The sequence below is a fragment of the Cryobacterium sp. M91 genome (genome assembly GCF_002929615.1).
Classification (GTDB): domain Bacteria; phylum Actinomycetota; class Actinomycetes; order Actinomycetales; family Microbacteriaceae; genus Cryobacterium; species Cryobacterium levicorallinum.
Genome location: NZ_PJJT01000089.1, coordinates 114408 through 171894, shown reverse-complemented (window position 1 = coordinate 171894; position 57487 = coordinate 114408). Strand labels below are relative to the sequence as shown.

At 62.4% G+C, this 57487-nt stretch carries 55 protein-coding genes, 3 tRNA genes and 1 pseudogene (2 of these 59 only partly in view); 27 read left to right on the top strand and 32 right to left on the bottom strand.

What is annotated here, in order from left to right:
• Positions 1–493, bottom strand: partial view of an alpha/beta hydrolase gene (locus tag CXY80_RS15250; RefSeq protein WP_104132973.1) — the beginning only. The gene continues 968 nt to the left of window position 1, outside the view; the window shows 493 of its 1461 coding nt (coding positions 1–493); the start codon lies at positions 491–493; its stop codon lies beyond the left edge, outside the window.
• Positions 490–771, bottom strand: a complete 282-nt coding sequence (locus tag CXY80_RS15245; RefSeq protein WP_104132972.1) for a hypothetical protein — start codon at positions 769–771, stop codon at positions 490–492. Before CXY80_RS15245 ends, CXY80_RS15250 begins: the two co-directional genes overlap by 4 nt.
• A 126-nt stretch (positions 772–897) precedes the next feature.
• Between CXY80_RS15245 and CXY80_RS15240 the strand changes: the two genes are divergently transcribed.
• Both CXY80_RS15240 and purB read left to right on the top strand, forming a co-directional pair.
• On the top strand, positions 898–1425 hold the full coding sequence (locus tag CXY80_RS15240; protein WP_092448187.1) for a low molecular weight protein-tyrosine-phosphatase: 528 nt from the start codon (positions 898–900) through the stop codon (positions 1423–1425).
• Positions 1422–2804: an adenylosuccinate lyase gene (gene purB, locus CXY80_RS15235; protein ID WP_092447996.1), complete on the top strand. Its 1383-nt coding sequence runs from the start codon at positions 1422–1424 to the stop codon at positions 2802–2804. The genes CXY80_RS15240 and purB overlap by 4 nt, the downstream gene beginning before the upstream one ends.
• A 59-nt stretch (positions 2805–2863) precedes the next feature.
• Here the strand turns inward: purB and CXY80_RS15230 are convergent, their stop codons facing one another.
• From CXY80_RS15230 to CXY80_RS15210, 5 genes are all read right to left on the bottom strand, one after another.
• On the bottom strand, positions 2864–3871 hold the full coding sequence (locus tag CXY80_RS15230; protein WP_369828706.1) for an NAD(P)-dependent alcohol dehydrogenase: 1008 nt from the start codon (positions 3869–3871) through the stop codon (positions 2864–2866).
• Positions 3872–3918: 47 nt separating this feature from the next.
• On the bottom strand, positions 3919–5412 hold the full coding sequence (locus CXY80_RS15225) for a mannitol dehydrogenase family protein (protein ID WP_104132970.1): 1494 nt from the start codon (positions 5410–5412) through the stop codon (positions 3919–3921).
• Positions 5413–6225, bottom strand: a complete 813-nt coding sequence (locus CXY80_RS15220; protein ID WP_104132969.1) for a carbohydrate ABC transporter permease — start codon at positions 6223–6225, stop codon at positions 5413–5415. It lies immediately after the preceding gene.
• Entirely contained in the window at positions 6225–7175 is a 951-nt protein-coding gene (locus CXY80_RS15215; protein ID WP_233195410.1) for a carbohydrate ABC transporter permease, read from the bottom strand. Before CXY80_RS15215 ends, CXY80_RS15220 begins: the two co-directional genes overlap by 1 nt.
• A gap of 74 nt (positions 7176–7249) precedes the next feature.
• On the bottom strand, positions 7250–8596 hold the full coding sequence (locus CXY80_RS15210; protein WP_092448000.1) for a sugar ABC transporter substrate-binding protein: 1347 nt from the start codon (positions 8594–8596) through the stop codon (positions 7250–7252).
• Positions 8597–8822: 226 nt separating this feature from the next.
• Here CXY80_RS15210 and CXY80_RS15205 point away from each other — a divergent pair, with 226 nt between their 5' ends.
• Positions 8823–9833: an AraC family transcriptional regulator gene (locus CXY80_RS15205; protein WP_233195409.1), complete on the top strand. Its 1011-nt coding sequence runs from the start codon at positions 8823–8825 to the stop codon at positions 9831–9833.
• 42 nt (positions 9834–9875) lie between these two features.
• Here the strand turns inward: CXY80_RS15205 and CXY80_RS15200 are convergent, their stop codons facing one another.
• The 8 genes and pseudogenes from CXY80_RS15200 to CXY80_RS15165 all read right to left on the bottom strand — a co-directional run bounded on the left by CXY80_RS15200 (position 9876) and on the right by CXY80_RS15165 (position 16252).
• Positions 9876–10124 carry a hypothetical protein gene (locus tag CXY80_RS15200; RefSeq protein ID WP_092448189.1) on the bottom strand — a complete coding sequence of 83 codons (249 nt, stop codon included), beginning with the start codon at positions 10122–10124 and terminating at the stop codon, positions 9876–9878.
• 47 nt (positions 10125–10171) lie between these two features.
• Positions 10172–10768, bottom strand: coding sequence for a hypothetical protein (locus CXY80_RS15195; protein WP_104132968.1), 597 nt, complete (start codon positions 10766–10768; stop codon positions 10172–10174).
• Positions 10769–10868: 100 nt separating this feature from the next.
• The gene (gene dnaB, locus CXY80_RS15190) at positions 10869–12176 is read right to left on the bottom strand and encodes a replicative DNA helicase (protein WP_369828705.1); all 1308 of its coding nucleotides are present in this window, start codon (positions 12174–12176) and stop codon (positions 10869–10871) included.
• A 594-nt stretch (positions 12177–12770) separates the two neighbouring features.
• Positions 12771–13220 carry a 50S ribosomal protein L9 gene (gene rplI / locus CXY80_RS15185; protein WP_092110565.1) on the bottom strand — a complete coding sequence of 150 codons (450 nt, stop codon included), beginning with the start codon at positions 13218–13220 and terminating at the stop codon, positions 12771–12773.
• A gap of 9 nt (positions 13221–13229) precedes the next feature.
• Entirely contained in the window at positions 13230–13493 is a 264-nt protein-coding gene (gene rpsR / locus CXY80_RS15180; RefSeq protein ID WP_035835236.1) for a 30S ribosomal protein S18, read from the bottom strand.
• 49 nt (positions 13494–13542) lie between these two features.
• Positions 13543–14061, bottom strand: a complete 519-nt coding sequence (locus CXY80_RS15175; protein WP_104132967.1) for a single-stranded DNA-binding protein — start codon at positions 14059–14061, stop codon at positions 13543–13545.
• A gap of 243 nt (positions 14062–14304) precedes the next feature.
• Positions 14305–14673, bottom strand: a pseudogene (gene rpsF / locus CXY80_RS20300) (30S ribosomal protein S6); the annotation flags it as partial.
• Between the two features lie 148 nt (positions 14674–14821).
• The gene (locus CXY80_RS15165) at positions 14822–16252 is read right to left on the bottom strand and encodes a CCA tRNA nucleotidyltransferase (RefSeq protein ID WP_104132966.1); all 1431 of its coding nucleotides are present in this window, start codon (positions 16250–16252) and stop codon (positions 14822–14824) included.
• A gap of 79 nt (positions 16253–16331) precedes the next feature.
• Between CXY80_RS15165 and CXY80_RS15160 the strand changes: the two genes are divergently transcribed.
• The 6 genes from CXY80_RS15160 to CXY80_RS15135 all read left to right on the top strand — a co-directional run bounded on the left by CXY80_RS15160 (position 16332) and on the right by CXY80_RS15135 (position 24216).
• The gene (locus CXY80_RS15160; protein WP_104132965.1) at positions 16332–18641 is read left to right on the top strand and encodes a DUF6049 family protein; all 2310 of its coding nucleotides are present in this window, start codon (positions 16332–16334) and stop codon (positions 18639–18641) included.
• Positions 18634–20262 carry a murein biosynthesis integral membrane protein MurJ gene (gene murJ / locus CXY80_RS15155; RefSeq protein WP_104132964.1) on the top strand — a complete coding sequence of 543 codons (1629 nt, stop codon included), beginning with the start codon at positions 18634–18636 and terminating at the stop codon, positions 20260–20262. The genes CXY80_RS15160 and murJ overlap by 8 nt, the downstream gene beginning before the upstream one ends.
• A gap of 180 nt (positions 20263–20442) precedes the next feature.
• Positions 20443–21405 (top strand): thioredoxin-disulfide reductase, encoded by a 963-nt coding sequence (trxB, locus tag CXY80_RS15150; RefSeq protein WP_092448008.1) that lies wholly within the window; start codon positions 20443–20445, stop codon positions 21403–21405.
• 22 nt (positions 21406–21427) lie between these two features.
• Positions 21428–21751, top strand: a complete 324-nt coding sequence (gene trxA / locus CXY80_RS15145; RefSeq protein WP_092448009.1) for a thioredoxin — start codon at positions 21428–21430, stop codon at positions 21749–21751.
• Positions 21752–21852: 101 nt separating this feature from the next.
• The gene (locus CXY80_RS15140; protein WP_233195408.1) at positions 21853–23217 is read left to right on the top strand and encodes a PLP-dependent aminotransferase family protein; all 1365 of its coding nucleotides are present in this window, start codon (positions 21853–21855) and stop codon (positions 23215–23217) included.
• Between the two features lie 42 nt (positions 23218–23259).
• On the top strand, positions 23260–24216 hold the full coding sequence (locus CXY80_RS15135) for a D-alanine--D-alanine ligase (RefSeq protein ID WP_092448010.1): 957 nt from the start codon (positions 23260–23262) through the stop codon (positions 24214–24216).
• 712 nt (positions 24217–24928) lie between these two features.
• On the opposite strand, the gene CXY80_RS15130 is transcribed toward CXY80_RS15135, so the two are convergent.
• The 8 genes from CXY80_RS15130 to rpmH form a co-directional block, all read right to left on the bottom strand.
• The gene (locus CXY80_RS15130; RefSeq protein ID WP_104132963.1) at positions 24929–25879 is read right to left on the bottom strand and encodes a ParB/RepB/Spo0J family partition protein; all 951 of its coding nucleotides are present in this window, start codon (positions 25877–25879) and stop codon (positions 24929–24931) included.
• Positions 25879–26850, bottom strand: coding sequence for a ParA family protein (locus tag CXY80_RS15125; RefSeq protein WP_174775284.1), 972 nt, complete (start codon positions 26848–26850; stop codon positions 25879–25881). The genes CXY80_RS15130 and CXY80_RS15125 overlap by 1 nt, the downstream gene beginning before the upstream one ends.
• Before the next feature lie 76 nt (positions 26851–26926).
• A complete protein-coding gene (gene rsmG, locus CXY80_RS15120) occupies positions 26927–27622 on the bottom strand; it encodes a 16S rRNA (guanine(527)-N(7))-methyltransferase RsmG (RefSeq protein ID WP_104132962.1) in 696 nt (231 codons plus the stop codon).
• A 12-nt stretch (positions 27623–27634) separates the two neighbouring features.
• Positions 27635–28111 (bottom strand): R3H domain-containing nucleic acid-binding protein, encoded by a 477-nt coding sequence (locus CXY80_RS15115; protein ID WP_233195422.1) that lies wholly within the window; start codon positions 28109–28111, stop codon positions 27635–27637.
• A gap of 164 nt (positions 28112–28275) precedes the next feature.
• Entirely contained in the window at positions 28276–29259 is a 984-nt protein-coding gene (gene yidC, locus CXY80_RS15110) for a membrane protein insertase YidC (RefSeq protein WP_092448013.1), read from the bottom strand.
• Between the two features lie 8 nt (positions 29260–29267).
• A complete protein-coding gene (gene yidD, locus CXY80_RS15105) occupies positions 29268–29579 on the bottom strand; it encodes a membrane protein insertion efficiency factor YidD (RefSeq protein ID WP_104132961.1) in 312 nt (103 codons plus the stop codon).
• Positions 29576–29962 (bottom strand): ribonuclease P protein component, encoded by a 387-nt coding sequence (rnpA, locus tag CXY80_RS15100; RefSeq protein ID WP_092448015.1) that lies wholly within the window; start codon positions 29960–29962, stop codon positions 29576–29578. Before rnpA ends, yidD begins: the two co-directional genes overlap by 4 nt.
• A 23-nt stretch (positions 29963–29985) precedes the next feature.
• Positions 29986–30123 carry a 50S ribosomal protein L34 gene (gene rpmH, locus CXY80_RS15095; protein WP_010204566.1) on the bottom strand — a complete coding sequence of 46 codons (138 nt, stop codon included), beginning with the start codon at positions 30121–30123 and terminating at the stop codon, positions 29986–29988.
• Between the two features lie 420 nt (positions 30124–30543).
• Here rpmH and dnaA point away from each other — a divergent pair, with 420 nt between their 5' ends.
• The 9 genes from dnaA to CXY80_RS15050 all read left to right on the top strand — a co-directional run bounded on the left by dnaA (position 30544) and on the right by CXY80_RS15050 (position 40817).
• Positions 30544–31962, top strand: a complete 1419-nt coding sequence (gene dnaA / locus CXY80_RS15090; RefSeq protein ID WP_092448016.1) for a chromosomal replication initiator protein DnaA — start codon at positions 30544–30546, stop codon at positions 31960–31962.
• Between the two features lie 438 nt (positions 31963–32400).
• On the top strand, positions 32401–33549 hold the full coding sequence (dnaN, locus tag CXY80_RS15085) for a DNA polymerase III subunit beta (RefSeq protein WP_092448017.1): 1149 nt from the start codon (positions 32401–32403) through the stop codon (positions 33547–33549).
• Positions 33550–33554: 5 nt separating this feature from the next.
• Positions 33555–34724 carry a DNA replication/repair protein RecF gene (gene recF / locus CXY80_RS15080; RefSeq protein WP_092448018.1) on the top strand — a complete coding sequence of 390 codons (1170 nt, stop codon included), beginning with the start codon at positions 33555–33557 and terminating at the stop codon, positions 34722–34724.
• On the top strand, positions 34717–35256 hold the full coding sequence (locus tag CXY80_RS15075; RefSeq protein ID WP_092448019.1) for a DUF721 domain-containing protein: 540 nt from the start codon (positions 34717–34719) through the stop codon (positions 35254–35256). Before recF ends, CXY80_RS15075 begins: the two co-directional genes overlap by 8 nt.
• 121 nt (positions 35257–35377) lie before the next feature.
• The gene (gene gyrB / locus CXY80_RS15070) at positions 35378–37396 is read left to right on the top strand and encodes a DNA topoisomerase (ATP-hydrolyzing) subunit B (RefSeq protein ID WP_092448020.1); all 2019 of its coding nucleotides are present in this window, start codon (positions 35378–35380) and stop codon (positions 37394–37396) included.
• Between the two features lie 52 nt (positions 37397–37448).
• On the top strand, positions 37449–40073 hold the full coding sequence (gene gyrA, locus CXY80_RS15065) for a DNA gyrase subunit A (protein WP_233195421.1): 2625 nt from the start codon (positions 37449–37451) through the stop codon (positions 40071–40073).
• Positions 40066–40470, top strand: a complete 405-nt coding sequence (locus CXY80_RS15060) for a DUF3566 domain-containing protein (protein ID WP_092448022.1) — start codon at positions 40066–40068, stop codon at positions 40468–40470. Before gyrA ends, CXY80_RS15060 begins: the two co-directional genes overlap by 8 nt.
• A 149-nt stretch (positions 40471–40619) precedes the next feature.
• Positions 40620–40693 (top strand) — tRNA-Ile (locus CXY80_RS15055).
• Positions 40694–40744: 51 nt separating this feature from the next.
• Positions 40745–40817 (top strand) — tRNA-Ala (locus tag CXY80_RS15050).
• 181 nt (positions 40818–40998) lie between these two features.
• On the opposite strand, the gene CXY80_RS15045 is transcribed toward CXY80_RS15050, so the two are convergent.
• Complete coding sequence (locus CXY80_RS15045; RefSeq protein ID WP_092448023.1) at positions 40999–41526, bottom strand: hypothetical protein; 528 nt, start codon at positions 41524–41526, stop codon at positions 40999–41001.
• Positions 41527–41705: 179 nt separating this feature from the next.
• Between CXY80_RS15045 and CXY80_RS15040 the strand changes: the two genes are divergently transcribed.
• Positions 41706–42245, top strand: coding sequence for a peptidylprolyl isomerase (locus CXY80_RS15040; RefSeq protein ID WP_092448024.1), 540 nt, complete (start codon positions 41706–41708; stop codon positions 42243–42245).
• A 162-nt stretch (positions 42246–42407) separates the two neighbouring features.
• On the top strand, positions 42408–43109 hold the full coding sequence (locus CXY80_RS15035; protein WP_369828702.1) for a rhomboid family intramembrane serine protease: 702 nt from the start codon (positions 42408–42410) through the stop codon (positions 43107–43109).
• Positions 43110–43261: 152 nt separating this feature from the next.
• Here CXY80_RS15035 and CXY80_RS15030 read toward each other — a convergent pair whose 3' ends face one another.
• On the bottom strand, positions 43262–43507 hold the full coding sequence (locus CXY80_RS15030) for a cell division protein CrgA (protein WP_092448026.1): 246 nt from the start codon (positions 43505–43507) through the stop codon (positions 43262–43264).
• Positions 43508–43587: 80 nt separating this feature from the next.
• On the opposite strand from CXY80_RS15030, the gene CXY80_RS15025 reads away from it, so the two are divergent.
• Genes CXY80_RS15025 through CXY80_RS15020 form a run of 3 tightly spaced genes read left to right on the top strand, consistent with a single transcriptional unit; the run spans position 43588 to position 45251 of the window.
• A complete protein-coding gene (locus CXY80_RS15025) occupies positions 43588–44445 on the top strand; it encodes a class E sortase (RefSeq protein WP_104132958.1) in 858 nt (285 codons plus the stop codon).
• Between the two features lie 9 nt (positions 44446–44454).
• On the top strand, positions 44455–44616 hold the full coding sequence (locus CXY80_RS19775) for a hypothetical protein (protein WP_166788417.1): 162 nt from the start codon (positions 44455–44457) through the stop codon (positions 44614–44616).
• A complete protein-coding gene (locus CXY80_RS15020; RefSeq protein WP_092448028.1) occupies positions 44613–45251 on the top strand; it encodes an aminodeoxychorismate/anthranilate synthase component II in 639 nt (212 codons plus the stop codon). The genes CXY80_RS19775 and CXY80_RS15020 overlap by 4 nt, the downstream gene beginning before the upstream one ends.
• Before the next feature lie 54 nt (positions 45252–45305).
• Here the strand turns inward: CXY80_RS15020 and pknB are convergent, their stop codons facing one another.
• The 7 genes from pknB to CXY80_RS14985 all read right to left on the bottom strand — a co-directional run bounded on the left by pknB (position 45306) and on the right by CXY80_RS14985 (position 54158).
• Positions 45306–47000 carry a Stk1 family PASTA domain-containing Ser/Thr kinase gene (gene pknB, locus CXY80_RS15015; protein ID WP_104132957.1) on the bottom strand — a complete coding sequence of 565 codons (1695 nt, stop codon included), beginning with the start codon at positions 46998–47000 and terminating at the stop codon, positions 45306–45308.
• A 77-nt stretch (positions 47001–47077) separates the two neighbouring features.
• The gene (locus CXY80_RS15010) at positions 47078–48784 is read right to left on the bottom strand and encodes a protein kinase (RefSeq protein ID WP_104132956.1); all 1707 of its coding nucleotides are present in this window, start codon (positions 48782–48784) and stop codon (positions 47078–47080) included.
• Positions 48781–50232, bottom strand: a complete 1452-nt coding sequence (locus CXY80_RS15005; RefSeq protein WP_092448031.1) for a penicillin-binding protein 2 — start codon at positions 50230–50232, stop codon at positions 48781–48783. The genes CXY80_RS15010 and CXY80_RS15005 overlap by 4 nt, the downstream gene beginning before the upstream one ends.
• Entirely contained in the window at positions 50232–51617 is a 1386-nt protein-coding gene (locus tag CXY80_RS15000) for an FtsW/RodA/SpoVE family cell cycle protein (protein WP_233195407.1), read from the bottom strand. The genes CXY80_RS15005 and CXY80_RS15000 overlap by 1 nt, the downstream gene beginning before the upstream one ends.
• Positions 51610–52845 (bottom strand): PP2C family serine/threonine-protein phosphatase, encoded by a 1236-nt coding sequence (locus CXY80_RS14995; protein ID WP_092448032.1) that lies wholly within the window; start codon positions 52843–52845, stop codon positions 51610–51612. The genes CXY80_RS15000 and CXY80_RS14995 overlap by 8 nt, the downstream gene beginning before the upstream one ends.
• A gap of 3 nt (positions 52846–52848) precedes the next feature.
• Complete coding sequence (locus CXY80_RS14990; RefSeq protein WP_104133011.1) at positions 52849–53406, bottom strand: FHA domain-containing protein; 558 nt, start codon at positions 53404–53406, stop codon at positions 52849–52851.
• Positions 53407–53408: 2 nt separating this feature from the next.
• Positions 53409–54158 carry a DUF3662 and FHA domain-containing protein gene (locus tag CXY80_RS14985; RefSeq protein ID WP_092448033.1) on the bottom strand — a complete coding sequence of 250 codons (750 nt, stop codon included), beginning with the start codon at positions 54156–54158 and terminating at the stop codon, positions 53409–53411.
• A gap of 403 nt (positions 54159–54561) precedes the next feature.
• On the opposite strand from CXY80_RS14985, the gene CXY80_RS14980 reads away from it, so the two are divergent.
• The 4 genes from CXY80_RS14980 to CXY80_RS14970 all read left to right on the top strand — a co-directional run.
• Positions 54562–54645, top strand: a tRNA-Leu gene (locus CXY80_RS14980).
• 832 nt (positions 54646–55477) lie between these two features.
• Positions 55478–55621: a hypothetical protein gene (locus CXY80_RS19565; protein ID WP_158251675.1), complete on the top strand. Its 144-nt coding sequence runs from the start codon at positions 55478–55480 to the stop codon at positions 55619–55621.
• Positions 55622–55925: 304 nt separating this feature from the next.
• Complete coding sequence (locus CXY80_RS14975) at positions 55926–56918, top strand: alpha/beta hydrolase (RefSeq protein WP_199182280.1); 993 nt, start codon at positions 55926–55928, stop codon at positions 56916–56918.
• Positions 56919–57046: 128 nt separating this feature from the next.
• On the top strand, positions 57047–57487 hold the 5' portion of the coding sequence (locus tag CXY80_RS14970) for an NAD(P)/FAD-dependent oxidoreductase (protein ID WP_092448035.1). The gene runs 927 nt beyond the window's last position; 441 of the gene's 1368 nt are visible here — the first part of the coding sequence; the start codon lies at positions 57047–57049; the stop codon falls past the right edge of the window.

Sequence of the window (57487 nt, the reverse complement as noted above, 5' to 3'; positions counted from 1 at the left end):
TCTCACGCTTCACGAGCCCCGCCATCGCCCAGACGACCAATCCCAGAGCAGGCAGAGAGGTTGCCATTACTCCCAGGACCAGTGGAGTGGCTCCGAGCAGGAGCATCAGCCTGATAATCGTCCCGACATCATGCCCCACTTTCGCGCTCCCCAGCACGGCCAGTTGCAGGGCGCTGTGCTCAGCCCAGCCGTACCGTTCCGCGGCAGCCACCAGGGACTCGGCCAGGTCGCCGCTGCGCTGCACCAGTTCGCCGAGCGCCCCACTGGCCCAGAGCAGGGGTATCCCGGCGTCCCCCGGCGTCCATTTCATGGCCCCGCCGGCGGAGTCCAGTTGCCGGATACTGTCCACCCTGACGCGAAAGTCCTCGGCCTGGGCCTGGGCATACCGCAGCATCTCGGCCTCGGCCAGTACGACATCCGTTGACACGATTGTGGTTCCCCCCACGGACACTGTCAGTTCGCTTCCACCCACGCCAACGTCGTATTCGCTCATTGCTCCGACTCCAGCTGCCAAATGTTCTGCCTTAACTGGTCCTGCGCTTCGTCCAGAAAGTTCACGACCAGGCCCAGGTCGTGAACAATCTCTGCGACCCGCTCGCGGTAGGCACGCTTCGCGGCCGACTGCCAGAATTCGCTTTCGTCCCCCCGGCGCAACCGTCCCTGTAAATCCACGACATCGGCGGTGAGGGCCTGCACCCGCAGCCGTTGAGCTCGAAACACGGAAAGCTGATCGGTGCGTCCCGATGCGATGAGTCCAGCCAGATCATCCATGGCACCTCCCCGACAGGACCGATCGTCGCAGAATCGCCGGCCACCGGGCCTCCCCTCGACGATTCTGTGCACAGACTCCGGATACTGGGCATGTGCAGGAGCCGAATCTGCTCCACAATGGGATACATGTCTTTCGCGTCACTCACCCCCGACGAGTCGACGCCATTCCGCATCATTTTCGTCTGCACCGGCAACATCTGCCGATCGCCCATGGCCGAGGTCGTGCTGCGTGATCTGATCACGAAGCTCGGCCTGGGGCGACTGATCGCGACCAGCTCGGCCGGCACCGGAGACTGGCATGTGGGTGAGCAGGCCGACGGTCGCACGATTACCGCGCTGGCCAAGCGGGGTTATGACGGCAGCCACCACCGGGCTCGCCAATTCGATCCGCTCTGGTTCGCCGACCACGACCTGGTCGTCGTACTCGACCGCGGCCAGGAGCGCATCCTGCGGAACTGGGCGCTGGCTGATCGCGATCGCGCCAAGGTGCGCCTGCTGCTGAGTTTTGACGCCGAGCAGGCCGCCCTGTGCGACGTGCCAGACCCCTACTATTCCGACGATGCGTTGTTTGACTCGGTATTGGGCATGATTGAGAGTGCCAACCACGCACTTTTGAAACAACTTGCACCCGCAATTCGACAGGGAGTCCAATGAGTCACCTACCCGTACAGGTTCTAAGCCCGCTTGACGGCCGCTACCGATCCGCCGTTTCCGATCTGGGCGAGTACCTGTCCGAGGCCGGCCTCAACCGCGCCCGGGTGCGCGTGGAGGTCGAGTGGCTGATCACCCTCACCGACCGCAGCCTGTTCGGCTCAGCCCCGCTGACCGCCGAGCAGAAGCTCGACCTGCGAGCCCTGGTGACGAATTTCGGGCAGGCCGAGATCGATGAGCTGGCCGAGCTCGAGGCAACCACCCGGCACGACGTGAAGGCTGTCGAATACCTCGTCCGTCGCCGCCTCGGCACGCTCGGCCTCGCCGACATCAGCGAGCTCACCCACTTCGCGGCGACCAGCGAGGACATCAACAACCTCTCCTACGCCCTCACCGTGCGTGATGCGGTGCAGACGGTCTGGCTGCCCAAGCTTCGCCTGGTCATCGACGCGCTGCGCAGCCGTGCTCTCGAATTTCGAGCGGATGCGATGCTGGCCCGCACCCACGGGCAGCCCGCGACGCCGACCACCATGGGCAAGGAACTCGCCGTGTTCGTCTATCGACTCGAGCGCATCGTGGCCCAGATCGACGCCGGTGACTACCTCGGCAAGTTCAGCGGCGCCACCGGCACCTTCGCCGCCCACGTCGCCGCCGATCCGTCGGTGGACTGGCCCGCCGTGTCCCGCGAGTTCGTCGAGGGCCTCGGCCTCGGCTGGAACCCGCTCACCACTCAGATCGAGTCGCACGACTGGCAGGCCGAGCTATACTCCCGCGCCTCCCACGCCAATCGCATCCTGCACAACCTGGCCACGGACATCTGGACCTACATCTCGATCGGCTACTTCCGCCAGATTCCGCAGGCCGGAGCCACCGGATCCTCCACCATGCCGCACAAGATCAACCCGATCCGGTTCGAGAACGCAGAGGCCAACCTCGAATTGTCCTGCGCCATTCTCGACTCGCTCGCCGCGACGCTGGTGACCAGCCGGCTGCAGCGCGACCTCACCGATTCCACCACCCAGCGCAACATCGGCGTCGGTTTCGGGCACTCGCTGCTCGCCCTCGACAACATTCTGCGCGGCCTCGGCGAGATCGACATCGACCGCGCCCTGCTCGAGCGCGACCTGGACTCCAACTGGGAGATTCTCGGTGAAGCGATCCAGACCGTGATTCGCGCCGAGGTCTCGGCCGGACGATCCTCGATCGAAGACCCCTACGCCCTGCTCAAGGAGCTGACCCGCGGCAAGCGCATCACCAGCGCCGATCTGGCCGCCTTTGTCTCAGCCCTCGATATCGGCCCGGCCGCGAAGACTCGCCTGCTCCACCTCACCCCGGCCGGCTATGTCGGCCTCGCCGACTCCCTGATCGACTTTCTGCGCTAGGAGGTCCTGATCGGTCAAACGGCGCACGTTGCGGATTGCTCCGGACGTGCGCCGTTTCATCACCGACCGGGGTAGACGATGACCTTCATCTGGCCGGGCTGGCGACCGGCATTGAGGGCCTGCTCAGCGTCGGCAAGCGCAAAGGTGCTCGTGACCAGCACGTCGAGGTCGACGGCGCCGCTCTCAACCAGCTGAATGCCGAGCGGCCAGGTGTTGGTGTATCGAAAGACGCCGCTCAGCCAGATCTCCCGGTTCTGAATCCAGGAGACGGGCAATTCAACGGTGTCGTTGCCCATCCCGACGAGGATGGCCCGGCCACCCGGTCGCACCGCCAGAATTCCGGCCTGCACCGCCGCCGCAACTCCGGAGGCGTCGATGAACGCATCCACTTCCAGGCCTTCGACCGACTCGACCCTGGGGTCGAGGGCGACGGTGGCCCCGTGCTCGAGGGCGAATGCGCGACGGTCATCCGCGATATCCGTGATATAAATTTTTGTGGCACCGAACGCGCGTGCAGTCTGCGCCAGGATCACGCCGATCGGGCCGGCGCCAGCTATGAGCACCGAGCTTCCCGGGCGAATGTCGGCGCGTTTGCAGGCCCAGATCCCGACCGAGAGTGGTTCGATCAGCGCGGCGGCCTCGTCGGAGATACTGTCCGGAATTGCATAAGCAAAGTCCGTTTGAATCGCCACGTACTCGCAGAACGCCCCGTCGATCGGCGGCGTCGCAAAAAACTCGATGTCGGGACAGAGGTTGTAACGGCCGGCCTTGCATTGCTCGCAGATGCGGCACGGCCGCTGCGGTTCGACGGCCACACGCTGCCCGATGCGAGCGGGGTCGACCCCCGAGCCGACCGCGGTGATGCGTCCGGACAACTCATGACCGAGAATAAGCGGATGCTCGACCACATACGGCCCAATTCGGCCGTGCTGGTAGTAATGCATATCGCTCCCGCAAACACCGACCGCGGCAACCTGCACCAGAACTTGGTCGTGTTCGAGGTCGGGAACGGGCACCGTGTCGACGGTGACCTCTCCGGCGGCGCGCAGCAAGGAGGCTTTCATCATGGTCACTGGGGGTTCTTTCGGTAGGCGTGTCGTGGCTGAAGCATCCGTCATGAGCGGTCCTCGATGGACAGGTACGACATGACGGTAGCGTGCGCGCCCTTCTCAAGGAGCGAATCCAACGCCGCCAGGTAGGCGGCGGCGAATCGCTCGTTGTCGGCGAGATTTCCGAACAGTTTCTCAGTACGCACGAAGGCGAGCCGGTCGCCCCGCTGAGTCTGCGCGATGGCCACAAGCTCGGCACTCAGGGGGTCGACGACCGTGATCGGCTCACCCTGTTCGTCGATGCCTTCGGCATACCGCGCCCAACTGGCGACGATCGCGGCCGAGCACTCGATCTCGCCACCGCTGGCGAGCTGGTCATGAATGACCGGCACGAGCCATTTGGGGATTCGGTCGGATGACTCGGCGCAGAGCCGGGCGAGAGTGTCGCGCACCTCGGGGTTGGAGAACCGCGCGATCAGCGTGGCCTTGTAGTCGTCGAGGTCGATTCCGGGCACCGGTTTGAGCGTGGGTGTGCCCTCTCGGTCCATGTAGCGTTGGACGAATCTGCGGAGGGCGTCATCGGCCATGGCCTCGTGGGCATAGCGGTGGCCGCTGAGATAGCCGAAGTAGCACAGGGCCTGATGGCTGGCGTTGAGCAGCCGCAGCTTCATGTACTCGTAGGGCGTGACGTCCTCGACCAGCTGCACACCAGCCTGCTCAAGCGGCGGACGACCGAGACCGAAGTCGTCTTCGACGACCCACTGAAAGAACGGTTCGCAGACCACGGGCCAGCCGTCGTGCAGCCCGGTGAGGGCAGCAGCTTCGATAATGTCGTCGGCAGAGGTGACGGGGGTGATGCGGTCGACCATCGCGTTGGGAAAGTGCACGTTGTGCAACATCCACTCGCCGAACTCGGCGTCCTTCTGCACCGCGAAGGCCGAGAACATGCGTTTCGCCATGTCGCCATTGCCCTGAATATTGTCACAGGACTGCACCGTGAATGGCTCGAGCCCGCGTTCGCGACGGCGGCGGAGGGCCTCGGTGACATAGCCGAAGACGGTCGTCGGCATGGCCCCGTCGACCAAGTCCGCGATGACTCCAGGGTGGGTCTGGTCGAATTCGCCGGTCACCCGGTCGAAGTTGTAACCGCCCTCCGTGATCGTGAGCGACACGATACGGATAGCAGGGCTAGCCATTTTCTCGAGCACGGCCTCCGGATCGTCGGACGCGAACAGATACTCGACCATGCTGCCGATGATCGACGACTCGCGGTGGCCGTCCGGGTGTTTGAGGGTGACCGTGTAGAGGCAGTCCTGCTGGTCGAGCACTTCCTTCATTCTGCGGTCGCCCTCGAGCAGTCCGACCCCGCAAATCGCCCAGTCCTGGGCGAGGCCGGCGTTCATGAGCTCATCGAGGGCGACGGCCTGGTGGGCGCGGTGAAAGCCGCCGACACCAAAGTGCATGATTCCCGCAGTGAGGGTCGAGCGGTCGTAGCTGGGCCGAGCGACACCGGACTTGAGGTTGCCGAGTGTCGCCGTGCACAGTGTGGGCTGCGCCATCTACTTCACCGCTCCCATGACGAGTCCGCGTACGAGCTGCTTTTGGGCAACCCAGCCGGCGATGATGACCGGAAGCACGGCGATGGTTGACGCGGCGGAGAGCACCGCAAGGAACTGGCCACGACCGTCGACAAAGCTCGCCAGAAACGGCGGCGTCGTGCGAGCGATCGAGGTCGTGAGCAGCGTTGCGAGAAAGTACTCATTCCAGGCGAAGATGAAGCAGATCAGCGCGACGGCCGCGATGCCGGGCAGCAGAATCGGCAACACCACCCGGATCAGTTCGGTGCGCAGGTTTGCCCCGTCGATCTGGGCGGCTTCAACGATCTCGCGCGGAACCTCGTTGAAGAACGACCGCATCATCCACACAGCGATCGGAAGGTTCATCGCCGCGTAGAGCAGGCCGATGGCGGTGATGTTGTCGAGAGCTCCGAGGGCCTTGAGAATGAAGAACACCGGCAGGATCGACGCCGCAGCCGGCAGGAAGCGCGTGGAGATGAAGAAAAACAACACGTCCTGCACGCGCTTGATCGGGCGGATACTGAGCCCATAGGCCGCGGGGATGGCGAGGAGCAGCACGATCGCCGTCGACGAGATGCTCGCGGTGAGGGAGTTGAGCAGGTAGGTTCCCATGCCGCGGTCGAAGACGAGCTGGTACTGGTCGAAACTCAACGCGGTGAAGAGGGTCGGCGGGATAGAGGCCGCTGCGCCCTCGGTCTTGAAACTGGTGAAGACCATCCAGGCGATCGGAAAGAAGAACATCAGCACCAGAACCCACGTCATTGTCGTGATCAGGGTGCCCTTGAGTGTGCGCATCAGCGTTCACTTCCGTTCATGAATACTTTGAAAAGGGTGCGGAGAGCGATGGTGGCGACGGCGATCGTGACGATGACCGTGACGACCCCGAAGGCGGCGGCCTGCCCGACGTCGAGTCCGATAAACGCCCGCTCATAGAGCAGATAGGAGAGGGTCTTGGTGCCGCCCGTTCCTTTGGTCATGATCGCGATCGGGTCGAAGGCCTGCAGCAACATGATCGACCCGAGCAGGGTCGCGATTTCAATGTACTGGCGCAGGTGCGGCAGCGTCATCCACTGGAAGGTGCGGAACGGACCGGCACCGTCGACGGACGCGGCCTCGAGCACTTCCCGGCTCTGGCTCTGCAGCCCGGCGAACAGGATGAGCATCATGAACGGCGTGTACTGCCAGGTCAGCATCATGATGATGGTGAGCGCCGGAAAGTCGGTGTTCCAGGCGATCGAGGGCAGACCGATGAAGTTGAGTCCAACGTTGACCATGCCGACGTTGACGTCGAGCATCGACCACTTCCAGATGAGCGCCGCGGCGGCCGGCATCACCAGGAACGGCGTGATCATGAGGGTGCGTGCGAGGCCCTGGCCCATGAACTTGCGGTCGAGCAACACAGCAAAGAACAAACCGAAAACCAGCGACAGCACCACGGACGAGCCCGTGATGACGACGGTTGCCATCAGTGAAGGGAAGAAGTCGGGGCCGGTGAAGACGACCGCGTAGTTCTGAAAGCCGGCGAACGCGATCTCGGCCGGGCGAAGTTGATTCCAGTTCAGGAACGAGAAGTAGATCGTGACCAGAAACGGAATTTGGGTCAGTACGATCGAAAAGAAGAGTGCCGGTAACACGAGTGCCCGTGACGCTCGAGCCTTCTTGCGCAGGGAGAGTGCGGCGGCGTGCGATCTTTTTGCCGAGGGCTGTGCCGGCGCCGGAGGCGGGGCTGTCGTCAGGGTTGTCATTGCTTCTTCCTCATAGTTGAGGTGCTGCCGGGGGCCGTTCGACCGACCCCCGACAGCACGTACCTGGTGCCGTGCTACTTCTGCTTGTCGCCCGCGGTCTGGGCGATGACTTGGCCCTTATCCAGGGCCTCCTCCACGGTGGTCCGTCCGGCGATGGCATCAGCCACCAGCTGGGCGACCTGGTTTCCCACGTCCTGGAACTCTGGAATCGTCACGTACTGGATTCCGACCCACGGCTGCGGGTTGAGTCCTGGCTGCTCCGGATTGACCGCATTCATGACGTCGAGCGTGATCGGGGCAAAGGCGGCAGCGGCTTCCTCGTATTCGGGGATCGAGTAGGTCGACGTGCGCGCTCCCGGGGGAACCCGGGTCCAACCGAGGGTCGTTCCGACTAGCTGCTGGTACTCCTTGCTCGTGGCCCACTTGACGAAGGTGGTCGCGGCTTCGGCGTTCTTAGTGGTCTTGGGAACGGCGAGGTTCCAGGACCAGAGCCAGCCCGATTCTTCTGTCTTGTAGACGGGAGCGTGGGTGTAGGCCATTTTGCCGGCAACGGCCGAAGTCTCGGGGTCCTCGAGGATCGACGCGGCTACCGATGCGTCGTACCACATGGCGACCTTGCCGGACTGGAGCTGGTTGAGGCACTCGGTGAAGCTGTTCGACACGGGGTCGGGCTCGCCAGCCGCCGCGAGCAGGTCGACGTAGAAGTTCACGCCTTCGACGAACTCGGGCGAGTTCACCTGCGCGTTCCAGTCTTCGTCGTACCACGCGCCACCGAAGGTCTGCACGACGGTGGTCAGCGGTGCGAACAGGTCACCCCAACCGGGCTTGCCGCGCAGGCAGATGCCCGCAACGTCCGGCGTGTTGAGCGCTTTGGCTGCCATCGCGACTTCCTGCCAAGTGGGGTGGTCGCTGATCGTGATTCCGGCCGCGTCGGTCATTTCCTTGTTGTACATCAGGATCGACGATTCACCGTAGAAGGGAACGGCATACTGCTTGCCGTCGACGGTGAGTGCGGTGCGTACCGCCGGCAGGGTGTCGTCGACGTCGTAGGTGGGATCGTCGGCGAGGGCCGAGGTGAGGTCGGTGAGCCAGCCCTGGGCGCCCCACTGCGGCACCTCGTAGGCCCCGACCGTGACAATGTCGTACTGGCCGGCCCCGGAGGCCACGTCGGCGGTGACGGCGGCCCGCAAGTCGCCCTCTTCCATCTGCACGAAGTTGACGTTGATGCCGGGGTTGTCCTCTTCGAACGTTCCCTTGAGCTGTTCCATGTCCTTCATCTGCGGGTTGTTCACCGTGGCGAGGGTGAGGGTGACGTCTCCCGACGCCGCTCCGCCCCCGCCGGCACCGGTACAGCCCGTGAGCGCGAAGGCGATCACGATGAGCCCCGCCCCCAGCGTGATCGCACGTTTCTTTCCAAGCATTGGAACTCCTTTGTCGTCGTTGCTTTTGCTGTGTGCGGGGGCGGGTGGGTAGAAATCCACCGCTCCGTCCGGAGCGTTCCCGCCGTCATCCGATTCTTGAAGTTACCCGAATTCGTTCGCGCCCTCCTAGTCCGCGCAGAGTACGATTCTGATACTTTCTTTCCAACGGATGCTGCGGCTACGCTGCATTATCCGCATCCGCTTGACTGGTCTGATCGGAGTTGTGATGAAAGCGTTACCCACGGACGAAACGCGACCCGTCGCCATGGCGGCCCGGTTCCTCGAACGACCCGCGACGCGCGAGGTGATCCGACACCTGCCGAGCGAATCTTTTCGCTGGCTGGAACACGATTACCCGAGCGAAATCGCGCGCTGGAACTACCACCCCGAGTACGAACTACACCTCATTCGGCACGGCACGGGCAGCTACATCATTGGCGACCAGGTTGGCCCGTTTGGGCCCGGTCAGGTGGCGCTCATCGGGCCGGGGGTTCCGCACGATTGGATGAGCGACCTGCAGACCGACGAGGTGGTCTACAACCGCGACGTCGTGCTGCAGTTCACCGGCGAATGGTTCGAAAGGTGCGCGAGCACGTTGCCCGAACTCAATCCAGTGCGGGCGCTCCTGGAGTCCTCGGGCCGGGGCATTATCTTCACCGGGTCGACGGCAGCGCGTGCGGCCGCCGAGCTCGAACTCATAGGCACCGCGCAGGGCGCCCGCAAGGTCTCGTACGTGTTCGCCGTGCTGGCGACCCTGGCGGAAGCACCGGTCGACGAGAAGGCCTTTGTCGCCCGGGAGTGGTTCTCCACGGCCGGTCAGGGCGACGGCAGACTCGCCGTCGAGGCTGGGCTGGCCTACATCTTCGACAATCTGTCAACCCGCATTCGCATGTCCGACGCCGCCCGGCTGGCCCACATGTCGGAGCCGACGTTTTCAAAGTACTTCAAGAAGTCGAGCGGGCTGACTTTCAGCGCCATGGTGAAGAAGTTGCGCATCGCGAATGCCTGCCGATTGCTGGCCCAGACCGACGACTCGATCGCCTCGGTGTCTCTCGGAGTTGGCTATTCCAACCTGGCCAACTTCAATCGACAGTTCCACACCGAGGTGGGAATGACTCCGAGCCGCTATCGGCGACTGGATACCGCTGAACGCCCGGCAGGACAGACCCCCAGTCTCGACCTCAAGACCCAGCGACCACCGTCGGTACTCGAGTCCACGGCGGGCATCCCGGTCTAGGACTGTTGGGCTGGGCGTGCCACGTGACGCGCCAGCGTGCGGTCAGTGGCCGTTCTGCTCATCAAGGTCGGTCTGCTCCGACGCGTTCGGCTTCATGCCGAGAACGAGCATCGCAATCACCACGAGAGCCACGATGAAGGTCACGCCGAAACCGATCGCCGAAAGTATCAGGTCGCGGGTGGTCAATAGAATCGTGCCTGCGATGAACAGGCCCATCAGGCCGGAAATACCGAGCAGCTCGGCTGGTTTCAGCCGATCGGACCGGCTCGGCTGGTGCGCGGGATTGGGCATACCGGGAGTCTTCTTGGCCATTTTTTTTCTGGGGACGCGTTTTGAAGTCACAGGGAATCCGAATCGTTGGGGACGGGAACGCCGCGGCGCTGCCGCGGGGAATCCCACTTGAGGGAGAGCCCGGCAATGGGCAGGAAAACTGCGAGAAAGACCAGATAGGCCCCGAACAGCCCGACCGACACGACGGGGTTGGGCGGAAGCAGGAGGAACAGCAGCGCGAGGATGGCGGTGCCGATGCCGGTGAACAGCCAGTCCTTCGCGGGTAGTGCTCGCTTGCGCACGCGAATACCTGCATAGATCTCCAGGAACCCCGTGACGGCTCCCCAGACGCTCACCACGAACAGGAAAAACCCGTGCCCGCCGACGTGAAAGGCGAGGGCCACTCCGCCGGCGACCATGCTCACGATGCCACTGATCAGGAACAGGCTGCGGTCGGTAGCGACGGTCAGGGTGCGAGGTCCCGACAGAATGAGCCAGAGTCCGCTCGCGAGGGCGAATGCGCCGAACGTGATCACACCGAACTCGGCGGAGTGATCGCCATTGAAGGTAATGATCGCGGCCGGAATCAACGCGATCAGGGCGCGCCCGAAGGGCACGCGCCAGTACCCGGGACCGACGTTTGATGGCGCCTGGACCTTCGCCACGCACGACCTCTTTCGTTGCACAATTTTGTCCCCCTCAGTCTACGCGGCGAGGTGGTCGCGGGGCTGCGAGCGCGCTGCGTGCGGGGCTGCGTAGGGGAGGCTACCCGCCGGCGACCATGTCGGCGAACCGGGAGTAGTGGCCGTGGAAGGCGACCGTGACGGTACGGGTGGGCCCGTTACGGTGTTTGGCGACGATGAGGTCGGCCTCGCCGGCCCGCGGGTTGTCTTTCTCGTACGCGCTCTCGCGGTGCAGCAGGATGACCATATCGGCGTCCTGCTCGAGCGAACCCGATTCTCGAAGGTCGGAGATGGCCGGCATCTTGTCGGCGCGCTGCTCCGGACCACGGTTGAGCTGGGACAGCGCGATCACGGGAACCTGCAGTTCTTTGGCGAGCAGCTTAAGCGCGCGCGAGAATTCACTGACCTCCTGCTGACGTGATTCGACCTTCTTACCGCTCGTCATGAGCTGCAGGTAGTCAATGATGACCATCTTGAGCCCCACCCGTTGCTTGAGACGGCGACACTTGGCCCGAATCTCGACCAGAGTCATGTTCGGGCTGTCGTCAATGTACAGCGGCGCATCGTTGATGCGACCACGGGTGGACGCGATCGTGGTCCAGTCGCGGGCCTCGACAGTTCCCTTGCGCATGCTCTGCAGGGGAACGGATGCCTCGGCTGCGAGCAGACGCATCGCAATTTCACTGCGCCCCATTTCGAGGGAGAAGAAGATGCTGGGCATGTTGTTGTGGATCGAAGCCGAGCGCGCGAAGTCGAGTGCGAGGGTGGACTTTCCCAGTGCCGGACGGGCCGCGACGATGATGAGCTGGCCGCCGTGGAATCCGTTGGTGAGTTCGTCCAGGTCAGCGAAGCCGGTCGGTACGCCGCTCATCTGGCCGTCTTTGAGCTTGGCCGCCTCGATCTCCTCGATGGCGGCGGTGACGGCATCGGTCAGTGGAACGTAGTCTTCGGTTTCGGTGCCGCCGGTGACCGAGTAAATTTCGGCCTGGGCGGTGTTGACGAGGTCGAGCACCTCACCCTCGCCGGCGTAGCCCATTTGGGCAATGCGGGTACCAGCCTCGACCAGGCGGCGCAGCAGGGCACGCTCAGCCACGATCGTGGAGTAGAAGCCGGCATTCGCTGCCGTGGGCACGAGGCTTGTGAGGGTGTGCAGGTAGTCGGCACCACCGGCCCGCGACAGCTCTCCGAGTTTGGTGAGCTCGTCGGTGACCGTGATGACGTCGGTGGGCTCACCCTGCGCGTAGAGCGAGAGAATGGCATCGAAGATGATCTCGTGCTTGGGAATGTAGAAGTCCCCGCCGCGCACGGTCTCGACGACATCGGCAACGGCGTCTTTACTGAGCATCATGCCACCGAGGGCGCTCTGCTCGGCCAGCAGGTCGTGTGGCAGGGCACGCTCCGACTTCCAGGCTTCAGCGGGCCGCTCGCCTCGATTTTGGTCGACTGCGCCGCCGCGGACTGACGAAGCGTACTCGTTTGACGCTGGCTGGTTGGCCAGGCCCAGGTGAGCGATCGACACTCGGTACCTCTTTCTTCGTGCACTTCGGAGAATCCGTGTGCTTTCAGGTGTATCAGGACCCACCGACACGGGCCACGATGCACCAGCTTGAGCTGGAAACCGGCACTGCATCACCTTAGGTAGGTAGCAGCGCCCCCACAAACCCCCTTGTGGATAACTCTGTGGAGAATCTGCGCGAAACGCCGTGGAGATTGTGCAGAACCTGTGCACTCAGTTGTGGATAAATAGTTGAACTAAGCCACATAAATAGCTTTGATCAGCAATTTCGTTGATTATCAAGGCTGTGAATAAAGTAGCCTCAACCAACCGTTGAACCTTGACGAGACGAATGCTCACCTGTGCACAAAAGCGTTGCGTTTACCCCGACAAAATGCCTCTTAACGCCACATAGCGGAGGGTTCCTTTCGGAACCCTCCGCTATGGAAGAGGCAAACGTGCCGGTAACTCGCGGAACCGGCACTGACCTTACTTGGCTGCGACGACCACCAGGGTGATCGTGGCACTGAGCTCGTCGCGAAGACGAACCGTTGCCGTGTGCTCACCGGTCAGCTTGATCGCGGTGAGTTCAATCTTGCGCTTGTCGACCGTGCCGAGACCGGCGGCTGCAACGGCGTTAGCCACATCCGTGGTCTTGACCGAACCGAACAGACGTCCGCCGGCGCCGGCCTTGACGACCAGGGTGACCTTGGTGTTCTCAAGCTTGACCTTGAGCGCCTCGGCCTCTTCGAAGGTGGCGTGCTCGCGCGCTGCGCGGGCTGCCTTGATCTGCTCGATCTGCTTCTCGCCACCGCGGGTCCACGCCACAGCGAAGCCCTTGGGAACGAGGTAGTTACGAGCAAACCCGTTCTTGACGTCTACGACGTCGCCGGGTGCACCGAGGCCGGAGACCTCATGCGTCAGAATCAATTTCGACATTTGGTTTCCTTACCGGCCTGAGCCTGCGTAGGGCAGCAAAGCCATTTCGCGGGCGTTCTTGACGGCACGGGCGATGAGGCGCTGTTCCTGAACAGAAACGCCTGTAATGCGGCGGGCGCGGATCTTTCCGCGCTCGGAGATGAACTTGCGCAGGGTGGGGACATCTTTGTAATCAATGACACCAACCCGAATCGACTTCGCGGGAGCGGCGTTCTTGCCACCCTTTGCTCCGCGAAGCGGCTTGCGGCGGTCGCCGCTCGACTTTCCAGCCATGATTTCCTTACTTTCTAAAAGAAGACGTTAGCTCCGCGCGAGGCGAGGCTTAGAAGGGGGTCTCGTCGCTAAAGTTGCCTGGGCTGTTCCAAACGTCCCCACCGGATGCTGCGGGCGACGCAGTCTTGGCGGATGCGCTGGGAGCCCACGGCTCATCATTGCCCTGGCCACCGGCAGCAGGAGCGCTGCTACGGGGGCCGGACGACTGCGCGCGAGTGAGGGAAGCGGTGGCGTAGCGCAGCGAAGGACCAATTTCGTCGATCTCAAGCTCCATGCTCGTGCGCTTTTCACCTTCCTTCGTCTCATACGAACGCTGCTTGAGACGACCGGAAGCGATGACACGCGAACCCTTGGTCAGTGAACCTGCCACGTGCTCGGCGAATTCACGCCAAACGCTTGCACGCAGGAACAGCGCGTCGCCATCTTTCCACTCGTTGGCCGCACGATCGAACGTACGCGGAGTGGAAGCGATGGTGAAGTTGGCAACCGCCAGCCCGTTCTGCGTGTAACGCAGTTCCGGATCGCTGGTGAGGTTGCCCACCACGGTGATTACGGTCTCGCCAGCCATGGGCTACTTGTCGCTTGCCTTGTCGGCAGCAGCGGCCGGAGCCGGAGCGGCCTTGGCAGCAGCAGGCTTAGCGCCAGCAACCTTCGCGGCCGGAACCGCGGTGGAGGCAGCAACAACCGGAGCAGCAGCGGCCGGAGCCTCTGCCACAACGGCCTCGGCAACGACCGGCGCGGTATCAACCTTCGGGGCAGCGGCAACCTTGGCAGCCGGTGCTGCGGCAGCTGCGGCAGCAGCGTCAGCCTTGGCAGCGATGACCTTCGGGTTGGCAGCCTTGCGGGCAGCCTTCTCGGCGGCCAGCTTGCTCGCGACGACGACCTGGGCGATGCCCTCTTCGGCGCGGAGCACCTTGGTGCGCATGACGGCCTCGGACAGCTTCAGCTGGCGGTCGAGCTCGACCGTGGCTGAGGCGTTCGCGGTGAAGTCGACAACGGCGTAAATGCCTTCGGTCTTCTTGTTGATCTCGTAAGCGAGACGACGACGACCCCAGACATCAACCTTGTCAATGGTTCCGCCATCGTTGCGAACAACGTTGAGGAACTTGTCAAGGCTGGGAGCTACGGTGCGCTCATCGATCTCGGGATCGAGGATAACCATAAGTTCGTACTGATGCATGACTAACCCACCTCCTTCGGACTAAAACGGCTGCAGACTTTCTGCAACAGGAGGGTTGTGCATGTGCTGCCGGCGCTGGTCCGGGGAATCCGGCACGCAGGCAACCTGCCCAGACTACCGGATGTTGGCAGCTTTTGCCACTGCGCTCCTACCGGTTCCGCCCTGCCCACCACTCCTGCAGCCGGCGGGTGGCTTCCGCTTCGCCCAGCGGACCGTCGTCGAGTCGCTGTTCGAGCAGATACCGGTAGGCCTCGCCAACCTCACGCCCCGGCTTCAGTCCGAGCACGGCCATGATCTGCTCGCCGTCGAGGTCGGGGCGCACGGCACCGAGCTCTTCCTTCTCGTTGAGCTCGGCAATGCGGTGTTCCAGGTCGTCGTACGCGAAGCCGAGCCGGTCGGCCTTGCGCCGATTGCGTGTCGTCACGTCGGCCCTGGTCAGAATGTGCAACCGCTCCAACTGGTCACCAGCATCGCGAACATAGCGGCGAACGGCGGAGTCGGTCCAGGCGCCCTCGGTATACCCGAAGAACCGTAGGTGCAGCTCGATTAGCCGGGACACCGCGTTGATCGTGTCATTGTCGAAGCGCAGGGCGCGCAGCCGCTTCTTGGCCAGCTTCGACCCGACCACGTCGTGGTGGTAGAAGCTGACGACCCCGCCCGGTTCAAGTTTGCGGGTGGCCGGCTTGCCAATGTCGTGCAGCAAAGCTGCGAGCCGCACGATCAGGTCGGGTGCCTCCAGGTTGCCGCGGGATTTCTCGTAGCCCATCGCCTGCTCGAGTACCGTCAGCGTGTGCTGATAGACGTCTTTATGGTGGTGGTGTTCGTCGATCTCCAACTGCAGGCCGGGAATCTCCGGCAGCACGATCTCAGCCAGTCCCGATTCCATCAGCACCTCGATGCCGGCGCGCGGGTCCGCTGATACGAGCATCTTCGAGAGCTCGTCGCCGATGCGCTCGGCCGACACGATACGGATGCTGTTGCACATCTTTTCCATCGCGAGTGCCGTGTCCAGATCCAGCGTGAAACCCAGCTGGCCGGTGAATCGGGCCGCGCGCAGCATCCGTAATGGATCGTCTCCGAAGGAGACCTCCGGGGTGCTCGGGGTGCGCAGGCGCCCGGCCAGCAGGTCGTCGATGCCACCGGACGGGTCGACCAGGGTCAGCTGCGGCAGGCGCAGCGCCATGGCATTGACCGTGAAGTCCCGGCGGAGCAAGTCGGGTTCGAGGCTCGTACCGAAGACCACGTCGGGTTTGCGGGTGGTCCCGTCGTAGCTGTCGGCGCGATAGGTGGTGATTTCCACGGTTTCACCGGCCAGGCTCGCTCCGATCGTGCCGTAGGCCCGACCAATGTCCCACTGTGCCTCGGAGAGTGGTTTGACGAGCGCGAGAATCTGATCCGGCGTCGCATCCGTCGTGAAGTCCAAGTCATGCACTGGCCGATCGAGGAACGCATCTCGCACCGGACCGCCGACCAGAGCCAGCTCATGGCCGGCCGCCGCAAATGCGTTCGCCAGACGGGATACCGTGGGAGAGGCAGCCAGGTCGCCCAGTCGTGCGAGGGCTGCCGCGACGCTCTGCATATGCCCATATTAGTTGTCAGCGCGCGGCGCGCAGACGCGGTGCAGGTGGCTTCCGGCTGGCACGCCGTAGAATCCCCCTATGGTGGCCGAGTCAGATTCCGCGCATCGGCCCGCGCTTCCGGCTGCCGCACGCACTGCCGTGCGCCCGGCCCAGCGCACCAGCAGAGCAGGGCGCTTGCGGCCGACGGCGGGGTTACTGGTGGGCATCCTCACCCTGGCCGCGCTGATTCTGACGCCAGTCAATGGGCTCTCTGCAGCCCAGGCCCAGGCTCCACGGACGGCGGTCGAAACCGCCACGACCGCCGCCGATTCGGTCGGGATCACCATATCCGGCACGAATTCCTCCGAGCTGTCGCCCGGCCAGGATCTGCTCCTGACGGTTGCCGTGCAGAACAATACCGATGCGGCCATTCCGATCGGCCGGGTCGATGTGTACCTCGCCGACCTCGCTCTCACGACCCGAGCGGCCCTCGAGTCCTGGCTCCGCCCGGACGCTGACGCCAATTCGGGCGATCAAATGCTGAGCGTGCCGACTACGCAAGCTATTCCGGCCGGTGCGAACACGAATCTGTCGATCACCGTTCCCGCTGCCTCCCTCGGCTTGACCGACCAGAATGCCTGGGGGGCGCGCGGTGTTGCGGCCATTCTCACGGTCGATGATGTCGTTCGCTCCGAGGGCCGGGGAACTTTTGTCTGGTCATCGGGCAGCGCCACCACCCCGGTCAGGCTGGCGTCGATCATGCCGATCACGACCCCAGAGAGCGCGACCGGCCTGATTACAGCCAAGGCGCTCGAGTCCTATACGAGTTCGGTCGGCCTGCTCTCACGCCAGCTCGATTCCGTGATCGACCTGCCCACGATGGCTATCGCCATCGACCCGCAGATCATCGCGTCCATTCGAGTTCTGGGCAGCAAAGCTCCCGCGTCCGCGGTGGCCTGGCTCGATCGCCTTGCCACTGCGAGCAACGACATTTTCCCGCTTGGCTACGCCGACGCCGATATCTCCCTGCAGGCCCAGGCCGGTGCGTCCACCCTGCGCGCACCGACGTCCTTCGCGCAGGCCATCGATCCGAGTTTGTTCGTCGTCCCCTCGAACACTCCCGTTCCTGAGACGACCAGCGACGTGCCGAGCGTCACCTCCCGCACATCCACTAAGACCACGCCGTCACCGACTCCGACGCCCGGCCCGACGGTGACGCCGGGCGAGACGGTCATTCCTACAACCAGTGACCTACTGGCCTGGAACTACACCAGCACGACGATCGGCTGGCCCAGCGCAGGCCAAGTCGCCAGCACCGACCTCGACGTGTTCGCCGCGAGTGGGCTGACCACCACCATCCTCTCCAGCGGAAATGTGGAGCAGTCCGACGTCTTCACCCCGAACACCGCGGTTACCCTCCCCACCGGGCTCGGCCTGGTCAGCGACAGCGCGCTGTCCTCGGCCATTCGTGCTGCCGCCGATGCCACGACCGACCATGACTGGCGGGTCAGCATGTCGGAAGCCGCCTCGCTGCTGGCAATCGTTTCGGCCGAGAACCCGAACTCGGCGCGCACGCTGCTGGCCACGTTTGATCGCAGCAGTCCGACCCCCGCCAACCGGGTCGAGCAAACCATGGCCGCCGTGGCCGGTCTTTCCTGGGCGGATGCCGTCTCCCTTCAGGCGGCGCAGGAGTCCACTCCGGCCACCACCGTGACGTTCCAGAACGAGGCAATCGACTCCGGCAGGGTCACGCTGGCCCGTTCCCTGCTCGACCGTGAGGGCGCGGTCGCTGACTTTGCCACGATCCTGGCCGATCCGATCGTGGTGACTTCCCCCCAGCGCCTCGACCTGCTGGCACTACTGGATACCTCATGGAACGTGCAGTCCTCGGCCTGGGCTGACCATGTCGCGGCCAGTCTGGCGTCATCCTTCGACCTCATGCATGCCGTCACCGTGACTACGCGCGGGCCGATCATCGTCGTCGGTAGCCAGGTCGACCTCCGCATCACCCTCAACAACGCCCTGGAACAGGCCGTGACCGTGCGCACCGAGGTCGTACCGTCGAATGGGCGCCTCGTTGTGGGCGACACACTCGAGACGATCATCCAGCCCAACTCCGCGCAGGCGGTGTCCGTGCCGTTGAGCGCTGCGGTCGGAAACGGTGACGTCGTTCTTCGGGTCACCCTGTTCACCCTGAACGGCACCCCCCTCGGCCAGCCCGCTCCCATCGACGTCACCGTGCGCGCCGACTGGGAAGGCGTCGGCGCGAGCATTTTTGCGATCCTGGTCGTGGGTTTCTTTGGATTCGGTATTTGGCGCAATATCATCAGCCGTCGGCGGGAACACTCCGCCGAGGCATCCGCTGGTGAAAATGCGGCGGGGCAGCTGGCGGTGACCCCCGATGTCTAACACCCCGACCAGCACGGGCGGCAGCATCGGCCGGGCCAGCGCCTTCCTGGCCTCCGGCACGATCGTGTCGCGCCTTCTCGGCTTCGTCAAGCTCATCGTGCTGGCCGGTATGATCGGCCAGCTCGGCGATAGCGCCGATGCGTTCGCGCTGGCCAATCAGCTGCCCAACACCGTCTACGTCATCGTCGCCGGCGGAATCCTCACGGCTGTTCTGGTGCCGCAGATCGTGCGTGCCAGCCAGCACCTCGACGGCGGTACGGCCTACATCAACAAGCTCCTCACCCTCGCCCTGTCGATTCTCGCGGTGACGACGATCCTCGGCACGCTGTTCGCGCCGGCCATCACTGGATTCATTGGCATTAACCTGCCGGCCGACCAAAAGAACCTCGCCATCGCCTTCGCCTACTGGTGCCTGCCGCAAATGTTTTTTTATGGCCTCTACACGTTGCTCGGGGAGGTGCTCAACGCGCGCAAAATGTTCGGACCATTCACCTGGGTTCCGGTGCTCAACAACGTCGTGGCGATCGCCGGCCTGTTGGTGTTCGGCGCCATGTACGGTGCCGATGCCTCCGGCAACCGAGCGGCCGGTGAATTCACCCCGGCCATGATCGCGGTCCTGGCCGGCAGCGCCACCCTCGGCGTGATCGTGCAGGCCGTGGTGTTGTTCTACTTCTGGAAGCGCATCGGCCTGCGCTATCGCCCCGACTTTCACTTTCGCGGCGTCGGCCTCGGAGCCGCCGGCAAAATGGCCACCTGGACCTTCGGCATGCTGCTGCTGACCACCATCGCCGGGATCGTCGAGACGCAGGTCGTTTCGCTCGCCACCGGTGAGGCGTCCATTGCGGTGCTCGCCACCGCCTGGCTCATCTTCATGTTGCCGCACTCGGTGATCACCGTCTCCGTCGCCACCGCCTATTTCACCCGCATGAGCGAGCATGCTGCGCTGGAAAAGTTCGATCTGGTCAGAACGGATGCGTCCTCCGCGATCCGAGGCACCACCCTGATCATCGTGCTCGCGACGGCCGTGATCGCCGTATGCGCGTATCCGTTCGCCGCGGTATTCGTGGCACCGTTCGAGCAGGTCCAGGGCATCGGAAACGTCATCATCGCCTTCATTCTCGGACTGATCGCATTCTGCATCCTGTTCGTGCTGCAACGCACCTTCTACGCCCTCGGGGACACCCGTACGCCGTTCTTCTTCACTCTGTTCCAGGTGGTGCTGATTGTGCTCGGGGTCGCGGGCTGCGCGGGGCTTCCGGTGGAGTGGATCGCGGTCGGGATCGCCCTGGTCATCACCGTGTCCGGCGTGCTCCAGTGCCTGCTGGCCGCCGTACTGCTGCGCCGCCGCCTCGGTGGCATCGACGGCCGACGCATCGTGCGCAGCCTGGTGAAGTACCTCGCCGCGGCGATCATTCCGGTCGGCCTGGGAATCACACTGTTGTTCATTCTCGGCGGAAACGTCGAGGACGGTTTTGCCGTCGCGTCCCGACTGACCGCCATCCTCTCCATGCTCCTCATCGGGCTCGTCATGGCCGCGGCGTACTTCGGCCTGCTCCTGGTCATGCGCAGCGCCGAGCTGACGGCCTTTCTCGCGCCCCTGCAGCGGCGCCTGGGCCGGTAAGGCCTTCGGTCCGGACACACGGCTCAGCGCTCCCTTGAGCGCCTCAGCATAGTCTTCCGCCAGCTGAACACCGCCTCGCAAGCTGGGAGGGCGTGGAATAGCATCCGATTAGGATGTGTTGTATCGAAATGTGAGGCGGGATATTGCCCGTTTCGCCCCCCCACTGCAAGGAGCGTGCGCGTGCGTCAGATCATCATCATCGGTTCAGGACCGGCCGGTTATACCGCGGCGATCTATGCCGCCAGAGCCAACCTCAAACCGCTTCTGATCGCCAGCTCCGTTGAGGCCGGCGGCGAATTGATGAACACAACCGATGTTGAAAACTTCCCGGGTTTCCCGGAGGGCGTGCAGGGCCCTGATTTGATGACCAAGATGCAGGAACAGGCCGAACGGTTCGGCACCGAGGTCGTCTATGACGACGTCGAGTCGGTCGACCTGTCCGGCCCGATCAAGACGGTCACCCTCGGCAATGGCGATGTTGAGCAGGCGCTCACGGTCATTTTCGCTACCGGTTCCGCCTACCGCAAGCTCGGCCTCAGCGACGAAGAGCGTCTGTCCGGGCGCGGCGTCTCCTGGTGTGCTACCTGCGACGGCTTCTTCTTCAAGGGCAAGGAAATCGCCGTCATCGGCGGCGGCGACTCGGCCATGGAAGAAGCAACGTTCCTGACCCGGTTCGCCTCCAAGGTGCACGTCATCCACCGCAAGGGTGAGTTGCGCGCCTCCAAGATAATGCAGGAGCGTGCCTTCGCCAACGACAAGATCGAGTTCATCTGGAACTCCGAAGTCGTCGGCATCACGGGCGCAGAGGCCGTCGATGGCCTGACCCTGCGCGATACCGTCTCCGGTACCGAGACCAGCCTCCCGGTCGGCGGCGTGTTCGTGGCGATCGGCAACGACCCGCGCACCCACCTCGTGCACAAGCAGCTTGACCTCACCCCCGAGGGCACCATCGCTGTCGCCGGCCGGTCGTCACTGACCAGCCAGCCGGGCGTGTTCGCGGCCGGTGATGTCATCGACTCCAGCTACCGGCAGGCCATCACCGCAGCCGGCTCCGGCTGCGCGGCCGCTCTCGATGCCGAGCACTACCTCAGCACACTTTCCCAGAACCTGCTGGCCTCGGCCAGCGAACCCGAGCTCGTTTAATTTACCCAAGAAGGAGATACACATGACTGCACGCGCTGTAACAGAGGCCAACTTCGACCAGGAAGTCATTAACAACGAGAAGACCGTGCTGGTGGACTTCTGGGCCGAGTGGTGTGGCCCCTGCCGCGCCGTCAGCCCGATCCTCGACCAGATCGCGGCCGAGAACTCGGACAAGATCGACATCGTCAAGCTCAACGTCGACGAGCACCCGGCCCTGGCCGCCAAGTACCAGATCACCTCCATCCCCGCGATGAAGGTCTTCCAGAAGGGCGAGGTGGTCAAGACCGTCATCGGCGCCAAGCCGAAGCCCCAGCTGGAGAAGGACCTGGCCGATTATCTGGTCTAACTGTTCACCGCACCACCCGACCCGCCCGGTTTCGACCGGGCGGGTTTTTTTGTGCCCGGTGCCACCCCATACGATGAAGTGAACAGCAGAACGGATGTGACGTGACAAATCAGGGTTCCACTGACGTCAGCGCTGTGCAGTCAAGTACTGTACAGGCCGGAAACAACCTCGACCCGTGGTACCACCACTACGCCGAACGAGCCGCGGGCCTGAAGGCCTCTGAGGTCCGTGCTCTCTTCGCCGTGGCCTCCCGCCCCGAAGTGGTGTCGTTGGCCGGCGGCATGCCGTACGTTGCGGCACTGCCCGAGGACCTCGTCATCAACGCCATGGACCGGGTCATGCGCGAGAAGGGTGCCACAGCCTTGCAATATGGCTCTGGTCAGGGAATTCCCTTATTGCGCGAGCAGATTCTCGACGTCATGGCGCTCGAAGGAATCAAGGCCAACGCCGATGATGTCGTCGTGACAACCGGCTCCCAGCACGCCCTCGAACTGGTCAGCAAACTGTTTCTCGACCCCGGAGATGTCGTCATCTCCGAGGGCCCGAGCTACGTCACCGCCATGGTGATCTTCAAGTCTTACCAGGCCGAGGTCGACCACGTTCCGATGGACGAAAACGGCCTCATCCCGGCCGCGCTGATCGAGCACATCGCTGCCCTCAAGGCTGCCGGGCGCAGGATCAAGTTTTTGTACACGATCCCAAGCTTTCACAACCCGGCCGGGGTCACCCTCAGCTGGGAACGCCGTCTGGAAATTCTCGAGATCTGCCGGTCGAACAACATCCTGGTCCTCGAGGACAATCCATACGGCCTGCTCTATTTCGACAAGCCAGCCCCGGATGCGATCCGCTCGCTCGAGCGCGACGGCGTCGTCTACCTGGGTACCTTCTCGAAAACCCTCGCCCCCGGCTTCCGGGTCGGCTGGGCGCTCGCTCCACACGCGATCCGCGAGAAACTCGTGCTCGCCAACGAAGCCGCCGTGCTCTCCCCCAGCTCGTTCACGCAGATGGTCATCTCGGAATACCTCTCCACGGCCGATTGGAAGGGCCAGATCAACACCTTCCGCGGCGTGTACCACGAGCGCAAGAACGCCATGCTCTCGGCGCTCGACGAATACCTTCCCGACCTCACCTGGACCGACCCCACCGGCGGCTTCTACGTCTGGGTCACCCTGCCCGAACAGCTCGATTCGAAAGCCATGCTGCCCCGCGCGGTGAAGGAACTAGTGGCCTACACGCCCGGAACAGCCTTCTACGGCAACGGTGATGGTCGCCAGAACATGCGGCTTGCCTTCTGTTATCCCACGCCGGACAACATTCGGGTCGGTATCCGTCGTCTCGCCACGGTGATTCGCGGCGAACTCGACCTGCTCGACACTTTCGCCGGAACGGGCGCGCTCGGCGCAGCACCCGACCGGCCCGGAGCCAGGAATCAGCGCTTCGCTGGCCCGCCAGCCAATATCTCCTAAATTCGCCACCTTACCCGTATGCAGCTAGGAAAAGTCCTGATCATGAGCGAATTCATCCCCCTGAACATCACCATCCTGGCCGGTGGCATCTCGCACGAGCGCGACGTTTCGCTCCGCTCAGGCCGGAGGGTAGCGGATGCCCTCACCGACGAAGGTCACACGGTGACGGTGCTCGACCCCGGAGCCAACCTGCTCACGACCCTCACCGAACAAGCTCCCGACCTCATCTGGCCTACCCTGCATGGCGCCACCGGCGAGGATGGCGCCCTGCTCTCCCTGCTCGAAACAACCGGGATTCCTTTTCTCGGCTCCCGCGGCCCGGCCGCAGCCCTCGCCTGGAACAAGGCCACCGCCAAAGAACTCGTGCTGCGCGCCGGCTTTGCCACTCCCCCGGCCATAGCGCTCTCGACCGAGACCTTTCGGGATCTCGGCGCCACGAGCGTTCTCGAGCATCTGGTCAGCGCGATCGGCCTGCCCCTGGTTGTGAAACCAGCACAGGGCGGCTCCTCGCAGGGCGTCACGATCGTGCGCACGCCCGCTGATCTGCCCCGCGCCATGGTCGAGGCGTACACCTACGCCGATACCGCCCTGGTAGAGGCATACGTGGACGGCACCGAGGTCACCGTGGCTGTGATCGAGTCCGGCGACGGCCCCACCGCACTGCCTATCGTGGAAATCGTGCCAGTCGACGGCGTTTACAGCTTTGAGGCACGCTACAACGCAGGCGAAACGGACTTTTACACCCCCGCTCGCCTCGCCGACGCGGTCTCGGCAGCCGTCTCCGACACCGCAGTGGCAATTCACACCCTGCTCGGCCTGCGCCACCTGAGCCGAGTCGACCTCATCGTCGACGCAGCGGGCACCCCCTGGTTCCTCGAGGCCAATGTTTTCCCCGGTCTGACCGAGACGTCCCTAGTGCCCCAGGCCATCGAGGCCGCCAAGCAGACCCTTGGCGCCACCTACTCGACCCTGGCCACCCACGCCCGCGCCGCCCAATAACCTCTCTCTCCTGCGTTTCACGTGAAACATCGCGGCACCACCTTCCCCTGATTGTTTAGCTGAGGGCGATGGCGGTCTCGGAAGGCTCGACCAACGGGATGGGCATTCGTGTACCTTCAGTCTGCCCAGCCTGCGGAACCGAGGCCACACTCCCGTGCAACCACCGTTGTCGAGCTTGCCGAGATCGCCAGGCAGCAGTTTGACCGTGCCTACCGAATTCCCGGACACACACACGACACGCAGGGCATCGGCCATGTTTCACGTGAAACTCCAGTGACCACCTTGGCGCAGGTTCATTCCCCGAAAGTGCAGGCGGAATCAGGTCATGCGCGGGGTGCGAGTTCTCGGTATTTGCGGCAAGTCTCTGCACGCTTTTCGTGAAGACTCTCCGCAAAGGCTGAATGCTCCAGCTGAAGCGCGCGTTACCGTACACCGCAGACCAGGCCGCCTTCATCGCAAAAATGCCTTTGCACAGCCAGGACTTGATGTGATGTGATGTGATGTGATGTGATGTGATGTGATGTTGTTTCACGTGAAACACCACAACGGGATTCCCCCAAACAACTCACGCGAGGACGATGGCGGTCTCACCAGGCTCGACCAACGAAAATCCCTCTCCCAACAGGTTGCTCGCGCGATGCCGATGGCGATTGCGGTGGCGGCAAAATCGACCAACGGATTGGGTACGTTTCACGTGAAACGTCGGTACGAGCTAGCTGGCGCTGAAGCCAGGCTCTCCCAAAACAGTCAGAATGCGATTCAGATCACCGATTGTCGCGAAATCTACTGTGATCTGGCCTTTTCGTGCGCCCAGATTGATCTTGACCCGGGTGTCGAGACGATCTCCGAGGTGTTCGGCGATCTCATCGAGGTGTCCCTGGCGCCGACCAGGCAACGGCTTCACAACAATTTTCTTGGGACCAGCCGACGCTGCCGCCTCCGCCGCACGAACCGACAGGTCCTCCTCAATAATTTTTTCGGCCAAGCGCAGCATGCCGGCGGGGTCCCCGACCGAGAGAATGGCGCGAGCGTGACCCGCCGATAGCACCCCCGCTGCGACACGCAACTGAACCGGTTCCGGTAGTTTGAGCAGTCGCAACGTGTTGGTGATCTGCGGACGCGAGCGCCCGATCCGGCTAGCCAATTCTTCCTGGGTAATGCCAAAATCCGCGAGCAACTGCTGATAAGCGGATGCTTCCTCGAGCGGATTCAGCTGCGCACGGTGCAGGTTCTCCAGGAGTGCGTCGCGCAGCATGTCCACGTCCGCAGTGTCACGAACGACGGCCGGGATAATATCCAGCCCAACTTCCTTGGTGGCGCGCAACCGGCGCTCACCCATGACGAGTTCATACTTGCCGGGCTCGTCGGGCAACGGGCGCACCACAATGGGCTGCAGCACCCCGACTTCGCGAATGCTGTGCACGAGTTCGGCGAGGTCATCCTCATCGAAGATGGTGCGCGGCTGGGCCCGGTTGGGAACGATATCCTGCGGGTTGAGGTGCGCGAGGCGCGCTCCGGGCACGGGAATCAGCGCGGGGGAGGCATCCGCTTCAACGGTCACGGCGCGGGGAAAGAAGACGTCGACCGGGCGCGGAGCCGAAGCGTCATCCTGCACCGGAATGAGTGCACCAATACCGCGGCCAAGCCCGGTTCTCTTTGCCATCAGTATTGCTCTCTCTTGTGGGGCTTTTCGTTCGATTGGGGCTGATCTGCGCTTCTCGGTGCCCCCCGATGGGCCATTTCTGCTGCTGCTTCGAGATAGGAGAGCGATCCTGCCGAGTTCAGGTCGTAGCTGACGACGCTCTGACCGTAGCTCGGGGCCTCAGAAACCCGCACAGAGCGCGGAATTGCCGTATTAAGGACCTCTTTGGGGAAGTGATCGCGCACTTCCTTGGCTACCTGGGTCGCCAGATTGGTACGGCTGTCGTACATGGTCAGGAGAATCGTCGACACGACCAGATCCGGGTTGAGGTGTTTCTCGATCAGCTTGATGTTTTTGAGCAGCTGGCTCAGCCCCTCGAGCGCGTAGTACTCACACTGAATGGGAATGAGCACTTCTCGCGCCGCGACAAACGCATTGATCGTCAGCAGTCCCAGGGACGGCGGGCAGTCAATGAAGACATAGTCGTACGGCTCAGTCATTTCGGCGAGGTACAGGTCGAGCGCACGACGCAGGCGCTGTTCGCGCGCAACCAGGGAGACCAGTTCAATCTCGGCACCGGCCAGATGAATCGTGGCCGGAACGCAGAACAGAGCACCGAATTCGGGGCTCTTCTGCACGACCTCGATCATGGGCATGTCGTTAATGATGACGTCGTAAACGCTGGGCGTTTCGGCTCGGTGCTCAACACCAAGGGCGGTTGAAGCATTTCCCTGCGGATCAAGATCGATGACCAACACCCGGGCTCCCTGACGCGCGAGGGCGGCGGCAAGGTTGACAGCGGTCGTGGTCTTGCCAACCCCGCCCTTCTGATTGGAGATGGTCAGGACCCGGGTTTTCTCGGGTTTGGGCAGTTCGCCGGCAGCAATGACCTGGCGCCGGCGGGTCAGCTCAGCAATTTCGCGGGCGAGTGGCGGTGCAGCGTCGATCCCGGCCGCCTTGGCAACGCGCTGATCTTCAGCAGGATGTTTCACGTGAAACCTTTACGTTCGACGGTTGATGAGCCACCCGAAAGGGACCCCCGAACACCAATTCTTGCGGCATTCGGGACTAGTCCACTGTAGCCCGGATGACCCGGGTTACCTCCGGCAGCACGCCAGCACCAAGGGTAATGACCTCGACATCGCGCAGGCCGTACTTGCGAATGGCCTTCGCGGCGGCTTCAATTTCGCGCTGGGCACCCTCACCCTTCATGAGGATGAGCTCCCCGCCTGAGCGAACCAGGGGAGCGGTCAGTGGGATCAGCTTACCGAGAGCGCTCACGGCTCGTGCCGTGACCTGATCAAGCGGATGCTTCAGGCGCGCTTCCTCCGCACGCGCCCGCACTACAGTGACATTCTTCAAGCCGAGCACCGCCACCTGGTCGTTCAGCCAGGCGACTCGCCGTTCCATCGGTTCGATCAGAACGAAGTTCACGTCGGGGCGAGCGATGGCCAGAACGAGGCCGGGGAGGCCGGAGCCGGAGCCAACGTCGCCCACAAGGCCGGGGCGCAGCAGGGGCGCTACGATCGCGCAATTAAGAATGTGACGCGACCACAACCGGGGGAGTTCCAGCGGGCCGATCAAACCCAGTATTTCTCCCTGATCAGCCAAATTACCCGTAAAAGCTCGAATCAGCTCGAGTTGGGCTCCGAACAAGTTCGCAGCTTCCGCCGGTTCCTTCTCGAGTTCAACGAGCTCAGGATCGGCAGTTCCCGGTGCGAGGGGTTCGGGCACGCGCACTCCCGGTGTGGCTGACTCCGACATAACGGCCGGAATCTACGCTGCGGTAATGACGGTATGGCGATCGCGGCCCTCGCCGGACGACTCGGATCGGTATCCGCTCGCCGACACGATGTCGTGCACAAGTTTGCGCTCGTAAGAGGACATGGCCGGCAGGTCGGCCTCGGTCGCGCCGGCTTCGATGCGGGCAATGGCACGGGCAACGAGCGCCGCCAGCTCAGCTTCACGAGCCTCGCGAGATCCGCCGATGTCGAGAATGAGACGGGAGAATGATCCCGTCTTGTTCTGCACCGCGAGGCGGGTCAGCTCCTGCAGCGCATTGACTGTTTCTGGCTTGGACAACACCCGCAGGTTGTCCGCGTCGGATGCCTTGACCGAGAGGTAGGCCCGACCATTCCGAGCATCAATGTCGATGTCTCCATCGAGGTCGCAGATATCAAGAAATTCCTCGATATAGTCCGCAGCGATGTCGCCCTCACGTTCGAGTTGATCGGTCGTGAGGGGAGTCTCGATGCTCGCGACGGAACCCGTTTCTGGAACGTCGGGGGACGGATCCGTTGCAGCAATACCACTGGGGAGCGCCGCGCTGTCGCCTTCGACAGCAGCGGCCGCCGTGATATCGACCTCAGCGTTGTTGACCTCGGTCAGGTCGATCTTTTCCGTCACGGTGATCTCCACTACTTTTTCGGGCCGGTTTGCTTCTTAGCGCGGGCCTTGCCGACCGGCTGCTGACGCTGTACCGGCTTGGCGGGCTCCTCAACCACAATGATGTCACCATCGGTCGCGATGAGCTTGCCCTTGCGGGCCATGCGCTCTTCGCGAGCTTTTGCGGCCTCACTGCCGGGCGTCGGCATGTTTCGGATCACCAGGAACTGCTGAATCATGGTCCAGAAGTTGGAGGTGAGCCAGTAGAACATGACGCCGAGCGGGAACGCGACACCGGAGAAAGCGAAGACAAGGGGGAGCAGGTAGAGCATGATGCGCTGCTGCTTGAACATGGGGCTCGCCTTGGTTTCCGGCGACATGTTCTTGGAGACGATCTGCAGCTGCGTGATGAACTGCGACGCGGTCATCAGCACGACCATGGTGGCCGCGATAATCATGACGGTGCCGTTGAAGGGGTCACCGGCCGTCCACAGCGACCACTGGGAGGCGAAGGTATCGTGCAGGGGTGCATTTCCAAAGAGCGTGGCATTGCCGAAGCTCTCGGCGAGGCTCTGATTGAGCGGTCCGACGCCGGCCTTGGCGCGCTGGGCGTCGTTGAGCACCGAGAACAGTGCGAAGAAGATTGGCATCTGCAGCAACAGCGGCAGGCAGGAGCTCAGCGGGTTGGTACCCGTCTTCTTGTACATGGCCATGGTCTCGCGGGACATTGCCTCACGCGAGAACTGGTCCTTCTTGCCCTTGTACTTGTCCTGGATCTTCTTCAGTTGTGGGGCGACCTCGAGCATCTTGCGCTGGCTCTTGATCTGCCGCACGAAGATGGGGATGAGGGCGGCACGCACGACCAGAACGAGGCCGACGATGGACAGCACCCACGTGAGACCGTCGTCGTAGCCCAGTCCCGCGATTCCGATCTGGGAAAACAGCCAGTGGAAGGCTACGAGCAGCAGCTCGACCACCCATTTCAGAGGCCAGAGGATCGTACCTATGAGGTCCATACTGTGGGTTAGCCCTTTCCGTGGCTGGGTGCAACGACAAAACCGAACGACGTCAAACGAAAGCGACGCGTGCTTTTGAGAGGTACATCATCGATGCCGCCTTCAGACCACGGATGACAATGGCTCAGTCTCCGTGCAGCGAGGACGCTTCCCCACGCTAGTCCGTGTTCCTGAACGGCCCCCAGTGCGTAGGCCGAGCAAGACGGGTAAAACCGGCACACATCCCCGTAGAGGGGAGAAATCACGGCGCGATACACGCGAAGAATCAGCACGCCCACATTGCGCGGGAGCAGAATAATCGTCGCGAGTACGGGGTTCATCGGCCCGGGCTGCTTTTTCGCATCGGGAGGGGGCGAGACAGGGAACGTTGAACCTCGTCGTGCAGCGTCTGCCACGCGGCATCGCGCGCCGCAGGCAAAGCACGGATGACGACATCCGTTCCCGGCGTCACCGCGGGGAGCAGCTCGAACGTGACCGCCTTGAGGCGGCGGCGAACGAGATTGCGCCTCACGGCGTCACCCACATTCTTAGCGACGATGAATCCGAAGCGAACCGGGCCGACAGCATCCGTTTGAGCGGATCCGGGCCGACCGTCACTTTTGCGTATGTACAAAACGGTGTGCGCACCAACGATCCGCACACCGCGCCGAACGACGCCCTGGTAATCACTGCCGCTCGTGATGCGATTTACGTGAGCGAGCACGAGAACCTGGCGACCACGAGAACTTACGCGGAGAGTTCGGTGCGACCCTTGCGACGGCGAGCACCGAGAATGGCGCGGCCCGCACGGGTACGCATGCGCAGGCGGAAGCCGTGCACCTTGGCGCGACGGCGGTTGTTCGGCTGGAAGGTTCTCTTGCTCATAGTTCAATCTCCACGTATTTGAATCACCGCTGGCCAATTTCCCCTCGGCCAGAACAGCGGCGCGCACAGAAGTTGGAAGCCCGCGGGATGGGGTCAACTGATTAAAACTACGGCCTCGGTAACGTCTGGTCAAACTCAGCGCCCGAATCGAGTGATTCTCCACAATAATGACTCCAACGCAGAAACCGAACGTTCGGGCGCAGGAACTGCAAAATTAGCCTCCACGACCGGGATTGACTACCGTAAAGACAAGTTATCCACAGGATGGTGCCCTAAACCTGAGAATTCCACCGGTTTTATACACAAGCGGTGGATAACTTTGATCCAGTCCTGACGAACGTACCGGTACCACCCGAACGAAGGCGCGCCGGTCTTCACAGTTGAACAGAGTTATTTCGAACCACACAGATTGTAGGAACCATGGCAGACGTTGAAGCGCCGATAGCCGAAACCTGGCGGTCCGTTCTGACCTCCCTGGAGTCCGACGCCACGATTACGCCCATGCTCTACGGCTTTCTCAGTCTGGTCGAGCCGAAAGGTATCGCCGCTGGCACCTTCTATCTTGAGGTACCCAACGAGTTCACGGCCAGCATGCTCAATCAGCGGATGCGGGTTCCCCTGCTCACCGCAATGGGTCAGCTCGACGAGGCCACCGCGGTGTCGACGTTCTACGTCGTCGTGAATCCCGAACTCGAGCAGGAGTCGTTGCGCCCGGTTCAGCAGACGATGACCCCGCCCGACGTCATTACGCCGGCACCGCCGCAATCGGTGTTCGAGAGTGCTGCCCCCGCGGGGCCACACGAGACGCGACTCAACCCCAAATACAGTTTTGACAATTTCGTCATCGGGCAATCCAACCGCTTTGCTCACGCGGCCGCTGTTGCCGTGGCCGAAGCGCCGGCCAAGGCCTACAACCCGCTCTTCATTTACGGGTCGTCCGGGCTGGGCAAGACCCACCTTTTGCACGCGATCGGCCACTACGCCATGAGCCTGTATCCGGGCATCCGGGTACGTTATGTCAGTTCCGAAGAGTTCACCAACGATTTCATCAATTCCATCGCCAACAACCGTGGCTCGGCCTTTCAGGCTCGGTACCGCAATATCGACATTCTGATGATTGACGACATTCAATTTCTGCAGAACAAGGCGGAGACCCAGGAAGCCTTCTTCCATACCTTCAACACCCTGCACGACCACAACAAGCAGGTGGTCATCACGAGTGACCTGCCGCCGAAACACCTCACCGGTTTTGAAGACCGAATGCGCAGCCGCTTCGAGTGGGGTTTGATAACAGATGTCCAGGCTCCCGACCTCGAGACGCGCATCGCCATTCTGCGCAAAAAGGCCCAGAGCGAGAAGCTGCAAGTGCCCCACGACATTCTGGAGTTCATGGCGTCGAAGGTATCGTCCAACATTCGCGAACTGGAGGGAACACTGATTCGGGTCACTGCCTTCGCAAGTTTGAACAAGACTCCGGTTGACATGGATCTCGTTCAAACGGTGTTGAAGGACCTCATCACCCTGGACGAAGACAACGTCATTGCTCCAGTCGACATCATCACCAACACGGCTAATTACTTCAAGCTCTCGGTCGATGACCTGTACGGGTCGAGTCGCTCGCAGGCCATCGCCACGGCCCGCCAAATCGCCATGTACCTGTGTCGTGAGCTCACGAATCTGTCGCTGCCCAAGATTGGGCAGCTGTTCGGCAATCGGGACCATACAACAGTGATGTACGCCAATAAGAAGATCAGTGAGCTCATGAAGGAGCGACGGTCGATCTACAATCAGGTCACTGAACTAACCAACCGCATCAAGCAGGATCACCGGTACAAGTAAGCGCCAACGGCAAAATTTTCGGCCCCTCACGGCAAGCTCAGCTGAGTTTGACCCGGAGGGGCTGAATTTTTTTTAGTTTTCACACCTGTGGATAACCCTGTGGAATTAACTCACACAACCAGTCGTCGCCTGTAGAAACTCGGGGCTTCCCTGTAGAAACTTGTAATTACCAAGAGTTGCGCTTGCGCAAACGAATGACAAACTTCCACAGGTCGCCCACAAGTTACAAACGTGTAGTTCTCAGTACCTCAGCCGTTTTCACAGAGTTATCCACAGTTTCCACAACGGTTAAGAAGATTAACAAAAATTCTTTAACCAGATCTAGCCGACAACCTTGACTGCCGAAGCCACCGATGGGCCCCGGTACCGAACCGGACGGTGAAGCCAGCTAGCATTGAGGCCCAACCATCCGCTTTCGCAACGCTAAGGAATGACATCGTGAGATTTCAGGCAAATCGGGATGTCTTCAGCGAAGCAGTTTCCTTCGCCGTAAAACTTCTACCCCAGCGAACGACCCTGCCAATCCTCAGCGGTGTGCTCATCGAAGCCACGGCAACGGGCCTGATACTCTCGTCCTTCGACTACGAAGTCTCCGCCCAGACCGAGATCATCGCCGAAGTTGAAGAAACCGGCAAAATACTCGTCTCCGGACGTCTTCTGGCCGAGATCGCCAGCCGCCTGCCCAACGCGCCAGTACGTTTTTCCACGGAAAATTCCCGGATCAAGGTCAGTTGTGGTTCGGCGAGCTTCACCTTGCTGTCTATGCCGGTTGAGGAATATCCCAGCATTCCGCAGGTGAGTACCCAGTCCGGTCTGGTGCCCGCCGAAGAATTTGCCGCCGCAGTAGCCCAGGTGGCCGTCGCCGCTTCCCGTGATGATGTCACGCCCGTCATCACGGGCGTGCAGCTGGAAATAACCGAAAACAGCCTGAGCCTCGTTGCCACCGACCGTTACCGTGTGGCCGTTCGCGAAATCGACTGGGACCACGGAAGCAACACCACCGAGGGAACGATTACGGCCCTGGTGCCGGCTCGAACCCTGCAGGAAGTCGGCAAGACCTTCGGCCACAGCGGAACCATTTCGGTGTCGATCACCAACAATGACGACCGCGAACTGATTGCCTTCACCGCCAACAAGAAAACCGTCACATCACTGCTGATCAAAGGCAACTTTCCTCCGGTGCGTCGGTTGTTCCCCGAAACGGTCGACAACTACGCGGTCATGAACACAGCCGAGCTGATCGAGGCAACGCGCCGCGTGCAGCTCGTGCTTGAGCGTGAAGCAGCCCTGCGTTTCACCTTCGCCGCTGACGGAGTCACCCTGGAAGCGGTCGGTTCCGAACAGGCCCAGGCCTCGGAGACCATTGACGCGATTCTCTCCGGGACCGAGACGATCGTGTCGCTCAAGCCGCAGTTCCTCCTCGACGGACTCAGCGCAGTGCACTCGGAATTCGTGCGCATCTCATTCACGAAGACGGAAAACCCGAATAAGCCCGGTCCCGTTCTGATTACCAGCCAGACGTCGCGCGAGCAGGCCGGAGCGGACAGCTACAAGTACCTGCTCCAGCCCAACCTGCTGCTGCGCTAACGACGGTGCGGGTCACCCACCTCTCGCTCACCGACTTTCGCAACTACGCGACGGCCGAGGTTTCATTCAACGCCGGGCCTAACCTCATCGTCGGACGCAATGGTCAAGGAAAAACGAACCTGGTCGAAGCCCTCGGTTTTCTCAGTACGCTCGGCTCGCATCGGGTCTCGACCGATAAGGCCATGATTCGGGCTGGGCAGGACGCCGGAATCATTCGGGCGCGACTCGAGTACAACGGTCGTGACATCTTGGCCGAGGTACAACTCAACCGCACCGGACAGAATCGAGCGCAGGTCAATCGCTCGGTGATCAAGACCCGTGACCTGCCCCGTTATTTCTCCAGTGTGGTGTTCGCCCCGGAGGACCTCGCGCTCGTGCGCGGAGATCCCTCTGGTCGGCGTAAGTTTCTCGATCAACTTTTGGTGTTGCGGACCCCGCGGCTGGCCGCGGTTCTCAGCGATTACGACCGCGTGCTCAAACAGCGCAATACCCTGCTCAAGTCGGCGCGCTCTTCCGGTCTCCGCGGAAATCAGCTGTCCACCCTCGATATCTGGGACGAACGACTCGTCGAGTTCGGCTCAGAAATTATCGACGAGCGGGCCAAACTCGTGTATCTGCTCGGAGATCCTTTGCGCGCGGCCTATCGGGCCGTTGTGAATGAAGACCATGGGCCTGCCTTGGTGGCAAGTTTGAGCATTCTCGGCGCCGATGAAGACGTCGACGGGGCTGCGCTCGGCGGCATCGGCTCGGCGGCCGGACCGGGTTCGGTGGAATCCTCCACCACTGAGATTTTTCGTACCGCCATGGTAGGACTCCGCAAACGTGAACTCGAACGCGGTATAACCCTCGCTGGCCCGCACCGGGACGACCTCGTCTTCATGCTCAACGAGCTGCCGGCCAAGGGCTACGCGAGTCATGGGGAATCGTGGTCGTTCGCGCTGTCGCTGAAATTGGCATCCGCTCAGCTATTACGCCAGGATTCAGCGAGCGGGGATCCAGTGCTGATTCTCGACGACGTATTCGCAGAGCTGGATTTGGACCGCCGAGCCCGACTGGCCGCGGCGATCGGGTCTTTTGAGCAGGTTCTGATCACGGCCGCCGTACTGGAAGACGTTCCCCAGGCGCTGGTGGCGCACACCATCCACATTCACGCCGGCGCGGTCATCGATGGCTGACCAGAATGTTCCACGTGAAACACCAGAGAGCAGTGATTCACTGGAATCCAATGCCAGTGAAGCCAGCCAGGTTTACCTACGATTCAAGAGTATCTTCGGCGATCCGAACGCACGCCGTACCCGCGGACGCAAGCGCATCGCCCCGGCCGCCGGCTCGAGTGTGCCCTTTGGAATTGGACGCGATCCGCGTGGCCTCGGCGACACCATCAACTCGCTCACCATGCAACTCGGCTGGAATTCACCACTGGCTCAATCGGAACTGCTTGCTTCATGGATGCTGCTGGCCGGTGAAGAAACCGCCAAGCATTCCACCCCGGCGGGCATCGATGACGGCGTACTTACGGTGCACTGCGAGTCGACTGCCTGGGCGACACAGCTACGTCTGATGCGGAACGTCATCATGGAACACATCGCGACCCGCTACCCAGATGCCGGCATCCAATCGATTCGTTTCCAGGGGCCCAACGCCCCATCCTGGAAAAAGGGTCCCAGATCAATTCCAGGGCGTGGTCCACGCGATACCTACGGGTGATCCAGCAAATAAGGTCACCCCCTTGAACAAAAGGCGTCAAACGGCGATTATGGCCGGTTGGTCTCGCCTCATTTGGTAGACTGAATGGTCGCCCGTGCGATGGTCAGGAGCCTATTTTCAGATGACAGTTGAACCGACGCCCGAACGCACGTCCCCAGATATATCCCCAATAGTGGCGGAGCGGGAGCCGGAGCACGAATACGGTGCAGACGATATCCAGGTCCTCGAGGGGCTGGAAGCCGTTCGAAAGCGACCCGGTATGTATATCGGATCCACCGGACCGCGCGGACTGCACCACCTGGTCTATGAGATCGTTGACAACTCCGTCGACGAAGCCCTGGCGGGGCACTGCGACACGATTGATATTCGCATTCTGGCCGACGGCGCTATTCGCGTCGAAGACAACGGTCGCGGAATCCCCGTCGACATTCACAAGGCAGAGGGCCGTTCGACCGTTGAGGTTGTCCTGACGGTGCTGCACGCCGGTGGAAAGTTCGGCGGCGGCGGTTATTCCGTTTCCGGTGGACTGCACGGTGTCGGCAGCTCCGTGGTGAACGCCCTGTCGAGCCGCCTCGAGGTCGAGGTTCGTCGCCAGGGATTCATTTGGCGCCAGAGTTTCGCCAACGGTGTCCCCAACGCTCCCCTGGAACAGGGCGAAGCGAACGACGAAACCGGCACCACCATTACCTTCTGGCCGAGCGCTGAGACCTTCGAGACGATCGATTTCGATTACGAAACGCTGCGCGCTCGTTTTCAGCAGATGGGTTTTTTAAACAAGGGCCTGCGTCTCACCCTCACCGACGAGCGTGAAGCCCACCGCGATGACGACGGCACGGTCGTTAGTAACACCTTCAAGTACGATCAGGGACTCGTCGACTACGTCGAGTACCTCAACCGTGCCAAAAAGGCTGACCTCGTCAACGAAGAGATCATCTCGTTCGAGTGGGAAGACCACGAACGTAAGATGGCGCTGGAAGTGGCCATGCAATGGACCACGGCCTACACCGAGAGCGTGCACACCTACGCGAATACGATCAACACCCACGAGGGCGGCACCCACGAAGAAGGTTTTCGCGCCGCGCTGACCACACTCGTGAACAAGTACGCCCGCGAAAAGGGCATCCTGAAAGAAAAGGATGACAACCTCACCGGCGATGACGTGCGTGAAGGATTGACCGCGGTCGTGTCGATCAAGCTCGCCGAACCGCAGTTCGAAGGCCAGACCAAGACCAAACTCGGCAACACCGAGGCGAAGTCGTTCGTACAAAAGGTCGCCAACGATCAGCTCACCGACTGGTTCAACCGCAACCCGAACCCGGCCCGCGAAATTATTCGTAAGTCCTTACAGGCATCGAACGCTCGTATGGCGGCCCGCAAAGCTCGGGAAACCGCTCGTCGCAAGGGACTGCTCGAGGGCGGCGGCATGCCGGGCAAACTCAAGGATTGCCAGAGCAAGGACCCCTCCTTGTCCGAGATCTTCATCGTCGAGGGCGATTCGGCCGGCGGCTCCGCCGTTCAGGGGCGCAACCCGGAGTTCCAGGCGATCTTGCCGCTGCGCGGCAAGATCCTCAACGTCGAAAAGGCTCGCCTCGACCGTGCCCTCGGTAACGCAGAGGTTCAGGCCATGATCACGGCCTTCGGTGCTGGGATGGGCGAAGAATTCAACCCGGACAAGGTTCGGTACCACAAGATCGTGTTAATGGCCGACGCCGATGTCGACGGCCAGCACATCACGACCCTGCTGCTGACACTGCTGTTCCGATACATGCGTCCGCTGATCGACCTCGGCTACGTCTATCTGGCCCAGCCGCCGCTGTACCGGCTCAAGTGGACCAACTCACCGCACGAATACGTGTACTCCGATGCCGAGCGCGACGCCCTCCTTGCCGATGGCGCGGCCTCGGGCAAGCGGATCCCGAAGGACAACGGCATTCAGCGCTACAAGGGCCTCGGCGAGATGGACTACAAGGAGCTGTGGGAAACCACGATGGCTCCCGAATCCCGCACCCTGCTGCAGGTCACCCTGGATGATGCGGCATCCGCCGACGAAATCTTCTCCACCCTGATGGGTGAAGACGTCGAATCCCGACGCAACTTCATCCAGAAAAACGCGAAGGACGTGCGTTTCCTTGACATCTGATGACACCACGGGCAACTCCGACTCGAATACGCCCGAAGCAGTGACCCCTGAACTGAGTGCAGCGAACGCGGCGGCGGCGGCCCACCTCGTGCAGCACGGCAAGATCGACCAGGTCGACCTGCAGCTGGAAATGCAGCGCTCCTACCTCGACTACGCGATGAGCGTCATCGTCGGGCGTGCGCTGCCTGACGTGCGCGACGGTATGAAGCCGGTGCACCGTCGGGTGATCTACGCCATGTTCGACGGCGGCTACCGCCCGGACAAGGCGTTCTCCAAGTGCGCCCGCGTCGTCGGTGACGTGATGGGACAGTTCCACCCGCACGGTGACTCGTCGATCTACGACGCGCTCGTGCGTCTGGTTCAGCCGTGGAGTCTGCGGTATCCGCTCGCCCTGGGCCAGGGAAACTTCGGTTCCCCCGGCAATGACGGCGCAGCAGCCCCGCGGTACACCGAAACCAAGATGGCGCCGCTCGCCCTCGAAATGGTGCGCGACATCGACGAAGACACCGTCGATTTTCAGGACAACTACGATGGCCGCACGCTCGAGCCGACCGTGCTGCCGGCCCGCTTTCCGAACCTGCTGGTCAACGGCTCGGTCGGAATCGCCGTCGGTATGGCCACCAACATTCCGCCGCACAACCTGCGCGAGGTCGCCGCCGGCGCCCAGTGGTACCTTGACAACCCCGACGCCACCCGCGACGAGCTGCTCGAAGCGCTGATTTCGCGCATCAAGGGACCTGATTTTCCTACCGGCGCTCAAATCCTCGGCACCAAGGGTATTCAGGACGCCTACCGCACCGGGCGTGGTTCGATCACGATGCGTGCCGTGGTCAGCATCGAAGAGTTGCAGGGTCGCACCTGCCTCGTAATTACCGAGCTGCCCTACCAGGTGAACCCCGACAACCTCGCGATCAAGATCGCCGATCTGGTCAAGGACGCCAAAGTAGCCGGCATCGCCGACATTCGGGATGAGACGTCTGGTCGCACCGGCCAGCGCCTCGTTATCGTGCTCAAGCGCGACGCCGTCGCGAAGGTTGTGCTGAACAACCTTTACAAGCACACTCAGCTGCAGGAAAATTTCGGCGCCAATATGCTGGCCATCGTCGACGGCGTGCCGCGCACGCTCGCCCTCGACGGTTTTATCTCGGCTTGGGTCGCGCACCAGATCGAGGTCATCGTTCGGCGCACCCAATTCCGCTTGAACAAGGCCGAAGCGGATGCCCACATTCTGCGCGGCTATCTCAAGGCGCTGGACGCTCTCGATGAGGTTATCGCTCTCATTCGTCGGTCGAATACGGTCGACGACGCTCGCGAAGGCCTGATGGCTCTGCTCGACGTGGACAAGCTTCAGGCCGACGCGATTCTCACCATGCAGTTGCGCCGCCTGGCAGCCCTCGAGCGCCAGAAGATTATCGACCAGGCCGCCGAACTCGAAGTGCAGATCGCCGAATTCAAGTCGATCTTGGCCAGCCCCGAGCGTCAGCGCACGATCATCAGCGAAGAACTCGCCGAGATCACCGCGAAGTTCGGTGACGACCGCCGCACCGAAATCATGTTCGGTTTCGACGGCGATATGTCGATCGAGGATCTCATCCCCGAAGAGGAGATGGTGGTCACCGTCACCCGCGGCGGCTACATCAAGCGCACCCGGAGCGATAACTACCGCAACCAGCACCGAGGTGGCAAGGGCGTCAAGGGCGCTCAACTGCGCGCCGACGACGTGGTCGAACACTTCTTCGTGACCACGACACACCACTGGCTGTTGTTCTTCACCAACACCGGTCGGGTCTACCGGGCCAAGGCGTACGAGGCGCAGGAATCCGGTCGCGATGCCAAGGGCCAGCACGTTGCCAACCTGCTCGCGCTGCAGCCGGGCGAGGAAATCGCACAGATTCTCGACATTCGTGACTACGGGGTTGCCCAATATCTGACCCTCGCCACCCGCGATGGACTGATCAAGAAGACCGCGCTTAGTGAATACGACACTAACCGCACCGGCGGCATCATCGCGATCAAGCTGCGTGAGGGCGACGAGCTCGTCTCTGCCCTGCTGGTCGAAGATGATTCCGACCTGCTGCTGGTATCCCGCAAGGGCATGTCGATTCGCTTCACCGCCACCGACGAAGCGCTGCGCCCGATGGGTCGCAGCACGTCCGGCGTGATCGGAATGCACTTCCGCGGTGAGGATACGCTGCTGGACGCATCCGTTATCAATGATGACGGCTACGTCTTCGTCGTCACCGAGGGGGGCTACGCCAAGCGCACCGCGGCAGACCAGTATCGGCTGCAGAATCGTGGCGGCCTGGGCATTAAGGTGGCCAAGCTCAACGACGATCGCGGCGATCTGGTCGGCTCGTTGATCGTGAATCCCGAGGACGAGGTCCTTGTGGTACTTGCCAGTGGCAAGGTGGTACGCTCTGACGTCGCCGAGGTTCCGGCCAAGGGTCGGGACACAATGGGTGTTGTTTTCGCAAAGTTTGCGAATGAAGACAGAATCATTTCCATCGCGAAAAACATTGAACGTAATCTGGTCGCCACGGATGAAAAAACCGATGAAATCACCGACGAAGAAGATGTGACGGATGCCGATCTACCAGCTGGTGCGGTCGACAGCAGTGCTGCAGACGGCGCTGTTCCTCACGCGGATTCAGGGAAAGTAGAGACACCGAATGAGTAGCGTCGCCGAAAAGCTCGCCAAGAAGTCCACTCGTAAGACCACAAGCAAGCAGGTTCGACTCAAACTGGTCTACGTCGACTTCTGGTCGAGCGTGAAACTGTCGTTCCTGGTGGCGGTGTGCCTGGCGATCGTCACCATCGTCGCTACCTTCCTCACCTACACCGTGCTCGTGCAGACCGAGGTACTGACCAGTGTCGATGAGCTGTACGCCACCGTGGCGGGAGAATCGGCCGACCTGGCCGCCATTCTCTCGATCGGCAACGTTATGGGCTTCGCGGTCGTTGTGGCCGTGCTGAACCTGGTCGTGATCACCGCGCTCGGCGCCATCTATGCCGTTCTGTACAACCTGAGCGTCAAAATTACCGGCGGTCTGCTCGTCGGCTTCACCAACAACTAAGCTGCAGTCAAGCCTTTGTAGGCACGATCGAGGGCTGTTTCTCCGCGGAAATAGCCCTCACGCCCGAATTTGGGTAAATCCGCCGCACCGCGGCGTGACTCGATTTCAGGTTCCGGCCAGATTCCGATAGTCTTCAATCTGCCCAACAGGGGGATATAGCTCAGTTGGTTAGAGCGCTTCACTGATAATGAAGAGGTCCCAGGTTCAAATCCCGGTATCCCCACGCAGCACCAGATTCATCAGTTCTCACTCGCTATAAACAGGGTGAGAAAGCGGGGCCATAGCTCAATTGGTAGAGCGCCTGCTTTGCAAGCAGGAGGTCCGGGGTTCGATTCCCCGTGGCTCCACAATTCAAGGCTCGTCTACGGATGGGCCTTTTCTTGTACTTCCGGGGATTTTTCCCTACCAGGACTGGGCATCCGCTTAGCCGGCGTCGCGGCGGCGGTCACTGCGGGCCGCTACGGCCGTTAACGCGGCAGGGCCCGCATCCACTGGATGCGGGCCCTGCAAGCGGGTGGTGCTGCGGCGCTAGTCTTCCTGCGACGTGGCCGGTTCAGCCTCGTCATCGGCGACCCAGAGCTCGTCGTCGGCGCGGAACGTCTGCCAGACGGCGTAGGCGACGCCTGCAGCGGCGACGACGGCCAGACCGAGGGCGAAGTACGTTCCCGCCCCCACGCCCTTAGGTTCGACCACGACGGGCTTCTGTAAGCGGATGCGGCCCAGCGCGGCCCGCACGCGGGCGTCGCGCGCGACGTCGCCGACCGACAAGACCGTGCCGATGGCGGTACCGATGCCGGGAAGGACATCGTTCACCACGCGGCGTCGAACGCCGTCGGCGGCTTCCTGGGTGGCGTTCACGCCCGGGCGAACGTAGTGGTCGTAGCTCTCGCGAACGCGCGGAGCAACTTCTTCACGGGCGAGGACGCCGGCCTGGTGACCGGCCTGGCGAGCCAGCACGTTAGCGCGCTCCAATACCTCTTGTTGGTGGCTCCATAGTTCGTCTGCGCTTTTGCGCAGCCGAGTGAGTTCCTTGCGGCGCTTGCGTGACAGGCTCATCTGGACCCTCCATCGATGTCGTGTGTGGCGAATGTGTGTCTATCTTGCCACTGAGTGCCCATCTTGCCACTGAAACCTTGGCGCGCAATCGATGTCTTGCCAGCGAATGCACTGGGAACGCACCGGAAGCACACGGGGTCGAGCAGGGTGGGCGACGGTTGCTGTGCAAGAATCGGTGTATGTCTAAGCACACCGCTGTCGCCACCCTGAACACCACACTCGGACCGATCAAGGTCAATCTCTTCGGTAATCACGCGCCGAAGACGGTCAAGAACTTCGTCGGCCTCGCGACCGGCGAGATCGAGTGGAAGCACCCCGCCACGGGCGTCGCCTCCACCACGCCGCTTTACGACGGCACCGTTTTTCACCGCATTATCAAGGACTTCATGATCCAGGCCGGCGACCCGCTCGGCCAGGGTACCGGCGGTCCTGGCTACCAGTTCGACGATGAAATCAGCCCCGACCTCGACTTCACCCAGCCCTACGTGCTCGCAATGGCGAACGCGGGAATCCAGGGTGGTCACGGAACCAACGGCTCGCAGTTCTTCATCACCGTCGTGCCGACTACCTGGCTGCAGGGCAAGCACACCATCTTCGGTGCCGTTGAAGACGAGGACAGCCGCGCAATCGTCGCGAAGCTCGCGACCGTCGCCACCGATGGTCGCGACCGCCCGCTGGAAGACGTCATCATCCAGAGCGTCTCCGTCGAATCCGTCTAACCCGTATTTCAGACCAAAATGAGTGATCTGCCGGCCTCGGCGGCGAATTTTTGCTACCGCCATCCGGGGCGGCAGAGCTTCATTCTGTGTCAGCGCTGTGGGCGCACCATCTGCGCCGAGTGCCAGACCCAGGCTGCCGTGGGCGTTATCTGCCCCGAATGCATGAAACTGCAGCGCAAGAACGCACCCCGCATCAAACCCACCGTGCTCACCCGGCTGACCGGGAGCGGTCAGCCCACGGTGACCTACGCGCTCATCGCGATTACCGTCCTCGTCTTCATCCTGCAATGGATCCCCGGTCTCGGGATCACCCAACGATTCGCCTACGCGCCAGCCCTCACCCTCATTGAGCCATGGCGCATGCTGACCAGTGTTTTTCTGCACTCGCAAGGTGGCCTGCCGTTTCACGTGCTGCTCAACATGTACGTGCTCTGGATCTTCGGTCCGATGCTCGAGGGGATGCTCGGCCGTGGTCGTTTCCTGGCGCTGTATCTGATCAGCGGTTTCGCCGGGTCGATCGGTGTTCTGGTGCTGGCTGCTCCCTACACCTACGTCGTCGGGGCATCAGGGGCCCTGTTCGGGCTCATGGGTGCCTTCCTGGTCATTCAGCGCGGTCTTGGCGGAAATTCGAAGCAGCTGCTGGTTCTGCTCGGCATCAACGTGGTCGTGAGCTTCATTCCGGGGATCGCCTGGCAGGCTCACTTCGGCGGCATAATCGGGGGCGCACTCATCGGGTTCGTTCTCATGCGTACCCGGCGGCCGGCACAAAAGGGGCTGCAGATCGTCTTGCTCGCGGGCGTCGCCGCTCTCCTCGTGGTGATCGGAGTCCTCAAAATTGTGAGCCTGCTCGCCCCGATCAGCTAACCACCCGGTGCACCGGGAAGTTATCCACAGGTCTATCCACATGGGGATAATTACACCAGTGTCATTACCCGCACTGCTGGATTCCGGCAGCCGGGCAGCATCCGCTCAATGACCGTTGCGTGGGCGGTTCGTGACTCGGCGGTGCGGCCGAACTAGCGCCAGCGCGTGGTCATCAGAAAGCCGATGAATGCGATTCCGAAGCCGACCAGAATATTCATGGCGCCGAGACCCGCGATGGGAAGCTGGCTGCCACTGACGTAAAACACGATGATCCAGGCCAGGCCGAGCAGCATAAAGCCGAACATGACCGGCTTGAACCAGACGGCGTTGGGCGCGTCCTCGTTCGAGCGGGCAACTTCGGTGCGGGCGGGCTTGGTGCGAGAATTCTTACGTGCCATGCTGCGATCCTAGCGTCTCCGCCTGTTTTCGTGGCTTTGACGCGGGGGCCGCGCACAACTCTGGTCAGTAGACTTGTTATATGTGTCCACAGGCAGACGATCGCACCGCGCCGGTGCCCGATGGGTCGGAGTCGCCCGGCGCTGGCACCAAACGTCGGCACCGCTCAAGTACAGCCCCGTCCGCCAAGGTCACACTCCTGGGCGTGCTCGGTGAACTGCTGATCACGGCCAGTGCACTCGTGCTGCTATTTCTGGGCTGGCAGCTGTGGTGGAATGACATGATCATGGCCAATTCGCAGTCCTCGGCTGCGAGTGAGATCAGCCAGGACTGGATCGCCCAGGACACGTCGCCGACGTTCCCCGAAGCGACGGCTGATCCGACGGAACCGGACGCAGCCCGCGTAGCGGTGGACTACGGCGAGCCCGTCGTTGCCGCTGCACCCGGCAATGCCACGGCGTTCGCGGTTTTGTATGTGCCTCGTTTCGGTGCCGACTACCACCGCAGCATTGCCGAAGGCACCGGCCATGACGTCTTGAACAGCAACCGTTTGGGCATCGGACATTACGCTGGCACTCAGATGCCCGGCGAAGTCGGAAACTTTGCGATTGCCGCGCACCGCAGCGCCTTCGGCGGTGGCATGCACCTGATCAACGAGCTGCAACTCGGCGACGCCATCTACGTGCAGACGGCCGACGGCTATTACACCTACCGGTACCGCGATACCGAGTACGTGGCACCGTCGCAGGTGCAGGTACTGGCATCCGTTCCCAACTATCCGGACGGAACCCCGGTCGACCGCATCATCACGCTCACCAGTTGCAATCCGCTGTACTCCACCGCAGAACGTATCATCGCCTACGGCGTGCTTGAGTCGTGGCAGCCACTTTCGGCCGGCGCTCCCACCGAGCTCGCACCGATCATCGCCGCTCAAGGCTAGGAGGCTCTTATGTACGCAGCACTGTGGCGTGTTCTACCCGGACCGATCTGGGTGCGCATCATTCTGGTCCTGATTTTGCTGGTGGCTGTACTGGCCGTGCTGGCCACCTGGGTGTATCCGTGGATCGATGGAATTCTGAGCAGCGAGGAAGCGACGGTAGACGGCCCATGACCCGAATTCTGGTTATCGATAATTATGACAGCTTCGTCTATACCCTCAACGGGTATCTGATGGAGCTCGGCGCGGACACCGACGTTGTGCGCAACGATTCCTTCGAGCAGACCGATGCAGCCGCTCGGATTGCCGACTACGACGGCGTGCTCGTTTCGCCGGGCCCCGGGAAGCCCTCAGACGCCGGTGTGTCCATCGCCGTCGTCGAGGCCGCGCTGGCGGCCAACCTGCCCCTGTTCGGCGTCTGCCTCGGCCATCAGGCCATCGCCGAGGCCTTCGGGGCCACGGTGACCAATGCTGAAGAACTCATGCATGGCAAAACCTCGCTCATCACGCATGACGGCAGCGATTTCTATGAGGGTGTGCCGCAACCGTTCACAGCAACGCGCTACCATTCCCTCGCCGTCGTTGCGTCGACCGTGCCGAGTGACCTGATCGTCACGTCGCGCACGCCGGGCGGGGTCATCATGGGATTGCGGCACCTAACCGCTCCTATTTTGGGCGTGCAGTTTCACCCGGAGTCGGTCCTGACCGAGGGCGGCTACCGGATGCTGGGCAACTGGCTCGCCCTGGCCGGCCTGTCGTCTGCCCAGGAGACCGCGAAGGGCCTGCACCCGCTGTTGCGCCTGAGCTAACTTCGCGCTTGGCTGTGGGTGGGAACCGGGCCCGGTGCAGACAGGGCGGTGCGGCTAGGAGCGGGCGCAGTAGGTCAGCTCGATCTCGGAGCGCTGGGGGACGTCTCCGGGGGCCAGTGACTGCGCTTTAATCGGGGAGCCGGACTCCTGGTCACAGGTGTAATCAGGCTTGGAACTCGGCGTGAGTCCGTCGGCGCTGACCAGATCGATCGCGGCAACCAGAGACTGGCCGGTGAGGTCTCCGAGGGTGACCAGGCCGCTCGACACGATGTAGTTGATGGTATCGCCGGCGAATTCGGAAGACGTCGCGGGCGGATCGGTGCGCAGAACGATATCGGCCGCCACGGTCGGGGAGTTTTCGGTGGTGACCGACCCGGAAACGAAACCGAGCGCTTCGATCGCGGCCTGGGCATCCGTTATGGGCTGATTGGTGACATCGGGAACCGCGACGGGCACCGGACCGGTAGAGACGAAGACCTTGATCACGTCGGAGGGATTGACGATGGTATCGGCCGGAGGATCCGTGCGAATAACCTGGTCGGCCGGCACTGTCGTGCTCGACTCTTCGGCACGCGTGGCCGCGAGGTCGAGGTCGAGGAGAGTATTTTGGGCGTCGTCATAGGTTTGCCCGGTGAGTGCGGGAATCTGGCGCGAACTGTCGGGCAGTTCCACTGAAGGCTGCAGATTGGCCACCCAGATCATGACCGCGACGACGATGACCACGACGCAGACGATTCCGGCCCAGACCCAGATCACCGGGGGGCGACGCTGGGTGCGCACCATCGTCTGGTCTTCGGACAACTGTTTGAGGGCCAGCGCCGAACCGGTGATCGCCGTGGGCGCAGCCCCGAACAGGCCGGCACCAACCTCGTCGCCGGCCCGGTGAACGGGAATCTGGCCGGATCCGGCGGTCTCGACATCATTGCGAAACTCGACGGCGCTTTGATAGCGGGCGAAGCGGTCCTTGGCCAGGGCATGCAGCACGACCGAGTCCAGGGCCGGCGACACCTTGGGATTGAGCGCTGAGGGTTTCGCCGGCAGTTCGCTGACGTGTTGGTAGGCGACGGCCACGGGCGTGTCACCGCGGAACGGCGGCCGCCCCGTGAGCATCTCGAACAGCACCACGCCCGTGGAATACAGATCGGTGCGCGCATCGACGGACTCACCCTTGGCCTGCTCCGGCGAGAAATAGGCGGCGGTACCGAGGATGGCGGTGGTCTGCGCGACGGTCGTGGCCGAGTCGGAGATGGCACGGGCGATGCCGAAATCCATCACCTTGACCTGTCCGGACTTGGTGATCATGATGTTGCCGGGCTTGATGTCGCGGTGCACCACACCGGCGCGATGCGAGTATTCCAGCGCGGTCAGGACCCCATCGATGATGCGTACGGCCTCGGTCGCTTCGATCGGGCCCTCACGAATGATGTCCTTGAGCAGCCGACCGTCGACGTGTTCCATGACGATGAACGGAACCTGGGAATCGTGTCCGGCATCGTCGGTGACGGTCTCCTCGCCGGCATCGAACACCCGCACGATGGTCGGGTGGGCCATGCGAGCTGCGGCCTGGGCCTCTTGCCGAAACCGGGTGCGAAAGGCCGGGTCGGAGGCCAGGCTCGACTTGAGTAGCTTGATGGCCACCGTGCGACCGAGCCGGGAATCGGTGCCTACATGTACGTCGGACATGCCGCCACGGCCCAGGAGCGCCCCGACACGATAGCGGCCCGCGATCAAACGGCCAGAGTCAGGCACGAGCGCACTCCCCCACAATAAAACGGATGCCCGGGTTAGGCACAGTGAGCGCTACTTTACCGCACGGCATTGGGGAATTACTCCCCGACAGCGGGGTCGCCAGTTACGCTCACGTCTGCCGTTGGGGAAAACTCAGAGCTAACCTGGCCACAGAAATAGCGGAACTTGACCTTGAAATTCTCTGTTCCGGCGGTGATCGTGGCCGTCGTCGTTTCAGCGGTGGTGGGGTTGGCCGAGGTGATGATGGCGGCACCGCCCTCCGTTGCGATCTCATAGCCAGCCAAAGTCTGGCCGGCCGGGCAGGTCTGGGCGTTCCAGTTCACCGTGACAGTGCCCGCGGCAGCGACGGGCGAAGGCGTCGCCGTCGGGGCTGACGTCGGTGTGCTCGGCGTGGGGAACGCGCCGTAGACAGTCAGGGTCACGGTCGTCCCGGCCGGAACCGGCCCCCGGGGGTTGACTCCGTACACCGTGTCAACTTCTTCCTCAGACCCGGCCGCATTTCCGGGTTGGACGTCAGCCACGAATCCCATCTCAACGAGAAGGGCGGCGGCATCGGCGCTGGGCTTACCCACGAAATCTTCCGGATTGACCGACGTGTTCGCATTGGTGGGCGACGGCGTCGGCGACGGGGTCGCCGATGGTGTAGCCGACGGGGTTGATGAGGGTGGCGCTGACGTGGTCTGGGCCGGTGCCGGGGTCTCGTTGTTCTGCGTGAACAGGGCGATGAGCGTTCCGGTGAGCACGATCACCAGCAGCGCGACGAGGGCGATCAGCGGCCAGGTCCACGGACTGCGTTTCTTCTTCTCCGCTTCGGCAGCGGCCGCGGAGGCCCGCGTGATGGGCGCACCGGTGGCCGGCAGAACGGTCGTGGCCTGGTCGGAGCCGGCACCGGGCATGAGCATGGTGGCGCTCGTGGCCGAGAGGCCGCCCAGAACGGACGGCACGGCCACCGCGGCTGCAGCGACGTCACCGCGACGCAAAGCGGATGCCGCGCGCGCCAGGTGGGCAGCAGACGCCGGCCGGTCGGCAGGGTTCTTCGCCAGGCAGGCGAAGACCAGATTGCGTACCGGTTCGGACACGGTCACCGGCAGGTCGGGCGCTATCTCGTTGATCTGAGCCATGGCAATCGCGACCTGCGACTCACCCGTGAACGGACGACGTCCGGCCAGCGACTCGTACGCGACGATGCCGATCGAGTAGATGTCGGTGGTTGGCGATGCGGGGTGGCCGCTCGCCTGTTCCGGTGAGAGGTACTGCACGGTGCCCATAACCTGGCCGGTCGCGGTGAGCGGAACCTGGTCGGCGATGCGGGCGATGCCGAAGTCGGTGATCTTGACCCGGCCCTCCGGCGTGATGAGCAGGTTTCCGGGCTTGATGTCGCGGTGCACGAGACCGGCGGCGTGGGCGGCGTGCAGCGCGGTCGAGGTCTGCGCGACAATGTCGAGCACCTTGTCGGTCGGCAGAACGTGCTCGCGCTCGAGAATGGTCGACAGAGCTTCGCCGGGCACTAGTTCCATGACCAGGAAGGCGCTGCCGTCTTCTTCGCCGTAGTCGAAGACATTCGCGATGCCTTCGTGGTTGACCAGGGCCGCGTGGCGGGCCTCAGCGCGAAAGCGCTCGAGGAAACCGGGGTCGCCGAGATACTCGTCCTTCAAAATTTTGATGGCGACGCTTCGACCGATTACGAGGTCGGTGGACTTCCACACCTCCCCCATGCCGCCAATCGCAATGCGCGACTGCAGCTCGTATCGTCCCCCGAAGGTGAGGCCTGCTGTGGGTCTCATTTGTTAAGCACCGCCTCTAGTACTTTCTGTGCGACAGGTGCGGCAAGTTTGTTGCCGAACCCGGTTTGTCCTTCTCCTCCGCCGTCCTCGATCAGAACGGTGATGGCAAATTGTGGGTCGTCCGCCGGTGCGAAACCGGTGAACCAGAGTGTGAACGGATCGGTTGACCCGTTCTGCGCCGTGCCGGTTTTCCCCGCCACTTCGACCCCGTCTATTCTTGCATTGCTCGCGGCACCATCCTGAACGCCATTGATCATCATCGCGCTCAGTGTTGCGGCTGTTTTTTCGCTCATCACCCGCCCAAGTTCTGCCGGTTTGAAGGTTTGGATGGCGCTGAGATTGGGTGCGAGGATCTCCTGCACCAGGTTGGGTTGCATCACGACACCCCCGTTGGCGATGGCGCCGCTGACCAGGGCCATTTGCAGCGGGTTCGCCCGCACGTCGTACTGACCGAAGGCTGACTGTGCGGTCTGCGGATCGTCGAGCCCGTCGGGGTACACGCTCTCGGTCACGCTCAGGGGAATGCTGAAGCTGCTGTTGAAGCCGAACTTCTCGGCGGTCTCCCGAATGGCCGTGTCGCCGAGCGCGACGCCCAATTCGGCGAACGGGATATTGCAGGACAAACGCAGTGCTGTGGCGAGGGTGACCGTCTCACCAGCACCGCAGGTTGACCCGCTGGAGTTTTCAATCTTGCTCGTGGTGCCCGGCGCGGTGTACACGGCCGGGTTCGGAAAGGTGCTCTCCGGCGTGTAGTCGCCCGACTCCAAGGCGGCCGTCGTCACGACGAGTTTGAAGATCGACCCGGGCGGGTTGAGCGAATTGATCGCCCGGTTGATCAGCGGGTCGTTCTCGTCGGCCAGCAGGGCCTCGTAGCTCGCGGTGACCTCGGCGTTGTTGTGCACGGTGAGTAGGTTCGGGTTGAAACTCGGCTTGGAGACCATCGCCAGGATGCGGCCGGTCGTCGGTTCGGTCACGACGACCGATCCGGTGTAATCGCCGAGGGCATCCCAGGCGGCCTGCTGGGCTATTGGATCGATCGTGACCTCGACGGCTGCGCCCTTCGGGTCTTGGCCGGTGACTAGGGCGCTGATCTTGTCAAAGAACTGCGAGTTGGAGGTTCCGGTGAGTTCGGCGTTGAGGGCGAACTCGAGGCCGGTCGGTTCGCCGTTGATCGGAATGTATCCGGTGATCGGCGCGTACAACTCGGGGTTGGTATAGGTGCGGAGAAATTTGTAGTCGTCGTCGGCTGGCATGGACTGGGCGATCGGGTCGCCGGCCACGAGGATGGCGCCGCGCTCGACCTGGTAGCTGTCGTACAGCGTGCGGGTGTTGCGCGGGTCGGCCGACAGATTGTCGGCCTGAAAGGCCTGCACGATCGACGTGGAGCTGAGCAGGGCGATGAACATCAGCATCACGACGATGCTGACGCGCTTGAGTTCGCGGTTCACTAGACCACCAGCCTGGGTTGATTGCGCACTGTGTCGGAGAGCCGCAGCAACAGGGCCACGATAATCCAGTTGGCCACGAGCGAGGAGCCGCCGGCGGCCAGGAACGGCGTGGTCAGGCCGGTGAGGGGAATCACCCGGGTGACGCCGCCGATGACGATGAAGCACTGCAGCGCCACAACGAAGGCCAGGCCGACGGCGAGAAGCTTGCCGAAATCATCCTGACCGGCGAAGCCGATGCGGAATCCGCGGGCCACGAATAGCAGGTACAGGGCGAGGATGGCGAAGATTCCGGCGAGCCCGAGCTCCTCGCCGAGGCTCGCAATGATGTAGTCACTCTGCGGTACCGGGGTCAGTTCGGGCCGTCCCTGGCCCCAGCCAGTGCCGAGCAGGCCGCCTTTGGCGAGGCCGAACAGGCCTTGCACGAGCTGAAAGCTGCCGCCCTCGGCTTCATAGACTTTGGGGTTGAGCGCATCGAGCCAGTTGGTGAACCGGCCGTTGACGTAGTTCAGGGTCTGGCTGGCCAGCAGGGCGCCGCCGAGGAACAGGCCCATGCCCATGATGACCCAGCTCGCCCGCCCGGTCGCGAGGTAGAGCATGACGAGGAACAGACCGAAGTAGAGCAGGGCGGTTCCGAGGTCGCGCTGGAAGATGATGACCGACATCGACAGGGCCCACACCACGAGAATCGGACCGAGGTCGCGCAAGCGCGGAAAGCGCGCGCCCAGAAACTTCTTACCGACCATGGAGAGACTGTCGCGGTTGCGCACGAGGTAGCCGGCAAAGAACACGGCGAGGGCGATCTTTGCGATCTCACCGGGCTGGAACGTGCCGAAACTGCCAAAGCCGATCCAGACCCGAGCGCCGCTGATTTCTTTACCCAGGCCGGGCACGAGCGGCAGAAAGAGCAACACCACACCGACGAGACCGAAAATGTAGGTGTAACGAAACAGCACCCTGTGATTGCGGATCACGAGCAGCACGACGATCGCGCTGAAAATGGCCAGGGCGCTCCACACCGTCTGGCGCACTGCGGCGCTCGCCCAGCCGCTGTCCTGGTCGGCGATGTCGATGCGGTAGATCATGGCGATGCCGATGCCATTGAGCACCGTGGCGATCGGCAAAATGAAGGGATCGGCGTCGCGAGCGACAAATCGCAGCACCACGTGCAGGCTGATGACCAGAACCGACAGGCCGGTTCCGAGCAGCACCAGGGTCGGGTCGAGATCGCCGAGAGCGCCAAGCTGCACGAGCACGACCGCGCTCGCGTTGATGAAGCAGGCGATCAGCAGCAGGAACAGTTCGAGGTTGCGCAGTTTCTGCGGCAGGTGCAGACGACGCACCGGCTCGGTTCCCTGACGCGCTTGCAGAGCGGATGCTTTACTCAACGACCGCACCCTTCAGCCGTTCGACGATGGCCTGCGCATCCGCGAGGGAGCCGGCACTGATGGTCTGCTCGACCTGCTGGCGGTCGTAGACGCGCAAATCGGACAGGTTGATGTCGGTGGCCTCGTACACACTGGACAGCTTGAGCGGGCCGATATCCTGCTGCACGCCCTGGTAGATCGCGACGGTCGAACCCTCGGAGCCGACGAAATAGCGGGTTTGGGTCCACTGGTAGCTCAGGATGCTGGTGCCGACGATCGCGAGTACGAGCAGAATAACGCCGAACAGCCAGGTGGCCTTGCGGCGGCGCGCGCGGCGGGCATCCTCTTCGATCAGTTCGGAGAGGTAGTCCTGGGAATCGGGCTCGAAGTGCGTCTCGCGTACCGGGTGCAGCCGCAGGGCCGGGATGCGCAGCGCGCGGTTGCGGCCGGGTTCCTCACCGAAGGCGAGCGGATTGGCCGCCGACCCGACAACGACGGGACTGTCTGTGCGCGTGCTGCCGTCGCCCGCGCCAATGTCAACGATGACGACGGTGACGTTGTCTGGGGCGCCGCCGTCGAGGCTTTCCTTCACGAGCAGGTCGGCGACATCCTGCGCGTTGGCGCCACTGGCCAGGGCGGAGGCTATGCCGGTGTGCGAGACGACACCGGTGAGACCATCGGAGCACAGCAGCCAGCGGTCGCCGTCGATCGTGGCCAGGATCGACGTGTCGATTTCGGGACTCGCCTCGACGTCACCGAGCACACGCATGAGCACGGAGCGGCGTGGATGCACCATGGCTTCGGCCTCGGTGATGCGACCGCTGTCAACCAGCCGCTGCACGAAGGTATGGTCGATGGTGATCTGGGAGAGTTCGTTGTCGCGCAGCAGATAGATGCGCGAGTCGCCGATGTGGGCGATCGCGACCTCGTTCTCGAGCACCACGATGGCGCTGACGGTCGTGCCCATGCCGGTGAGTTCGGCATGCTCGAACACGGTTTCGGCCAGCTGGGCGTTGGCGCCGATCAGGGCGGCCTGCAGGGCGAATTCGGCGTCTTGGGCACTCGCATAGGGCTTGTCGGCCTCGATGATGCGTTTCGTGGCGATCGACGACGCGACGTCTCCGCCGGCGTGGCCGCCCATGCCGTCGGCGACCACGAACAGGGTGCGTCCGGCGTAACCGGAGTCCTGGTTATTGGAGCGAACCTTGCCGACGTGGGACGTGGCTGCGCTGTGACTTACCGTCGCCATGACTTACCGCCGAAGCTCGAAGCTGGTGGCGCCGATCTTCACGGTGGCGTTCAGGGGAATTTTAGTCGGCACGGTGACGCGGGTGCCGGCCAGGAAGGTGCCATTGGTGGAATCGAGGTCTTGCAGCATCCACTCGTCATTCCAGAGCATGAGTCGGGCATGGTGGGTTGAGGTGTAATCATCGCGGATGACCAGGCTCGAGTCGGCCGAGCGGCCGATCGTGATGGTTTCGGTGCTGAGCGGAAACTCGGTGCCGGACTTCGGGCCGCTCGTGATGACGAGGCGCGTGGTGTTCTGGGCGGTGGCGAGTGCACCGTCGGCGGCCGGGCTGGCCCGCGCGATCGGGGCCGGTGCTGGGGTTGGTGCGGGGGCTGCAACGGGAGCGGCAGCGGCAGCGGCGGGGAAGGCTGCGGCGGAGGTCGGTGCGGCGGCATCCGTTTTCAGGCGGCGTACGCGCTGGCCGAACAGGTCGCTGCGCAGCGCGTAGACGATGCCGAAGATGAACATCCAGAGCAGGAGAAGGAAGCCGATGCGCAGCACCAGCAGGGTCAGTTCGCTCACGTTCATGCGTTCGGCCCCCAGAATCCGCCCATGTCGTGGCGTTCGGTGGCGGGGTCGGTCGGTGCGGCCGCGCGCGGAGTCTCGTTGGAGGCCTGCGCGAGCACGCGGAAGACGATGCGGGTGCGGCCGATGGTGACGATCGAATCGGGTTCGAGGATGGCCTGGCTGACCGTGGCACCGTTGAGCTGGGAACCGTTGGTGGAGCCGAGGTCGCGCACCTGGGCTCGGGCGCCGTCCCAGATAATCTCCACGTGACGGCGTGAGGTGCCGGTGTCGTCGATGGTGATGTCGGCGTCGGAGCCGCGACCGATCACGGTGCGGGCCTTGACCAGCGGATGCCGGGTACCGTTGATGTCGAGCACCGGCGTCCAGGCGACACTGGTCGCTACCGTGCTGGAGTCGATCTGCACCAGACCCTCGCTGAGGCTGCCGTCGTCTTGCAGGGTGATAACAATGCCGCCGGTGAACTGGTAGCGCTGCTCGGTGCCGTGTTTTTGCAGCAGGGCGGTGAGCTCATCGATAAGGGTCACGCCGAGCGCGCTCATGCGCGCGTAATCGGTGTGGGACATGCGCACGGTGAACCGATTGGGCGCGAGAATGCGATCCCGCGCGACAACCGCGGCTTTGGTGTCGAGCTCACGACGCAGCGCGGAGGTAATTTCCACCGGCTGCAAGCCCGATCGAAAGGTCTTGGCGAACGCTCCGTTGACGGCGCGCTCCAATCCCTTTTCAAAGTTATCCAGTATGCCCACAGGTCTCCCGATCCGGTCCGTTTGGCTATGAGCATGTTACTTGTCTCGGGTGACAACCCGCCTTTGAGGCGCAAACGGCACGAACAGTCATACTACCTGCGGAGGGTCCTGGACCGAATTCGTGGCCCATTATGGGCATTCCTTTGGACTTTTTTGGAGCGGATGCGGTGCGCGCGGGCGTGCGGATGCGGTGGGGGCTGGGCGGGCGGATCTTGTAGGTGCAGTCGAGCGGCGGCATCCGTTGGGAGTGCGCCCGATGTGAGTGCTTGCTCCGGTAATTACCGTAGCGGCCACCGATATCGGGCGTGATCACGCCCGATCTGGCCCCCACGGCCCGCGCGGCGCGCGCGGCGCGCCGTCGAATGGCGCTGACCCCCCTCACAGTGTTAGCATTCCTAAGTTCGCGCGAGTGGCGGAATTGGCAGACGCGCTGGCTTCAGGTGCCAGTGTTCGAAAGGACGTAGGGGTTCAAGTCCCCTCTCGCGCACTGCGGATGTTTCAGGAAATCGAGAAATCATTTTCATGGAATCCAAGCGAATAGGCCGGTTGAGTAGAAATACTCGGCCGGCCTTCGGTATTTAACGATGTGATCGGGCCGGTCTGGAGCTTCTGCGGCGGCTGCGCGTTAAACGCAAAAATACCTGCGGTGGGCAGGATAAAGGTTTCGGCGTGCAGTGGGAGTCGTGCTGGAGTCGAGGCCTGAGCGTTTGCTGACGTTGGCTAGGTCTTCGAAGTTCTTTGCCTTGATCGTTTTGTTGGCAGATCCAACCAGGCTGCGCATGCCGAAGTGCTCCCGGTGCTCCGGCGACTTGTAGGGAAATTTTTGCAGGTGCTTGACGGCGAGCCTGGGGTCTTGGTTTCGTTCGGCGGGTGCTCCGGCGTCGAGAGGGATTGTGACGCTGACAGCGTGTAGTCGGTTTGGCGACTCTTTTGCTACTGGCACGGTCGATAGCCATGTACGTGCCGGGAACGGGTAAAGGAATCATTGAGAACCGTCCTTGTTGGGCTGGCCTTTGGGCTTCATACGGTAGGCATCGCGGTTTTCCAGATAAGCCCTGTGGGGTTGGGTCGCCCGGTTCCCGAAATCAGGGTCGCATCGGCCGGAAGCATTCGCACATTGGTGTGTAGGAGTTGTTCGCACAGCCAGTCCAGACGCTCAAGATTGCGTTCAGACTTTCGTATGGCCCTTGGCGTTGATTGCTTCGCGAGCAACTTTGCGTAGGTCTTCGGCTTCAGCCGCTTGTTTCGGGGACCGGGGTACGGACAACACGGGCCATCGTGCGATTCGCTGAGCGCCACAGGCGTGGGTACCACGCGTCGTGGTCACCGGCGTGGTTTTGTATGCCGAGCAGGGCGAACTCTTCGGCGCGGAAGTGAACATCGAGGGTTTCTGTGATGCGGTGATAGTTGATGCCGTCGCCCAGTTGAACGTGCAGGAGCAAGTGAACGAGGACGGCTCGTAACGGGATGGTTGGTTTGACCCCCGCATTTGATTTCAGGCGTGCGTGCCGCCATTGGTTGAGTTTGGTGACGACGGCCGAGTTGTCGACTCAAAGTACCGGGCCGCGTGTCGCGCCCGTTAAGGCAACGGCGACGCATTTTTACGGTCGGTGCGTGACCCTCCGACCCGTTTTTTGCGTCGATTTTGATTTTGTCGCGGATGGTGGCCACGATCTCGCGCAGGTTGAAAGTTGGGGAGCAGCATGGTGACGGTGATTTGGGCAGCGACGGATTTGCGCGCGGTTCTCTGATTTTCTCGGTTCAGTCTTGTCTGCCGCGACATCTTCCATTGTGGGGATGCAGGGGCCTAGTGTAAAACAAACGATTGATTTATCACCTCCGGACAATGAGCTATATGAGGACAACATGGCAGCGGACGATGGACTGCATTTTCTTGCGAATCTCTATAAAGATTGGTCCGTGCGCATGGCTGTCGAACCGGCGTTGTCGCTTTCTGCCGTTCGGGAACTTTTTGAAGAGTGGCAGCGGCCGACCATGGAACCGGAAGATGTTTGCTTTCGAAGCGAAACCGTTGGCGGCGTCGACTGTGTGTGGGCAGTTCCGGCCGGAGCGGATCTCCGAAAAGTGGTCCTCTGGGCGCATGGCGGTGGCTTCATCGCGGGCTCAGCAGCCAGCCATCGTAAGCTTGGCGGTCATGTCGCGAAAGAACTGAACGTGACTGTTCTCCTTCTCGACTATCGGCTAGCCCCCGAGCACCCGTTTCCGGCGCAGATGGAAGACTTCACCACAGCGTATTGCGAGCTCCTCGACAGGGGCTTTCTGTCAGAGAACTTGACCTTGGGCGGTGACTCGGCAGGCTCCAGTGTGGCTGTTTCGACTGCGCTCAATCTGAGGGACCGCGGCATTCCGGGTCCGCGGCATATCATCTGCTTCTCTCCGTGGGTTGATGTCGAGTTGATGAGCCCGTCGCTGTGGACGAGCGGTGAGACGGACTATCTCGTTCCTAGGCCATCGGGTCCTGAGCTCGTCGCTATGTTCCTGGGCGGCATCACACCGGCGGACGATCCGTTGGCCAATCCTCTTTACGCTGACTTCGCAGGTTTCCCCCGTCTCTATATCAACGTGGGTTTGGGAGAGGCGCTGCTTGACGACGCCCGCCGACTCCATGAACGTGCACTCGCTGCCGGGGTTGATTCAACGCTCAGCCAGGTTGCCGGCATGCAGCATGTTTTCCCCATCCTGGCCGGGCGGGCGACGGAAGCCGACGAGGAGCTCAAACGACTCGCGCAATGGTTTTAAGGAAGAAGATGATTGACAGGTTGAAATATCTGCATCAGGATATGAATCATACAAACGATTGGTACATCTCAATGGTGAGAGCATAATAACTTCTCTTCGTGGTGGGCCCCAGCTATGAGGAGAAACTCATGACGTTCGAACTGCCTGACACCTTTGCGATCGTCGGAGCGGGCCCTGCCGGCCTCGTCACCGCCCGCGCATTCCTCAACTATGGGCTCAAGATTGAAATCCTCGAGCGCCACAGCCGTGTCGGCGGAATCTGGGACAAAAGCAACCCCGGATCTCCTGTCTACGAGAGCTGTCATTTCATCTCTAGTCGAGACTACGGGGGATTCATCGGCTACCCCATGCCCGCCACCTACCCCTTGTATCCCAAGTGGCACCAGATACGTGACTATGTTCGGGGCTTTGCCGATACATTCGGTCTGACCGCGTTTATCCGGACCGATTCAGACGTTGTCAGTGCCGTGCCAGTGGACACCGACGTCGGCCGATACTGGTCGGTCACGCTGGGCTCCGGTGAGACTCGAAACTACCGAGGCGTCGTTAGCGCAACGGGAGGTCAGTGG

Bases quoted from the DNA above. Each gene is read 5' to 3' on its own strand.
- CXY80_RS15245 (WP_104132972.1), bottom strand. From the start codon at position 771: ATGGATGATCTGGCTGGACTCATCGCATCGGGACGCACCGATCAGCTT.
- CXY80_RS15240 (WP_092448187.1), top strand. From the start codon at position 898: ATGTCTTTCGCGTCACTCACCCCCGACGAGTCGACGCCATTCCGCATC.
- purB (WP_092447996.1), top strand. From the start codon at position 1,422: ATGAGTCACCTACCCGTACAGGTTCTAAGCCCGCTTGACGGCCGCTAC.
- CXY80_RS15230 (WP_369828706.1), bottom strand. From the start codon at position 3,871: ATGATGAAAGCCTCCTTGCTGCGCGCCGCCGGAGAGGTCACCGTCGAC.
- CXY80_RS15225 (WP_104132970.1), bottom strand. From the start codon at position 5,412: ATGGCGCAGCCCACACTGTGCACGGCGACACTCGGCAACCTCAAGTCC.
- CXY80_RS15220 (WP_104132969.1), bottom strand. From the start codon at position 6,225: ATGCGCACACTCAAGGGCACCCTGATCACGACAATGACGTGGGTTCTG.
- CXY80_RS15215 (WP_233195410.1), bottom strand. From the start codon at position 7,175: ATGACAACCCTGACGACAGCCCCGCCTCCGGCGCCGGCACAGCCCTCG.
- CXY80_RS15210 (WP_092448000.1), bottom strand. From the start codon at position 8,596: ATGCTTGGAAAGAAACGTGCGATCACGCTGGGGGCGGGGCTCATCGTG.
- CXY80_RS15205 (WP_233195409.1), top strand. From the start codon at position 8,823: ATGAAAGCGTTACCCACGGACGAAACGCGACCCGTCGCCATGGCGGCC.
- CXY80_RS15200 (WP_092448189.1), bottom strand. From the start codon at position 10,124: ATGCCCAATCCCGCGCACCAGCCGAGCCGGTCCGATCGGCTGAAACCA.
- rplI (WP_092110565.1), bottom strand. From the start codon at position 13,220: ATGTCGAAATTGATTCTGACGCATGAGGTCTCCGGCCTCGGTGCACCC.
- rpsR (WP_035835236.1), bottom strand. From the start codon at position 13,493: ATGGCTGGAAAGTCGAGCGGCGACCGCCGCAAGCCGCTTCGCGGAGCA.
- CXY80_RS15175 (WP_104132967.1), bottom strand. From the start codon at position 14,061: ATGGCTGGCGAGACCGTAATCACCGTGGTGGGCAACCTCACCAGCGAT.
- CXY80_RS15165 (WP_104132966.1), bottom strand. From the start codon at position 16,252: ATGCAGAGCGTCGCGGCAGCCCTCGCACGACTGGGCGACCTGGCTGCC.
- CXY80_RS15160 (WP_104132965.1), top strand. From the start codon at position 16,332: ATGGTGGCCGAGTCAGATTCCGCGCATCGGCCCGCGCTTCCGGCTGCC.
- murJ (WP_104132964.1), top strand. From the start codon at position 18,634: ATGTCTAACACCCCGACCAGCACGGGCGGCAGCATCGGCCGGGCCAGC.
- trxA (WP_092448009.1), top strand. From the start codon at position 21,428: ATGACTGCACGCGCTGTAACAGAGGCCAACTTCGACCAGGAAGTCATT.
- CXY80_RS15135 (WP_092448010.1), top strand. From the start codon at position 23,260: ATGAGCGAATTCATCCCCCTGAACATCACCATCCTGGCCGGTGGCATC.
- CXY80_RS15130 (WP_104132963.1), bottom strand. From the start codon at position 25,879: ATGGCAAAGAGAACCGGGCTTGGCCGCGGTATTGGTGCACTCATTCCG.
- rsmG (WP_104132962.1), bottom strand. From the start codon at position 27,622: ATGTCGGAGTCAGCCACACCGGGAGTGCGCGTGCCCGAACCCCTCGCA.
- yidC (WP_092448013.1), bottom strand. From the start codon at position 29,259: ATGGACCTCATAGGTACGATCCTCTGGCCTCTGAAATGGGTGGTCGAG.
- yidD (WP_104132961.1), bottom strand. From the start codon at position 29,579: ATGAACCCCGTACTCGCGACGATTATTCTGCTCCCGCGCAATGTGGGC.
- rpmH (WP_010204566.1), bottom strand. From the start codon at position 30,123: ATGAGCAAGAGAACCTTCCAGCCGAACAACCGCCGTCGCGCCAAGGTG.
- dnaA (WP_092448016.1), top strand. From the start codon at position 30,544: ATGGCAGACGTTGAAGCGCCGATAGCCGAAACCTGGCGGTCCGTTCTG.
- CXY80_RS15075 (WP_092448019.1), top strand. From the start codon at position 34,717: ATGGCTGACCAGAATGTTCCACGTGAAACACCAGAGAGCAGTGATTCA.
- gyrB (WP_092448020.1), top strand. From the start codon at position 35,378: ATGACAGTTGAACCGACGCCCGAACGCACGTCCCCAGATATATCCCCA.
- CXY80_RS15060 (WP_092448022.1), top strand. From the start codon at position 40,066: ATGAGTAGCGTCGCCGAAAAGCTCGCCAAGAAGTCCACTCGTAAGACC.
- CXY80_RS15045 (WP_092448023.1), bottom strand. From the start codon at position 41,526: ATGAGCCTGTCACGCAAGCGCCGCAAGGAACTCACTCGGCTGCGCAAA.
- CXY80_RS15040 (WP_092448024.1), top strand. From the start codon at position 41,706: ATGTCTAAGCACACCGCTGTCGCCACCCTGAACACCACACTCGGACCG.
- CXY80_RS15035 (WP_369828702.1), top strand. From the start codon at position 42,408: ATGAAACTGCAGCGCAAGAACGCACCCCGCATCAAACCCACCGTGCTC.
- CXY80_RS15030 (WP_092448026.1), bottom strand. From the start codon at position 43,507: ATGGCACGTAAGAATTCTCGCACCAAGCCCGCCCGCACCGAAGTTGCC.
- CXY80_RS15025 (WP_104132958.1), top strand. From the start codon at position 43,588: ATGTGTCCACAGGCAGACGATCGCACCGCGCCGGTGCCCGATGGGTCG.
- CXY80_RS19775 (WP_166788417.1), top strand. From the start codon at position 44,455: ATGTACGCAGCACTGTGGCGTGTTCTACCCGGACCGATCTGGGTGCGC.
- CXY80_RS15020 (WP_092448028.1), top strand. From the start codon at position 44,613: ATGACCCGAATTCTGGTTATCGATAATTATGACAGCTTCGTCTATACC.
- CXY80_RS15010 (WP_104132956.1), bottom strand. From the start codon at position 48,784: ATGAGACCCACAGCAGGCCTCACCTTCGGGGGACGATACGAGCTGCAG.
- CXY80_RS14995 (WP_092448032.1), bottom strand. From the start codon at position 52,845: ATGGCGACGGTAAGTCACAGCGCAGCCACGTCCCACGTCGGCAAGGTT.